The sequence below is a fragment of the Pseudomonas sp. 05N433 genome, from assembly GCF_056396925.1.
On sequence record NZ_JBFTML010000043.1, the window covers coordinates 1 to 57,671 of the forward strand.

43 protein-coding genes and 2 pseudogenes (1 of these 45 running past the window's edge) are annotated in these 57,671 nt (G+C 59.0%); 23 read left to right on the top strand and 22 right to left on the bottom strand.

The window, feature by feature from the left end:
• Positions 1-600: 600 nt before the first annotated feature.
• The gene (locus AC1DIS_RS21175) at positions 601-1,623 is read right to left on the bottom strand and encodes a zinc-dependent alcohol dehydrogenase family protein (RefSeq protein ID WP_019649900.1); all 1,023 of its coding nucleotides are present in this window, start codon (positions 1,621-1,623) and stop codon (positions 601-603) included.
• A 268-nt stretch (positions 1,624-1,891) separates the two neighbouring features.
• On the opposite strand from AC1DIS_RS21175, the gene AC1DIS_RS21180 reads away from it, so the two are divergent.
• A complete protein-coding gene (locus AC1DIS_RS21180) occupies positions 1,892-2,806 on the top strand; it encodes a LysR family transcriptional regulator (RefSeq protein ID WP_086944243.1) in 915 nt (304 codons plus the stop codon).
• 52 nt (positions 2,807-2,858) lie between these two features.
• Here AC1DIS_RS21180 and AC1DIS_RS21185 read toward each other — a convergent pair.
• Both AC1DIS_RS21185 and AC1DIS_RS21190 read right to left on the bottom strand, forming a co-directional pair.
• Positions 2,859-2,993: pseudogene (locus AC1DIS_RS21185) on the bottom strand (beta-ketoacyl-[acyl-carrier-protein] synthase family protein); the annotation flags it as partial.
• Between the two features lie 12 nt (positions 2,994-3,005).
• Positions 3,006-3,899 (bottom strand): DMT family transporter, encoded by an 894-nt coding sequence (locus tag AC1DIS_RS21190; protein ID WP_477743229.1) that lies wholly within the window; start codon positions 3,897-3,899, stop codon positions 3,006-3,008.
• Between the two features lie 156 nt (positions 3,900-4,055).
• On the opposite strand from AC1DIS_RS21190, the gene AC1DIS_RS21195 reads away from it, so the two are divergent.
• Positions 4,056-4,637, top strand: coding sequence for a helix-turn-helix domain-containing protein (locus AC1DIS_RS21195; RefSeq protein WP_192350575.1), 582 nt, complete (start codon positions 4,056-4,058; stop codon positions 4,635-4,637).
• Positions 4,638-5,272: 635 nt separating this feature from the next.
• Here the strand turns inward: AC1DIS_RS21195 and AC1DIS_RS21200 are convergent.
• Entirely contained in the window at positions 5,273-6,391 is a 1,119-nt protein-coding gene (locus AC1DIS_RS21200; RefSeq protein ID WP_019579029.1) for an NADH:flavin oxidoreductase, read from the bottom strand.
• Between the two features lie 102 nt (positions 6,392-6,493).
• Here AC1DIS_RS21200 and AC1DIS_RS21205 point away from each other — a divergent pair, with 102 nt between their 5' ends.
• Positions 6,494-6,883, top strand: coding sequence for a winged helix-turn-helix transcriptional regulator (locus tag AC1DIS_RS21205; RefSeq protein WP_019579030.1), 390 nt, complete (start codon positions 6,494-6,496; stop codon positions 6,881-6,883).
• A gap of 105 nt (positions 6,884-6,988) precedes the next feature.
• Here the strand turns inward: AC1DIS_RS21205 and AC1DIS_RS21210 are convergent, their stop codons facing one another.
• From AC1DIS_RS21210 to AC1DIS_RS21235, 6 genes are all read right to left on the bottom strand, one after another.
• Positions 6,989-8,284: an OprD family porin gene (locus tag AC1DIS_RS21210; RefSeq protein ID WP_477781060.1), complete on the bottom strand. Its 1,296-nt coding sequence runs from the start codon at positions 8,282-8,284 to the stop codon at positions 6,989-6,991.
• Between the two features lie 286 nt (positions 8,285-8,570).
• Positions 8,571-9,266 (bottom strand): DUF4286 family protein, encoded by a 696-nt coding sequence (locus tag AC1DIS_RS21215; protein WP_111455236.1) that lies wholly within the window; start codon positions 9,264-9,266, stop codon positions 8,571-8,573.
• A 21-nt stretch (positions 9,267-9,287) separates the two neighbouring features.
• Positions 9,288-10,181: a fumarylacetoacetate hydrolase family protein gene (locus tag AC1DIS_RS21220; RefSeq protein WP_111455237.1), complete on the bottom strand. Its 894-nt coding sequence runs from the start codon at positions 10,179-10,181 to the stop codon at positions 9,288-9,290.
• A gap of 3 nt (positions 10,182-10,184) precedes the next feature.
• A complete protein-coding gene (locus AC1DIS_RS21225; RefSeq protein WP_477743062.1) occupies positions 10,185-10,985 on the bottom strand; it encodes a 2-keto-4-pentenoate hydratase in 801 nt (266 codons plus the stop codon).
• Positions 10,982-11,788: an IclR family transcriptional regulator gene (locus tag AC1DIS_RS21230; protein ID WP_477781061.1), complete on the bottom strand. Its 807-nt coding sequence runs from the start codon at positions 11,786-11,788 to the stop codon at positions 10,982-10,984. The genes AC1DIS_RS21225 and AC1DIS_RS21230 overlap by 4 nt, the downstream gene beginning before the upstream one ends.
• Before the next feature lie 290 nt (positions 11,789-12,078).
• Entirely contained in the window at positions 12,079-13,257 is a 1,179-nt protein-coding gene (locus tag AC1DIS_RS21235; RefSeq protein ID WP_111455240.1) for a fumarylacetoacetate hydrolase family protein, read from the bottom strand.
• A 120-nt stretch (positions 13,258-13,377) separates the two neighbouring features.
• On the opposite strand from AC1DIS_RS21235, the gene AC1DIS_RS21240 reads away from it, so the two are divergent.
• From AC1DIS_RS21240 to AC1DIS_RS21290, 11 genes and pseudogenes are all read left to right on the top strand, one after another.
• On the top strand, positions 13,378-14,364 hold the full coding sequence (locus AC1DIS_RS21240; RefSeq protein ID WP_111455241.1) for a LysR family transcriptional regulator: 987 nt from the start codon (positions 13,378-13,380) through the stop codon (positions 14,362-14,364).
• 123 nt (positions 14,365-14,487) lie between these two features.
• Entirely contained in the window at positions 14,488-16,035 is a 1,548-nt protein-coding gene (locus AC1DIS_RS21245) for a UxaA family hydrolase (RefSeq protein ID WP_477745501.1), read from the top strand.
• Between the two features lie 60 nt (positions 16,036-16,095).
• Complete coding sequence (locus AC1DIS_RS21250) at positions 16,096-17,676, top strand: aldehyde dehydrogenase (NADP(+)) (protein WP_477743060.1); 1,581 nt, start codon at positions 16,096-16,098, stop codon at positions 17,674-17,676.
• 330 nt (positions 17,677-18,006) lie between these two features.
• On the top strand, positions 18,007-19,440 hold the full coding sequence (locus AC1DIS_RS21255; RefSeq protein WP_096480174.1) for an MFS transporter: 1,434 nt from the start codon (positions 18,007-18,009) through the stop codon (positions 19,438-19,440).
• 115 nt (positions 19,441-19,555) lie between these two features.
• Entirely contained in the window at positions 19,556-20,443 is an 888-nt protein-coding gene (locus AC1DIS_RS21260; RefSeq protein ID WP_477743059.1) for a shikimate dehydrogenase family protein, read from the top strand.
• 6 nt (positions 20,444-20,449) lie between these two features.
• Positions 20,450-21,484 (top strand): Gfo/Idh/MocA family protein, encoded by a 1,035-nt coding sequence (locus tag AC1DIS_RS21265; RefSeq protein WP_477781062.1) that lies wholly within the window; start codon positions 20,450-20,452, stop codon positions 21,482-21,484.
• Between the two features lie 40 nt (positions 21,485-21,524).
• Entirely contained in the window at positions 21,525-22,265 is a 741-nt protein-coding gene (locus AC1DIS_RS21270; protein WP_477781063.1) for an NAD(P)-dependent alcohol dehydrogenase, read from the top strand.
• Positions 22,266-22,267: 2 nt separating this feature from the next.
• Positions 22,268-22,700, top strand: a pseudogene (locus tag AC1DIS_RS21275) (helix-turn-helix transcriptional regulator).
• Between the two features lie 311 nt (positions 22,701-23,011).
• The gene (gene mexE / locus AC1DIS_RS21280; RefSeq protein WP_018926019.1) at positions 23,012-24,265 is read left to right on the top strand and encodes a multidrug efflux RND transporter periplasmic adaptor subunit MexE; all 1,254 of its coding nucleotides are present in this window, start codon (positions 23,012-23,014) and stop codon (positions 24,263-24,265) included.
• Between the two features lie 15 nt (positions 24,266-24,280).
• Positions 24,281-27,472 carry an efflux RND transporter permease subunit gene (locus AC1DIS_RS21285; RefSeq protein ID WP_018926020.1) on the top strand — a complete coding sequence of 1,064 codons (3,192 nt, stop codon included), beginning with the start codon at positions 24,281-24,283 and terminating at the stop codon, positions 27,470-27,472.
• Entirely contained in the window at positions 27,469-28,890 is a 1,422-nt protein-coding gene (locus AC1DIS_RS21290; RefSeq protein ID WP_477743055.1) for an efflux transporter outer membrane subunit, read from the top strand. The genes AC1DIS_RS21285 and AC1DIS_RS21290 overlap by 4 nt, the downstream gene beginning before the upstream one ends.
• Positions 28,891-29,126: 236 nt before the next feature.
• Here the strand turns inward: AC1DIS_RS21290 and AC1DIS_RS21295 are convergent, their stop codons facing one another.
• Complete coding sequence (locus AC1DIS_RS21295) at positions 29,127-30,098, bottom strand: HlyD family secretion protein (RefSeq protein ID WP_374727782.1); 972 nt, start codon at positions 30,096-30,098, stop codon at positions 29,127-29,129.
• A gap of 383 nt (positions 30,099-30,481) precedes the next feature.
• Here AC1DIS_RS21295 and AC1DIS_RS21300 point away from each other — a divergent pair, with 383 nt between their 5' ends.
• From AC1DIS_RS21300 to tkt, 7 genes are all read left to right on the top strand, one after another.
• Positions 30,482-30,916 carry a hypothetical protein gene (locus tag AC1DIS_RS21300; RefSeq protein ID WP_225602876.1) on the top strand — a complete coding sequence of 145 codons (435 nt, stop codon included), beginning with the start codon at positions 30,482-30,484 and terminating at the stop codon, positions 30,914-30,916.
• Positions 30,913-32,388 carry an ATPase domain-containing protein gene (locus AC1DIS_RS21305; RefSeq protein WP_111453638.1) on the top strand — a complete coding sequence of 492 codons (1,476 nt, stop codon included), beginning with the start codon at positions 30,913-30,915 and terminating at the stop codon, positions 32,386-32,388. The genes AC1DIS_RS21300 and AC1DIS_RS21305 overlap by 4 nt, the downstream gene beginning before the upstream one ends.
• A 9-nt stretch (positions 32,389-32,397) precedes the next feature.
• Positions 32,398-32,688, top strand: a complete 291-nt coding sequence (locus AC1DIS_RS21310) for a hypothetical protein (protein WP_477748737.1) — start codon at positions 32,398-32,400, stop codon at positions 32,686-32,688.
• Positions 32,649-33,419, top strand: coding sequence for a sensor histidine kinase (locus AC1DIS_RS21315; protein ID WP_225602874.1), 771 nt, complete (start codon positions 32,649-32,651; stop codon positions 33,417-33,419). The genes AC1DIS_RS21310 and AC1DIS_RS21315 overlap by 40 nt, the downstream gene beginning before the upstream one ends.
• Positions 33,420-33,672: 253 nt before the next feature.
• The gene (locus AC1DIS_RS21320) at positions 33,673-34,401 is read left to right on the top strand and encodes a Crp/Fnr family transcriptional regulator (protein WP_105342226.1); all 729 of its coding nucleotides are present in this window, start codon (positions 33,673-33,675) and stop codon (positions 34,399-34,401) included.
• Positions 34,402-34,515: 114 nt separating this feature from the next.
• Positions 34,516-34,770 (top strand): DUF1652 domain-containing protein, encoded by a 255-nt coding sequence (locus AC1DIS_RS21325; protein ID WP_111453637.1) that lies wholly within the window; start codon positions 34,516-34,518, stop codon positions 34,768-34,770.
• Between the two features lie 190 nt (positions 34,771-34,960).
• Positions 34,961-37,051 (top strand): transketolase, encoded by a 2,091-nt coding sequence (tkt, locus tag AC1DIS_RS21330; protein WP_477781068.1) that lies wholly within the window; start codon positions 34,961-34,963, stop codon positions 37,049-37,051.
• Here the strand turns inward: tkt and AC1DIS_RS21335 are convergent.
• The 7 genes from AC1DIS_RS21335 to AC1DIS_RS21365 all read right to left on the bottom strand — a co-directional run bounded on the left by AC1DIS_RS21335 (position 37,022) and on the right by AC1DIS_RS21365 (position 51,443).
• Positions 37,022-38,545 carry a mercuric reductase gene (locus AC1DIS_RS21335; protein ID WP_111453635.1) on the bottom strand — a complete coding sequence of 508 codons (1,524 nt, stop codon included), beginning with the start codon at positions 38,543-38,545 and terminating at the stop codon, positions 37,022-37,024. The two genes, tkt and AC1DIS_RS21335, sit on opposite strands and share 30 nt — an antisense overlap.
• Complete coding sequence (locus tag AC1DIS_RS21340) at positions 38,545-39,888, bottom strand: glucoamylase family protein (protein ID WP_477781064.1); 1,344 nt, start codon at positions 39,886-39,888, stop codon at positions 38,545-38,547. The genes AC1DIS_RS21335 and AC1DIS_RS21340 overlap by 1 nt, the downstream gene beginning before the upstream one ends.
• Before the next feature lie 18 nt (positions 39,889-39,906).
• On the bottom strand, positions 39,907-40,053 hold the full coding sequence (locus AC1DIS_RS21345; protein WP_105341819.1) for a lmo0937 family membrane protein: 147 nt from the start codon (positions 40,051-40,053) through the stop codon (positions 39,907-39,909).
• Positions 40,054-40,140: 87 nt separating this feature from the next.
• Positions 40,141-48,645 (bottom strand): glycoside hydrolase family 94 protein, encoded by an 8,505-nt coding sequence (locus AC1DIS_RS21350; protein ID WP_477781065.1) that lies wholly within the window; start codon positions 48,643-48,645, stop codon positions 40,141-40,143.
• A gap of 121 nt (positions 48,646-48,766) precedes the next feature.
• Positions 48,767-48,925, bottom strand: coding sequence for a DUF3309 family protein (locus AC1DIS_RS21355; RefSeq protein WP_105341824.1), 159 nt, complete (start codon positions 48,923-48,925; stop codon positions 48,767-48,769).
• Positions 48,926-49,105: 180 nt separating this feature from the next.
• Positions 49,106-49,306: a DUF1656 domain-containing protein gene (locus AC1DIS_RS21360; RefSeq protein WP_008026537.1), complete on the bottom strand. Its 201-nt coding sequence runs from the start codon at positions 49,304-49,306 to the stop codon at positions 49,106-49,108.
• Complete coding sequence (locus AC1DIS_RS21365; RefSeq protein ID WP_477743051.1) at positions 49,296-51,443, bottom strand: FUSC family protein; 2,148 nt, start codon at positions 51,441-51,443, stop codon at positions 49,296-49,298. The genes AC1DIS_RS21360 and AC1DIS_RS21365 overlap by 11 nt, the downstream gene beginning before the upstream one ends.
• Positions 51,444-51,653: 210 nt before the next feature.
• Between AC1DIS_RS21365 and AC1DIS_RS21370 the strand changes: the two genes are divergently transcribed.
• Positions 51,654-52,553: a bestrophin family protein gene (locus tag AC1DIS_RS21370; protein ID WP_477743050.1), complete on the top strand. Its 900-nt coding sequence runs from the start codon at positions 51,654-51,656 to the stop codon at positions 52,551-52,553.
• A 76-nt stretch (positions 52,554-52,629) separates the two neighbouring features.
• Entirely contained in the window at positions 52,630-53,685 is a 1,056-nt protein-coding gene (locus tag AC1DIS_RS21375) for a tetratricopeptide repeat protein (protein ID WP_477743049.1), read from the top strand.
• A gap of 85 nt (positions 53,686-53,770) precedes the next feature.
• Here the strand turns inward: AC1DIS_RS21375 and AC1DIS_RS21380 are convergent, their stop codons facing one another.
• From AC1DIS_RS21380 to AC1DIS_RS21395, 4 genes are all read right to left on the bottom strand, one after another.
• The gene (locus AC1DIS_RS21380; RefSeq protein ID WP_018926027.1) at positions 53,771-54,148 is read right to left on the bottom strand and encodes a response regulator; all 378 of its coding nucleotides are present in this window, start codon (positions 54,146-54,148) and stop codon (positions 53,771-53,773) included.
• Positions 54,149-54,192: 44 nt separating this feature from the next.
• Positions 54,193-55,407: a hybrid sensor histidine kinase/response regulator gene (locus tag AC1DIS_RS21385; RefSeq protein ID WP_477781066.1), complete on the bottom strand. Its 1,215-nt coding sequence runs from the start codon at positions 55,405-55,407 to the stop codon at positions 54,193-54,195.
• A gap of 78 nt (positions 55,408-55,485) precedes the next feature.
• Entirely contained in the window at positions 55,486-56,298 is an 813-nt protein-coding gene (locus tag AC1DIS_RS21390) for a CheR family methyltransferase (RefSeq protein WP_477743048.1), read from the bottom strand.
• Positions 56,298-57,671, bottom strand: partial view of a response regulator gene (locus AC1DIS_RS21395; RefSeq protein ID WP_477748370.1) — the final stretch only. Its footprint extends 2,118 nt past the window's final position; 1,374 of the gene's 3,492 nt are visible here — the last part of the coding sequence; the start codon falls outside the window, past its right edge — the gene reads right to left on this strand; it ends in the stop codon at positions 56,298-56,300. The genes AC1DIS_RS21390 and AC1DIS_RS21395 overlap by 1 nt, the downstream gene beginning before the upstream one ends.

The following is a 57,671-nucleotide window of genomic DNA, read 5'->3' on the forward strand; positions in this document are numbered from 1 at the left end:
GGTATGGGTCATCATTGTTTACCTGTTACTCATAAGTTCGACGCCACGCAAACAATTACATGCACTGCGCGACGGATTGYCTGTCATGAATGGGGTGCCGGGGTTGTTATCAAATGCTAGCACTTAAGCATTTTGTAATTATTTGAAATGATTGCATGCCTCGTGAACCCCAAGCAGGGCAAGACCGCCGCAACGCCCGGCAGGACGGGTGTTTCTCGGCCCCGAGCGATGTCCTAGGAAATTTCCGACAACATCCCACAGACGTGTAATACAAAAAATAAAGAAAGAAGTTGCCAATAAATGTATGACCGCCGAGCGGCGTCGAATTATTTGTTGAGCATGTATTGCCGATGCGCGTTGAAAAGTTTCAACCTGATACCCAGCCATGACTCTTTCCTTGAGATGAAATAATCATTCAATTATCAGGGCTTACATAATGATTAGAAGATACAGATCGAGAGCAAAAACCAGTTCAGTTGCTGAACCGCCCCACCGAGGGATCGATGGGATGTCTCATTTTGGAGGTTTTGACAGCGGAAAAGTCCGTGCCTGCACGGACCTTTCCAGAGGGGCTTATACAAAGAGGCTCGTACGAAGAGCTCAGGCAGGTTCGACCTCAAGGGCGACCCGTTCGCGGCATGGGCATTCGTCCATGTAGCGGTGTGCTTCGACAAACTGGGAAAACGGGAATACCCGAGTCTTGAGCGGCAGCAGCACATGGTCTGCGGTCAACTGGTTGATGTCGCGCAGGGCACGTTGCAGCGCGGCCTGATCCTGGAGGATGCCCAGCTCCGGTTTGCCGGTGAAGTTGCCGATACAGTGCACGAAGAACTGAATGTTCTTCTGGAACGCCGCACAGGCCGGAAATGGCGTCTGGTTACCACCTTGCAGGCCATAGAGCACCAGGCTGCCGCGAGGCGCGAGCACATCGCCGAGCAGCGACATCTGCGGGCCGCCCAGGCCATCGAACACCACATCGACGCCACGGTTGTCGGTAATTTTGTTGATCCGCATCAGCAGATCTTCTTCTTCGGTGACGATGACTTTTTCGGCACCCAGCGACAGCAGGTATTCACGCTCGTCCGCGGTTTTGGTCGCAGCGATTACTCGCACACCAAGGGCTTTGCCCAGCTGTACGAACGACGGCCCGGCGCAGTGACTGGCGTCGGTCACCAGAGCGAATTGCCCGGGCTTGACGCGCGCCAGATCGGTGTAGCCAAAATAGGCGACCAATAGCGGTGTGTAATGCACGCTGGCTTCGACCGGGCTGAGCACGTCCGGGTAGCGGGTCAGCGCCGTGCGCGGCAGAACGATCTGTTCGCCGTAGACCGGATAATCGTTGGGGCTTTCGGCCGGGAAGCTGGCGACCTTGTCACCGATAGCGAGGTCATCGACCCCCTCGCCGAGCGCCGTGACCACGCCGGCCATTTCATGACCCAGGCCTGAAGGCAGGCGAGCATGGGACGAGGCCAGGTTCTGGCGCCAGAGAATGTCGTACCAGCTGATGCCTATCGCCTCGACACGCACCTGCACTTCGCCCGGCGCAGGCAGAGCGGCCGCATGCTCTTCGCATTTGAGCACCTCGGCTGGACCAAACTTGTGAAAACGGATCGTGCGGGACATCGCAAACCTCGTCAAAGTAACCTCTAATGCCCTGAACTCTATCTGGGCTTTCTACCCAAGACCATCAGTGGCTATTAATAGTCGACATGCCTGTCATTGATTCCGCAGCGACGGCGACATCATCCAATGCCGTAAAAACCGAAGCAGCCTTTCAGGGAAAACTGAATTACCCTGTGCAGAGTACCAGCCTTTCCCCGTAAGATTCACGCCGGCCATTGTTCTCATATGGTCGCTCACGTCAAGTTTGCTGAATCTGCCAGGACCCCAGATGAATCGTAATGACCTGCGTCGTGTCGACCTGAACCTGTTGATCGTTTTCGAAACACTGATGCACGAGCGCAGTGTGACCCGCGCTGCGGAGAAATTGTTCCTCGGCCAGCCGGCCATCAGTGCGGCGCTCTCGCGCCTGCGTGGGCTGTTCGATGACCCGTTGTTCGTGCGCACGGGCCGCAGCATGGAACCTTCCGCCCGAGCGGTGGAAATCTTCGCCCTGCTCTCGCCGGCCCTGGATTCGATTTCCACCGCGGTCAGTCGCGCGGCGGAATTCGATCCGGCCACCAGCACCGCGGTGTTCCGCATCGGCCTGTCGGACGATGTCGAGTTCGCGTTGCTGCCGATGCTGCTCAAGCGCCTGCGCGCCGAGGCACCGGGCATCGTGCTGGTGGTGCGTCGGGCCAACTACATCCTGATGCCGAACCTGTTGGCCTCGGGCGAAATTTCCATTGGCGTCAGCTACACCGCCGACCTGCCGGCCAACGCCAAGCGCAAAGTACTGCGCCGCAGCATGCCGAAACTGTTGCGAGCCGACTCCGTGCCGGGGCCGTTGAGCCTGGATGACTTCTGTGCCCGCCCCCACGCGCTGGTGTCGTTCGCGGGCGACCTGAGCGGCTTTATAGATGAAGAGCTGGAGAAGCTGGGGCGCAAACGGCACGTGGTGCTGGCGGTGCCGCAGTTCAATGGGCTGAGCACACTGATCAGCGGCACCGACATCGTGGCCACCGTCCCGGACTACACCGCCGAAGCGTTGACCGCCGCCGGTGGTGTTCGGGCGGAAGATCCACCGTTGCCGGTGCGCAGCTTTGAATTGCACATGGCCTGGCGCGGGTCGCAGGATAATGATCCGGGTGAGCGGTGGTTGAGGTCGCGGATTCAGATGTTCTTTGGGGACCCTGAGAGTCTTTGAATCAAACCAGCGTAGCGCCTGATCGCTGGCAACCGGGCGCTATCCATAGCGGTCATGCATGGCGATTGTCCGTACCGTCCACGGTGCGACGGGCCGTGGAGGCGCCGGCACCAAAGATCGGCCAAGTGGCACGGTCTTGCGGGTTGACGACGGAGGTAAAGGCTTCCGCTCCGATCAGCAGGAGGTTTCTCGCCGAGCCCTACATCACTTCCTGATGCGGGGCGCGGCCCAGCGACCAACCGAAGTTCATGCCCGCAGCCGCCAACAGGATGGCGCTCGCGCCAATTACTTGCAGGACGCCGAGCGGGTGGGCGAAGGCAACCCAGTCGACCAGGATGGCGACGATCGGATAGATGAACGACAGTGCCCCGACCAGCGCCGTGGGGATTTTCTGGATAGCGCTGTACAGCAGGGTCGACATGAGCCCGGTATGGACCACGCCGATAATGATCAGGTATGTCCAGGCGCCCTCGACCGTATCGCCCCTGCTGAAATCCACGAACGGTGCCAGGACCAGCACGCCTACCACCATCTGGATCAGCACGATCAGGTGCGCGGGCAGGTCCTTGAGGCGCTTGGTGATCGCCGCCGCCACTGCGTAGAAGAAGGCTGAAGCCAGGGCCAGGCAAACGCCCAGCAGGTAGTCGGCGCCAGTGCCCTGCCCGCTGCCTTTGGCGGACACGATCAGCATCAGACCGGCGAAGGCCAACAGCAACCAGCCGACCTTGGCGGTGCTGAGACGCTCGGCGAAGAACAGCACACCCAGACCGACCAGCATGAACGGCTGAACGTGGTAGACCACCGTGGCAATGGCGATAGAGGAATGTTTGTAGGCACTGAACAGCAGCACCCAGTTGAGGATCAGCGCCACCCCGCCAAGGCACACCAGAATGAACTGCCGGGCGTTGATCAGGGAGCGGCGCAGCACCCCAAGCACCAGGCATGTGACCAGCATCGCCATGGCGCCGAACAAGCAACGCCAGAACACCACGGCCTCCGGGCTCTGCCCCGACATGATGACGAACCAGCCCACCGTGCCGGAGATCACCATGGCCGAAATCATTTCGAGCGTCCCACGGGTTTGCGACTTCATCACTCACTGCTTCCTTGCTGCCGGCATTGCCATAACCTAAGCCGCCATTCGCGGGGGTTGGTTCGGCAAATAGAACTTTATAATGAACTAACGCTCACTATACTGAACAAAACGCGCTGGGAGCGTCAACTCATTTCAGGATGATTTAAAAAACGAATGACCAATATAACGAACAACCTGCTGAGAAATAACCCGAGCCGAATCGATCTGCTGGCCCTTTCAATCAAACGCGAGCGCCTGGCCGCCGGGCTTTCCTTGACCGAGCTGGCCAAGCGCGCCGGGGTGGCGAAGTCGACCTTGTCTCAATTGGAGTCGGGAATCGGTAACCCCAGCATCGAAACCTTGTGGTCGCTGGCGATGGCAATGGGCTTGCAAGTCACTCGGTTCTTCGAGCAACCCCAGCAGACCCTGCGGGTGATTCGCGCCAACGAGGGTATGACGACCTATGCCGAGACTGCCAATTATGCAGCGACACTGCTTGCCGATTGCCCGGCGGGAGTACAACGTGATATCTACCGGCTCAAAGTGCAGCCCGGCGAAGTTCGGCTGTCTCAGCCTCACCCACCGGGAACCGTAGAGCACGTGGTGTTGTGCAGCGGCAGCGCCCATATCGGCCCGGCGACTGGACCTGTATTGCTGAACGCTGGCGACTACATCAGCTACCTGGCGAATGTGCCTCACGTGTTCGAAGCACTCGAGGCGGACACCACTGCGGTGATGGTGATAGAGCATTCCTGAGATAGGTGGCATGGACACGCCAAATGTTGAATCGCCCTGAATTTTCTGGACGCCCTGACAGCGACTCACGATGCCCCTGACTCCAATGCGGAGTTAACAGTAACCATTAGAACCCTAATGGAATTCAGCCAGTACTCGCCATTTTCGTTCGCTCGTGTATCACGAGCGACTTGGGGGTAAAAGTGGGGGGCATCATCAGTTTTTTTATCGCGCGAACCACTTTCCTAGAGCCCTGCCCAAATGTTTTCGATCTCAGGTGTACCCTGAAAAGCAGCGCTCAAACCCGTCACCCTCTCCGCCTTCATCACCATTTAATAACAGAGCGTTATAGGTAAATCGCAGATGGATTCTTCGCCGCAGCCTTGCTGCTCAATCGGTGGATTCCCGCGCCATGAAAAATCTAACTACATTACCTAGCAACACTGTGTAGCCTGCGCGTAAATGCCCGGGCCACACTGCAACGCAATCCTGTTTGCGCGGATGTTGAGTGGCCTTGACATGTTCGCTCAATTGAAACAGTCATTGCGCACTCAACAGCAGATTACGATCTCCACCTCGCAGCATCCGAGGCTAGACCTCTGATTCCTTCAGACTAAAACCTTTGTGGCATCACACTCTCCACTCCGCAGTAAGGCTCAAGCCAATTCGGCTAAAGATGCCGGATTGAATCCCTTCAGATCTGCGTAATCTCCATTTTCCACTTTGGCGACCCAATCCTTGTCACTCAGCAGAACACGCCCTACAGCGATCAGATCAAACTCTTCGCGCTCCATGCGTTCGATGAGCCGATCCAGGCTCGCAGGGATTGATCCCTTTCCGGCGAAGGCGTGAGTAACATCATTATCCAGCCCAACCGAACCAACGCTGATGGTTGTGGCTCCAGTGACTTTCTTTGCCCAGCCCGCGCAGTTCAGTCCGGTCTCCCCGTCAATTTCGGGAAACTCAGGTTCCCAGAAGCGTCGCTGCGAGCAATGCAGAACATCAACACCAGCCTCAACCAACGGCAGCAGCCAGTCTTCCATTAATGCAGGAGTGTCGGCGAGGCGCACGCCAAAGTCCTGCTGCTTCCATTGGCTAACGCGCATGATGATAGGGAATTCGGACCCGACCGCATGACGAACGGCAGACACGATCTCAGCGGCAAAACGGGAGCGCTCTTTGATAGTCGGTCCGCCATAACGATCGGTGCGCTGATTGGTGCCGGCCCAGAAGAACTGATCGATCAAATAACCATGAGCCCCATGGATCTCAACGGTGTCGAAACCCAATCGTTTCGCATCCGCCGCTGCCTTGGCGAATGCAGCAACTGTGTCTGCAATATCCTCTTCGCTCATCGCCACACCGCGCGGGTCGTTTGGCGAGTCGAGGCCAGATGGGCTTTCAACTGGCGCATCAGGCTCCCAGCCGCTGACGTCACGCACTGCACCGGTGTGCCAGAGTTGCGGCCCCATCCGGCCACCCGCATTGTGAACAGAATCGATCACGTTCTTCCATCCGGCTAACGCTGCCTCACCGTGGAAAAAAGGAATGTTGGAACCATTACGTGAAGCGGGACGATCAACGACGGTGCCTTCCGACAAGATCAACCCGACCTGACCCTCTGCCCGCCGCCGGTAGTAAGCAGTGCTCCCTTCGCCGGGGATGCCCTGCGGCGAAAATTGCCTCGTCATCGGCGCCATGACAATCCGGTTTTTCAGTTCAAGCGACCGGATGGAAAAGGGACGAAATAAAATGCTGGTATCTAGGTTTGACATTGGATGGACTCCGTTTGCTTTTGGAAGCCATATAAGTATATTTTGTAAACCAAATGTCAATTAGGCACTTAGAGTCGCCTAGGTATACATGAGGAAACTTCGATGCTGGAATTAAAGCCGCAATGTTTTTCGTCGGAGTGCCCAAGCCGGGCGCTGTTCGACCAAATCGCAGACAAGTGGTCGATGATGGTTCTGGCGGTACTTGATGACGGGCCGCATCGCTTTAATGCCATCAGGCGCCGCCTGGAGGGCGTCACTCAGAAGGCACTGACACAGTGCCTGCGACGGTTGGAACGAAATGGTCTCGTCTCGCGCCAAATCATTTCGTTCTCGCCTGTGGCAGTGCAGTATGAGATCACCCCACTTGGTCGAACACTGCAGCAGCCATTTCGCGAACTGCATAAATGGACGCTCGACAAATTGCCTGAAGTTGAAGCGGCCCGGTCGAAGTTTGACGAGGCCGCGGAGGCAAACCTACCAACGCCACATTAAGTGCCTAATTGACGCTGGGTTTATCTGCAACCGCCTGATGAAGTTATTACTGTTCAAGCGATCGCAGAAGTCACGCTGCCAGGTATTGGGCGAGCGAAATACTCGTCACAATAACGATATGGGATAATTAATAAAAATCCGGTTTTCATCAAACTCATTGGTGCTGAAATCCCTGCGAACACTCGAATTGCGCCATCTAACGCTGAGATTTTTCAGCGCGCCGGACTGCACAACGTAGGCCAATTCCGATTCTCGGCCCCATTCCTTGCCATCTGTTATCGAACCTGTGTGGACATTATCACCGCTGATATATCGGTTCATTAATGTCAGTCCCGGGATACCGAGCACAACGAAATTAAAGTCATGGCGTACCTGCCATGAGCGCTCCTGAGCGTTATCAAAACTGGAGTTATAGCTATCGTTGGCCAAAGTTCCGCCACTGGTGCCGTTGACCCGCATCCACGCGCTGTCGCCGGTGAGTTTTTGCAAGCCCACGTAAAAGGTGTTGCCGCCGTATTTGGCCGAGAGCAGGGCGAAGGTGGTTTTGTTGTCGAGGTCGCCAGCCAGGGCTCTGCCATCTTCCTTGCCGTTGAAGAAACCGAGATTAGCCCCCAGGATCCAGTCGCCCACGGGCTGGCTATGGGTGAGGTTGATGTATTGTTGCTGGTAGATATCGGTCAATTCGGCGTACCACAGACCGACCTGGGTGCGCTTGTCGTTGAAGGTGTATTCGCCGCCGCCGAAGTTGAAGCGGTCGGAGGTGAACGCGGCTTTGCCGTTCATGAACATGTCTTCCATGCTCGCGTCGTTGCGTGGGCTGTTGCTGCGAAATTGGCCGCCATAGAGTGTCAGGCCGGCGATCTCGTTGGAGGTCACCTGACCGCCACGAAACGTCTGTGGCAGAGAACGACCATCGTCAGAGCGCAGGATCGGCAACACGGGCATCCATTCACCCACCTTCAATTCAGTCTTCGACAGCTTGGCTTTCAGCGCCACGCCCAGACGCCCAAAGTTTTCGGCGGGGCGGCCGTCATCGTGGATCGGCAACAGTTGGGTACCGCYGGTGCCTTTGCCACCATCAAGCTTTTGAGAATAAAGACCCAATACATCAACACCGAATCCTATCGGCCCAGCGGTATAACCAGAGCGAGCGTCAAGGATGAAGCTCTGTGTCCACTCCTCGGCTTTGTTCTGTGGTGCGGCGCTGTTGGGATAGGCAGGATTGATGAAGTTGCGATTGATATAAGCGTTGCGCAAATTGAGAGTTGCGGTAGCGCCATCGACAAAACCGCTATTTTGATCGGCTTGAACAGCCGCTGACGAACCCGCGCAAACCGCAAGAGTCAGACTGATCAGAGAGTGATGTGCGGGCACGTTGCGGGAAATAATAGGGTAGCGCATGATGTTTTCTCACAATGAGTTATTATTGTTTTTGTTGCGATTTTTAGCTCGCGAATCAACTTGGTCACAGGCAGCTCGAAGAGCTAATTACCGAGAAACTGCGGGAATCCCTTATCTGTCTTGTAACAGTCCGTTATTGAGCAACTTGATAATTGTTTAATATCACCTTAAGCAAAACCCGAGCGTGCGCAGACGCGAGCCTGACTCAATGCCGGTAATGGCACGCTCGTGGGGAATTGCGTAAGAACAACGACTGAAAGTTAAAACGTACTCGAACGCTCGGCGATCAACCCGCACTCCCCGGCGTTTTGCAACGTGTGTATTCCAATTGATAAAGCGTGGTTTCTGGTCCCGTCAATTGCCCCTCCAACAGCCGTTTTAGCTCGGCCACAAAAGACTCGCCGGCGACACGAACGTAGTCAGGTGCACAACCTTCGATCATGACGATCCAGGCCGGTATTTGGGTCCCTTCGGCGCGGGCCTTTTTCTCTGCGGTTTCAACTCTGCTCACGGCCTCATCAGCTACACACAAATGCACGCCCGTAATACCTTGTTTATCAGCAAGAGGAGGAAGCACGCGTTGGCGCAATGCGTCTGACACCGATTTATGCTGGCCTTCGACAACATCGAAACGGACCGTTAACAAATACGCGCCCTGCCCTACACCGCTGGTGTAAGTAACCTCGCAGATGGATCGCGCGACGTTGCGATATGACTGCACCGACTGCTTTGTCCAAGCCGTCGGACTGTTGAGACGCGATAAATAATCCTGCCCGCCCAACACCTGCACAGTGTCAGCCTCATAGAGGTTGAAATAGGTCGGACCTGCATCCAGAGCGATGTATCGGCGCCCCCGTAAAAAGCCCGGAATTCCGGCCCGCTCAGGCATGTGTTCTCGGTTATGCCACTCATAGAACTCGTCCCGCGCTTCGGGCAAAAGATCATGCCAAATCGCGACTACACCTGTTCCTGCAAAGCTCATAGCGTTTTCCTCTAGCGATAGTCAGTCAACATTGGGATGGCGACCGGCGACCCATGCAGCGCCCATTTCAGCAACGTAAGGAACCACGGTCTGAAATTGCTCACCCAGCCCTTGGCCACCGACACGCATGGTGTCACCCGCCTTGAGAAAAACCGGTGGTTTCTGCCCGAGCCCTACACCTGGTGGAGTACCGGTAATGATGACGTCACCCGGCATTAGCGGCATGAAGCGACTGAGGTACGCGACAATATGTGCAACGCTGAAAATCATCGTACGGGTATTGCCGGTCTGGAGACGTTTGCCGTTCACGTCGAGCCAGAGGTCAATGGCCTGCGGGTCGGCAATTTCGTCACGGGTGACCAGCCAAGGTCCCAGTGGTGCGAAAGAAAAACCGCTTTTCCCCTTGGTCCACTGACCTTCGTACTCCAGCTGATAAGCCCGCTCGGAAACATCATTGGCCAGGCAATAACCGGCGATGTGATCCAAAGCCTGCGACTCATCAATCTGCCAGGCGGGCGTACCGATGACGATGGCCAGTTCGACTTCCCAATCAAGCTTCTGAGCCCCCGTTGGTAAAATGACCGGGTCATTGGGGCCGCTGATGGACGCGGTGTGTTTGTTGAAGACCACCGGCTGGCTCGGGATAGGTGTATCCGTTTCAGCCGCGTGATCGGAGTAGTTCAGACCGATGCAAATCAGGTTCGGTACGTTGCCTACGCATGGACCAAGACGTGTGCCAGGCGCCACCACTGGCAGCTTTTCAACGTCAACAGCACGCAGTTTTTCAAGCACTGCAGGGCTCAGAGCCGACGCATCGATGTCATCGACAATGCCCGAGAGGTCTCGAACGATTCCTTGCGAATCCAAAACTCCCGGCTGTTCCTGCCCCGGCAAACCAAAACGAACTAAGCGCATTTGTTACTCCTCCAGCGTTGAGAAATGGACAGACAATGAGCCGGCTTCGCCGAACTGAACATGCAGTGGCTGGTTGACGGGCACATCGAGAACACCTGCATAGGACCCGGTGATAATCACCTGCCCTGCTTGCAGCCCTATCCCTTGTGTAGACAGAAAATTGGCCAGCCATACGATCGGCAACAACGGATTCCCGTCCGGATGGCGGCCCTTGATATTCACAAGCTCTGCCGTTGCATCGCTCAGGGTGATATCCAGTTCAGAGGGAATGCTGGCAGGGTTCGACAGCGTGATTGGCGCCCCGAATACCAGGCCGTGATTGAATAAACCGTCCGCGAGCAATTGCTCGAACGGCAGTGTGTGTGGATCGGTGTAACGGCAATCGATCACTTCCAATGCCAAGTGCACGTCGCTGATCGCAGCAACGATCTCTTCAGTTGTATAAGGCTCAACACGAGCCGGCAAATCATGGGCCAGGACGGACGCCAGTTCAGGCTCGATGCGCGCCTTATCGGCGTCGGCGGCCAGTCGGTAACGTTCGCCTTTTACGATGCTGTCGCTGTAGATCGGGGCAACGATCCACTTGCCAGCCGGGGGTAACGCACACTTCCACCCCCCCACGGTTTTTCCAGCCAATGGCCCCACATGCTGCTGAATGGCAAAACCTTGTGCGAGGCTGCCTGGCAGGTTCGGGCCTGGCAAGGATGCCAGCCGAACACCCTCTAGCCGTGCACGGACCAGAGCGGCAGCGGCGACTTCCAACCCTGACCCCGCCTCGGTCCATGCAGGTGCGAGCTGGCTCATACGTTCTCCGTATGCACACTGTTCTGGCGCGGCCAAACCGTACCCAGCTTGTTGGCTGCATCTTCGAGCAGAGCATGCAATTGGTCATAACGTTCAGGCTGCATGCGCAAGACCGGGCCGGCGATACTCATCGTGCCAACCACAGTGCCAGRTGGAACCAGCTTGACCGGTACGGCGATCGCCCAGACACCCGCCTCGGCTTCTTCAATGACCAAGCCATACCCGCGCTTGCGGGTCAGCGCCAGCTCGRCCAACAAGCCTTCGATGCTGCTGATCGCTTTCGGCCCCTGCCCCATCCCGGCATCAGTTTTCCCCAGGCCGCTACGCAGCGCATGCTCAATGGCCAGTTCATCCGGCATTGAGGCCAGCCAGGCTTTGCCATTGGCGGTGGCGTAGAGATTGATCGGCTTATCCATGGCTGGCGAATACATAAGCCCTGGCGCAGCGCCTTGGGCCGAAGACAGCCAAGACAAGGTGCCCTCGTTGACCACCGTCAGGCGCACCAACTCTTGGCACTGAACAGCCACTTGCTCAAGGATCGGCTGGACCAACTCAGGCAAACCAATTCCATGCAAATAGCGCTGCCCCAACAGCGCCAGCTTCAGCGTCAAGCGGTATTGCGAGGTGGCTTCATCCTGTTCTGCCCACCCTTGCTCGACTAACTGAGCAAGCACTCGATGAGCAGGCCCCTTTTCCAAGCTCAGCTCGGCTGCGATATCGGACATCCGCATCCAGCGAGCTTCACGTGCCAGCAGCTCAATAGCCTCCAGGCAACGGTCAACAGCACCTTTGACGACTCTCATATTTTTCTCGACTTATCTTTGACAATGAGGTGAATGTGAGCAACATTGTTCGTACTGGAACGACGTTCCAATAGTATGCAGGCGTCACCCGATAAGTCAAACCTGCTTGTACCTGGTTCGCCTTATCGAGACAGGGCTAGCCATGCAACCGGGTCTCCAGAAGGTGGGAGACGCCTGGCGGATATAAAAAACCGGACCCTTCGGATTCGGCTCTTTATCAATAGACGTGCACCCGTGTTTGTTCAATCGTTGCGGGAGAACACCCAATGCAGCTCACCCACCTGCCTTACCTACAGCAGCCCGCGGGCAGCAAGATTGTGCATCATCGCTCGCAAGCCGAAAGTCCAGGGTGCAGCCTCATGGCTGTAGGTGACTGTGTTGCGCAACGTGCCCAGCAACGGGCTCCCAATGCTGACCTCATCACCCTGCTTATGCGTAAAGCCGCTTCCCGGTGCCTCACGATCCTGGGTAGGCGCAAACAAGGTTCCGAGAAAAAGCATGAAGCCATCAGGGTATTGGTGATCACCGCCGACCGTCTGGGCCACGAGATCCAACGGATCACGGCTGATCAACGCCATGGAACTGCTGCCTTCAAGGATGAAGCCGTCGTCGCCCTGAACCTGCAAATCCACGACGCAGTTGCGCACGTCGTCGAGGGTAAACGTTTCATCGAACAGACGAATAAATGGGCCGATCGCACAGGACGCATTGTTGTCCTTGGCCTTGCTCAGCAGCAGTGCGCTGCGGCCTTCGAAATCACGCAAATTGACGTCATTGCCCAAGGTGACGCCATGCACTTGGCCTCGGCTGTTCACCGCCAGCACAATTTCCGGCTCTGGGTTGTTCCATTCAGACTTGTGATGGATGCCGATTTCGCTGCCACTGCCCACGGCGGCCAGAACCGGTGCCTTCGTGAAAATCTCCGCGTCCGGGCCGATACCGACCTCCAGGTATTGCGACCACATGCCTTGCTTGATCAGCACAGCCTTAAGGCGCATCGCTGCTGGCGAGCCCGGCTTGATTGCCCGCAAGTTATCGCCGATGGCTTCTTGCACCAAGCGGCGAACACTTTCCGCTTTTGCAGCATCGCCTCGGGCCTGCTCCTCGATTACCCGCTCAATCATGCTGGAAGCGAACGTCACCCCGGCTGCCTTGATGACTTGCAAATCTGCTGGGGGCAACAGCGATGCCTTGCCGGGATCGGCATGGCTGCCAGTGTTTCCAAGCAATTCCTCGACAGTCCCGACGTACCTGCCAGACGCCTGACGAACCGCCAACAACGGCGAGGTGTGTTCCAACAGTTCGCTCATTGTCGAAAAGACTTCAGAAAGATCAAACACACCGTCATCGCGCAGCACCACTGGCGAGGGGCCTGCAACCGCACCCGGGATCCAGGCACGGCCGATCAGTGTTCCGGCCAAGCCATCCACTGGCAGGGTGTTTTCGCGCGTCAGTTTCAGATTCGACATAGAGCTTCCAGATCAGTCAGCCATCAGAGCCGTAAAAGTAATGGACCTCCCCCGTAAATCCCAATGAAAGAATCTCACCGATCAATGCTGTTTTGTTATCGACAGACAAGGCCTTATCCGATGGAAAACGATCAAATTACTTTTGGCAGTGTTACCCGATGGCTGAAGATCAAACATTTGGTACTGGTCAATAGCCTGGCCAAGACCCGCAATATGCACACGACCGCAGAACAGATGAATGTTACCCAACCGGCCATCAGTAAATTGCTTCGCGATCTGGAAGTACTCCTGGGTTTCCCACTGTTTGAACGTCAAACCCGCAGCCTGGTGCTTACTGAACTAGGAGAGTTCGTAGCCCGTTATGCGCGTATTACCTTGGAAGACACGGAGTCGTTCGTCGACCAAGTCAACAAGCTGCGTAAAGGCGGGCATGGCCATTTAAAAATCGGCACCATTTTCGCCGCAACATCAGTGGTGCTGCCGGAAGCGATCGCCAGCATAAAGCGTGAGCGCCCCCTCCTTTCTATTGAGGTAATCGAACAAACCAGCAACCACTTGCTGGAAATGCTCGAACAGAAAAAACTCGATTTAATCATCGCGCGCTTCACGGACGAGAATTGTCAGCCTTTCGAATTTACGTCGCTGGGACCTGAACCCTTTTGTCTTGTCGTGAACAGCACACACCCTCTGTGCCGACTGAAGGAAGTCCCCACCGAAGCACTCAGCGAATGGCCATGGGTCATGTATCCCTTTAATACGCCGATCCGACAACGCATGGAGCGCGCGTTCACACTGTTCAAGATCGCCCCGCCAACCAACACCGTTGAGACCATTTCGATGCAAACCTTCCTGCAGTTGCTGCAGTCTGGGCCAATGCTCGCGATGCTCCCCGAGTCCATGGTCCAGTCGCAATTGCAAAATGGGCAGCTTCAAATCCTCAACACGCCCTTCAAAGTTGAATCTCAGGATTACGGGGTTATCACTCGCAAGGATGAACCCCTCTCAGAGCCGACGCGGAGGTTTATTGCGACCTTATTATCGTTCGCCAGACAGCGGCAAACGGCTACAGAGGAGAAGCAAAGCAGCCAACTCAGAAAAAGTCGATGAGGCAAAGTTATCGAGCAATCGAAAGCTCTCATTAGGCAGCCATCTCTATGAATCCTATAGTGCCAGCACAAAAGTGCGGCGCTATTAGCGACCGCGCACCACCCAGCAGCCCGTGAGGATGCGATGGAACTGATCATGAAAACCGGCGCAGCAGCTGTGCTGCGTTTGAACCCGCTGGACGATGTGCTCATCGCACGCCGACCGCTACTCGCTGGCGAAATCCTAGAGCAGGAAGGCGTGACTGTCCGGCAAGCGATTGTGGCGGGCCATAAAGTGGCCTCCCGGCGTATCGAAGCCGGTCAACCGGTAAGGCGCTATGGGCAAATCATTGGTTTTGCGGTTGTCGACATAGAAGCAGGCGAGCATGTCCATGTGCATAACCTGGCCATGGGGGAATTCACACGAGATTATGCTTTCAGCGTCGATGCGAAACCCAACGTCAAGCCAAGTGAAGCCCCGTCGTTCATGGGTATCGTGCGCCCGGATGGACGCGTCGCGACGCGCAACTACATCGGCATTCTTACATCAGTGAATTGCTCTGCCACAGTCGCCCGGGCCATCGCAGACCATTTTCGTCGGGACATCAATCCCGCCGCACTGCAAGCGTATCCAAACGTCGACGGTGTTGTTGCTCTGACGCATTCCGCCGGCTGCGCCGTTGACCCTGCGGGCGAYGGTTTGAGCATGTTGCGCCGGACATTGGCCGGATATGCAACCCACGCCAACTTTGCCGCCGTGCTGGTGATCGGGTTGGGCTGCGAGACGAACCAAATCGACTCATTACTCACGACGCAAGGACTGACCCGTAGTAATACCCTGCGCACGTTCAACATCCAGGACAGTGGCGGTACGTCCAAGGCCATCGCCAGTGGCATTGATCACGTGAAGCAATTACTTGGCGAGGCCAATCAGATTCGGCGCGAACCGGTTAGCGCTCGCCACCTGACGGTTGGGCTGCAGTGCGGTGGCTCGGATGGCTATTCCGGCATTACCGCCAACCCTGCGCTGGGCAATGCGGTGGATCGCCTAGTCGCCTGCGGCGGTACCGCGATTCTTTCTGAAACCCCTGAAATATACGGTGCCGAACACTTGCTGACACGACGGGCTGTCAGCCGTGAGGTCGGCGAAAAACTGATCGCTCGAATTCATTGGTGGGAACGCTACTGCGAGCGTATGGGGGCCGAATTAAACAATAACCCCTCTGCCGGCAACAAGGCCGGTGGCTTGACCACCATTCTGGAAAAGTCACTGGGCGCTGTGGCGAAGGCCGGCTCGAGCAACCTGATGGATGTCTACGAATATGCCCAGGCCGTCACGGCCAACGGGCTGGTTTTCATGGACACCCCTGGCTATGACCCCGTCTCCGCAACCGGCCAAGTCGCCGGTGGTGCCAACCTGATTGCGTTTACCACCGGGCGCGGATCGGCCTATGGCTGTGCCCCTGCCCCATCAATCAAGCTGGCGACTAATAGCGCCTTGTGGGCTCGTCAGCGAGAAGACATGGACATCAACTGCGGCGAAATTGCCGAAGACACTTTGACCATCGAGGCGTGCGGTGCAGCAATCTTTGAAACCATCCTGCGCATTGCCTCGGGCGAGCGCAGCATGAGCGAACAACACGGATACGGACAAAATGAGTTCGTGCCTTGGCAGATCGGCGCCGTCACCTGATTTTCAGTCCTGGGAATGCCTTGCCCAGCTATCTCTTGCACATTCAACCTGGAGACAACGATGTCCCTCATCACCGGCCAGAATTTTATCGGCGGTCAGCGCAGCGCCGCCGGCACTATCATCGTCAAGAGTGTGGATGCCAGCACGGGGGAAACCCTACCCTATGCCTTCCACCAGGCGACCTCGCAAGAAATCGAGGATGCTGCCCATGCAGCCTACAACGCTTTTTCCAGCTACCGCATCCTGAGCGCGAGCAAACGGGCTGAGTTTCTCGATGCTATTGCTGAAGAGCTAGAGGCTTTGGACGATGAGTTTATTGCCCTGGTTTGCCGTGAAACAGCATTGCCTGTAGCTCGCATCCAGGGCGAACGCGCACGTACCAGCGGTCAAATGCGCCTGTTTGCAAACGTACTGCGGCGCGGTGATTTCTATGGCGCTCGCATCGACCAAGCGTTACCACTTCGCAAACCGTTACCGCGCCCTGACCTTCGCCAGTACCGCACCGCCATCGGTCCGGTTGCTGTATTTGGTGCCAGTAATTTTCCGTTGGCCTTCTCCACGGCCGGCGGCGATACCGCCTCCGCGCTCGCGGCGGGTTGTCCGGTGATATTCAAAGCCCACAGCGGCCACATGGCGACTGCAGAACAGGTCGCCAACGCAATTATCCGGGCGGCCGAGCGCAGTGGCATGCCTGACGGTATCTTCAACATGATTTATGGCAGTGGCGTAGGCGAAGCCTTGGTAAAACACCCGCTCATCAAGGGTGTTGGTTTTACCGGCTCGCTCAAAGGCGGTCGAGCATTGTGCGACATGGCCGCTGCTCGCCCCGAGCCCATTCCAGTCTTCGCTGAGATGTCGAGCATCAACCCGGTCGTGATCCTGCCCCATGCCCTCTCGCGTCGGGCCGACAGTATCGCTCACGATCTTGCCGCCTCGGTGGTTCAAGGTTGCGGGCAGTTTTGCACCAATCCCGGACTGGTGGTTGGCATTCGCTCGGATGCATTCAGTGCCTTTCAGGATAGAGTGGCAGCGTTGATAAACGACCAACCGGCACAAACAATGCTCAACGCAGGCACCCTGCGCAGCTATGCGGCTGGATTGCAGAACCTGCACGCGCACCCCGGCATCGTGCACCTGGCTGGCTGTAACCAACAGGGTCACCAGGCGCAGCCACAATTGTTCAAAGCCGACGTAGAGTTGCTGCTGAAAGGCGACAAGGTCCTTCAAGAGGAAATCTTTGGCCCTACATCTATCTTCATCGAGGTCAATGACCAGGCGCAGCTCAACGCGTCCATCAATGCCCTTCACGGACAATTGACCGCAACCTTGATTGGTGAGCCAGAAGACCTTACGCAATTCGTAGAGTTGACTGCTTTGTTGGAGATGAAGGTTGGTCGCATCCTCATCAATGGCTACCCAACCGGTGTCGAGGTCTGCGATTCAATGGTCCACGGCGGCCCTTATCCTGCGACTTCCGATAGTCGGGGCACCTCGGTCGGCACTTTGGCCATCGACCGCTTCCTGAGACCCGTCTGCTTCCAAAACTACCCCGATGCATTGCTTCCCGATGCTCTCAAGAACGCGAATCCGTTGAACATTTCGAGGCTCGTCGACGGTCATCTCTCGCGAGATAGCTTGTAGGTTGGCAAACGGGCAAGACGGCGTACTACGACGTTAGAACCTGTCGTTGGCCTCATTACCCTTTGTATGAAGCAACAGTGCTGAGCGCTTGACGCGTCGGAGCCTGTTCATCCTCTTACAGCCTATTCGCTCAATTGCACGAGCGGGCTTTAGCGTGCTCGCTCGGCTTGGCGACAACGTCAGACGTACGAACTCAGCACCTCACAATTAACCAGCGTTACGCCTTGATCGACCACGGAACGACTCCCTTGACAAGGCGGCGATTCTGGTAACAGAATTACTGATGGAACGAAGTTACAATAACAACAATTGAGAAACCGGAGACACGTTATGAATCAGAGCATACCGATCGACGCTCATTCCAAAGGCCAGTCAAAAAAAGCCGCAGCTAGCGGTTGGATCGGCTCAGCGCTGGAGTATTACGACTTCTTTATCTATGCGACCGCGGCGGCCTTGCTGTTTCCACAGCTCTTTTTTCCATCTGATAACCCAGCGGTCGGCATCATTGCCTCTCTGGCCAGCTTTGGTGTGGGCTATATCGCCCGGCCGATAGGCGCTGTTGTCCTAGGGCATTTGGGTGATCGCCACGGCCGTAAAACGGTTCTGGTTTACTGCATGTTCCTGATGGGCTTCTCGACGATGTGTATCGGACTTCTGCCAACGTACCAGCAGATCGGGATCTGGGCGCCGGTGCTGCTTGTGACGTTGCGCCTGATTCAGGGTTTTGCGGTGGCCGGGGAGATCTCCTGCGCCAGTTCCATGATTCTCGAACACGCCCCGTCCGGCCGCCGTGGTTACTTCGCGAGCTTTACTCTCCAAGGAGTTCAGGCCGGGCAATTGCTCGCGGCAGCAGTCTTCTTGCCTCTCGCTCATTTTATGCCTGCGGATCAGTTCGCTTCCTGGGGTTGGCGGATTCCGTTCCTGCTCAGCGTCATCGTAGTCATCCTGGGATATATCATTCGCCGCCAGGTCGACGAGACACCTGTATTTGCCAAACAAAAAACGCAAGGCGAAGCTACTGTCCTGCCAGTTGTCGAAGTCATCCGGCAGAGCTGGGGTGATCTCTTGCGTGTGATCTGCATGGCACTTGCTGCGGTGATCGCCATTGTCGCCTCGGTATTTGGCGCTACCTATGCGGTTCAACCGGCCTATGGAATCGGTTTCCCTGCAGGCGTCTATTTGTGGATTCCTCTGCTGGGTAACATGTGCGCGGTGATCCTGATCCCCTTCGTTGGTAACCTCTCAGACAAGATCGGCCGCAGGCCCCCAGTCATTATTGGCATTCTCTGCGCGGGACTGCTCTCGTACGCGTATCTGTACGCTATCAGCATCCATAACCTGTGGCTTTCGCTGGTTCTCTCCGTACTCATGTGGGGCGTCGCCTACCAGGGTTTCAACGGTGTATTTCCGAGCCTCTTTCCCGAATTGTTCCGTACGCGGGTGCGTGTGACCGGCATGGCCATCGGACAGAACATAGGGACCGCGATGACTGCGTTTCTCCCGGCAATCTTCGTCACTGTTGCGCCCCCCGGCTCTGACAATATCCCGCTAAGAATCGGCTCTCTTACATTAGGTATCTGTGTTATCGCTGCGATCGCGGCGTTCACTACACGCGAAACATACCGGATTCGCCTTGAAGATCTCGGCAAGCGCAACGCAGTGCCTATTGCCAAAGAAGAATACGATCGTATGCGGGCCGAAGCGATGCGGGGCACAGCTCAGACAGCCGTCCCGAATGACCTGGCTAGCCAACTGCGTTCGTAACGACCTTCGACGATTACACTAGTGCGACCATTAGGTTTTCGCGACCCACAGGCCCGATGGGCAGAGCAGCATCATGCGGTCGGCACTTGCCAATGCATAGCCATCGACGCTGTGCATGCCCAAGAAGCCAGCCAGCGCTCCTCTTCCCGTCAACATCAAATATCAGGCAACCATGGCCTCACATATCACAGGAACAACTCGGCTTTATGGATTGGTCGGCCATCCGCTGGCGGCTGCCAAGTCTCCGCAACTATTCAACCGACTCTTTATAGAACAACAGGCAGACGCGGTTTGTATTCCATTCGAGGTCAAGGCCGATGACCTGTCCTCGTTCGTGGCYGGTGCCAGAGCATTGAACAATCTCGCCGGCATCCTGGTCACCATGCCTCATAAACAAAGGATGCTGGCTCTTGTCGACGAACTTCATCCGACTGCTCGTCAAGTGGGTGCAATCAACGTCATTCGTTGCGAGACAGACGGACGCTGGGTCGGTGCCGTATTCGATGGCCTCGGCTGTGTTCTTGGCATGCAATGGGAAGGCTTTCATCCAGCGAACAAGAACGTTCTTTTGGTCGGAGCTGGGGGCGCAGGCAGAGCGATCGCATTTGCCGTCGCATCGGCGGGAGCTCGATCGCTCACTATCTCCGATGTCGACGAACACCGAGCCGAGGATCTGGCGAAAGCCGTTGCTGCCGAAACAGGTTGCATCACGCTTTCTGGCCCACCCGACCCACATGGCTATGAAATCGTGATCAATGCCACGCCGCTTGGCATGAACAAGAATGATCCTATGCCTGTGGATCCCGAGCGACTCGAACCCGGCACCCTCGTCGTGGATATCATCAACTCGCCGGAATCGACACCGCTTTGCGATGCTGCGCGTAAAAGAGGTTGTCGCACCCAGGACGGGGCCCCCATGCACAAAGGCCAGGCGTTGCTTGCACTACGCTTCCTTGGGTTCGATTACCACCCCGATAACGTAACAGCACCGCGCCAGGAGTGAGTACACATGAAAGTTGCGTTACTGGAGGTCAGCCATTGGCATGTCCCGCTGTATCTGAATGCTCTTGAGACCAACGGGGTCCAAGTGGTGGCCGTATCGGATTCGGAGCACGTGAAGGGTGAAGCAATTGYCGAGCGATTCAAATGCGCGTTGTATAGCTCATCCTATGAGTTGCTTGAGCGCGAGGAGGTCGATTTTGCTTTCGTGTTCGGCAGGCATTCGGAAATGCCGTCGCTGGCAGAGGCCGTGATTGCACGAAACATTCCCTTTGCCCTGGAAAAGCCCTGCGGCATCAACATGGCACAGGTCACACGGCTACGTGAGCTAGCCGAGCAAGCCAATCTCTACTGTGCTGTACCGCTGATCTTCCGCATGAGTGAACTGCTTGGCGCACTGCAAGATACTGAGGGACGCTTGCCTGCGGACTTCAACTACATGTCTTTCCGTTTCATCGTAGGTCCGCCCGCTCGTTATGAAACGGCAGGCTCAGGCTGGGCCATCGACCCCGTTTTTTCTGGAGGTGGATCAACGATCAACGTGGCTACGCATTTCATAGATCTCTTCAGGTTATTGACCGGTAAGGAGGTCTCACGAGTCTCAGCCGTCATGAACTCACTGACGCATCGGGGTGCTGTCGAAGACTATTCGGTATTGACCCTGCAGACTGAAGATGGCGTGATCGGTGTTGTGGAAACGGGATACAGTTTCCCCAGTACCTTTGATGAGCAGCGCGAGTTCTCCTTCACCCTTTCGTCCGATCGCATGTACGCCAAATCTGGTCCCGACCGAATCGAAATAAGGGATCGACAGAACCTTGCGGCCGGCACTCGAAGCCGCCGACTACAACTGGACACAGACGTCTATTACCCACTGTTCGTCAAACAAGTGCTTGCTGAGTGCCGTAACGGGGCCAAGCCAATTGCATCATTACGCGACGCCGAGGCAATCATGCAGGTCATGGACGCTGCCTACGATTCAGCTCGGCAAGGAGGTACGCTTTTGACACTTACGCCGACTCCACAGCAGCGTTGCGTGGGATGACAAACTGTAATGGCCCGCCCGGCATTGAAGAACTTCATCCATGATTTGTTCCGGCACAGTTTTATCGGTCGGCCCAGGCGTCAAGCGGCTGAAGGTGGGCGATGCGGTTTTCGGTCTGGCCCGATTCAAAGAAAGCGGCGCGTTTGGCGAAGCCGTCATCACAAAAGAAGCATTTCTAGCGCATAAGCCCGATGATGTTTCATTCGAGGATTCCGCGTGTCTGGGCACGCCCRGTATAACCGCTTGGAACGGACTAATCGACAAAGCGAAGCTGCAAGCCGGCCAGCACGTTTTTGTAAACGGTTGTGCCGGTGCCGTCGGCGAAGCAGCCGTACAAATAGCGCTGATACATGGCGCTGTCGTCTCGGGCAGTTGCAGCGCCAAGGACATCCAGCGAGCAAAGTCGCTGGGGGTGCAGACCGTCTATGATTATCGGAACACGCAGGTATCGAGTATCGCCACACGATTCGATTTGGTTTACGACACTGCGGCGACGCTACCGGTTTCGACAGGCATTGGGATGTTGCGAGCGGGAGGCGTGTTTCTGGATCTGAACCCAGGCCCTGGCAAGTTTATTCGAGCTATTTTTGATCGCAGACTCAAACCAATCATCGGATCACCGCGCGCTGAAATTCTCGATAAGCTTGCCAAAGCGGCCAGTGAGGGAAGCTTCAGGATCCCGATAGGAAAAACCGTTTCCCTAAGCGACGCTATTCAACTGATCGGGGAACTCGAAAAAGGTCGAAAACTCGGCGGTAAAGGCGTCATCGAAATGGAGTAGGAATGTCCAGAAGTGACCGATTRTTTGAACTGATGCAAGTTCTCCGTCGACATCGCAGAACGGTATCGGGACGGACACTCGCCCAGGAGTTGGGGGTGTCACTTCGCACCATACGTCGCGATGTACTGACACTGCAGGGTATGGGGGCCGACATCGAGGGTGAACCTGGTTTGGGCTACGTTCTCAAGCCTGGATTTCTTCTTCCCCCTCTCTCATTTACAGAAGAAGAAATACAAGCGCTTGTAGCCTATCGAATCCAAGCGTTCCCTGGCGGCATGGTGCGAGGCTGACAGCAAGTTCCGGGTGATAGACCTGGATGACGTCGCACACGCTGAGGTGCTTGTCGAACGCTACTCTCGCAATCGTCGCGGGCTGATTAAGGAATGGCGAGCTCAGGAAATCCTGCCTTGTAACAGCCGCGGCGAGACTTGCTGAACGGAGTCGAGCATACGTTGGTTGCAGCTTCGTGTGACGAAAACAAACAGTTCGCAAAAATTCCCGGGGCGCGGGGTCCCATCCATCCTCAGCGAAGGCCACTACACGGTTTCAAGCCAAACCTTTGCATTCCCCGCAACACACAATTGTCATCATTTCATTTGATAGCCCGCTAACGAAAGGTGCATGCTAGAGGGCTTGCTTCTGGCTTATATCATTCCGAATGATAGTTACCTTTGCCTCGTTCGATTCGTTTGATACCGCCCCGCCAAGCATTATCCGCCCATCTCAATACATTGGCGGATGCATCCATGGAACAGTCACTCAAACATTTGCGCTTCCCCTTGGCCCTGTTGGCCGTGATGGTGATGAGCGCCTGCGGCAAGACTCCGGACGCTGCCGCCACCATGCCCGCGGCCAAAGTCAGCGTGGCCAAGGTGCTGGAGCAACCAGTCAACGAGTGGGACGAATTCACCGGGCGCCTGGAAGCGCCGGAAACGGTAGAGATTCGTCCACGGGTCTCCGGCCAGATCGATGACGTAACCTTCACCGAAGGCGCATTGGTCAAGAAAGGCGATCTGTTGTTCCAGATCGACCCGCGTCCGTTCCAGGCTGAGGTCCGCCGCCTCGAAGCCCTGGTTGCGCAAGCTCGCGCCACAGCCACCCGCAGTGAAAACGAAGCCCAACGCGGCGAACGTCTGCGCACCAGCAACGCGATTTCCGCCGAACTCGCCGACTCGCGCACCAGCGCTGCTCAAGAAGCTCGCGCCGCCGTCGGCGCGCTTCAGGCACAACTGGACCTGGCCAAACTGAACCTGAGCTTCACCCGCGTGACTGCGCCTATCAGCGGTCGCGTCAGCCGTGCGGAAATCACCGCCGGCAACCTGGTGACCGCCGATACCACCGCCCTGACCAGCGTGGTGTCCACCGACAAGGTCTACGCCTACTTCGACGCTGACGAGCGTGTATTCCTCAAGTACAACCAGCTCGCCCGCCAGGGTCAACGCGGCGCCACCACCCCGGTTTACATGGGCCTGTCCAATGAAGACGGTAACCCGCACCAGGGCCAGATGAACTTCGTCGACAACCAAGTCAACCCGAAGACCGGCACCATCCGCGGTCGTGCGGTGTTCGACAACAGAGACGGCAGCTACACCCCGGGTCTTTATGCACGCCTGAAACTGGTGGGCAGCGGCACCTACTCCGCGGTGTTGATCAACGACGAAGCGGTCGGTACCGACCTGGGTAAAAAGTTCGTGCTGGTGATGGATGCCGACAACAAAACGGCTTATCGCCCCGTCGAGCTGGGTCCGAAAATCGAAGGTTTGCGCATCGTGCGCAGCGGCCTGAACAAAGACGACACCATCATCGTCAAGGGTTTGCAACGGGTTCGCCCTGGTTCGCCGGTCAGCCCTGAAGTGATCCCGATGGCCAGCAAGGAAACCCTCGCGGCTCTCGCTCAACAACGACAAGCGCTGGAAGCCAGCAACCTGCCCCAAGTCGCACCTGCCAAGGTCGCGCCGGGTACGGTTGTGAAACTGGCTGCTGCGACTCCACGCGGTTAAGGGGCAATTACTCCGATGAATTTCTCCCAATTCTTCATTTCACGGCCGATTTTCGCAGCGGTACTGTCGCTGCTGATCCTGATCGCCGGTGCCATCTCGCTGTTCCAGTTGCCGATCAGCGAATACCCGGAAGTGGTGCCGCCAACCGTGGTGGTCCGTGCCAACTTCCCCGGCGCCAACCCTAAAGTCATCGGTGAAACTGTGGCTGCTCCTCTGGAGCAAGCCATCACCGGCGTCGAGAACATGCTGTACATGTCCTCGCAATCCACCGCTGACGGCAAGATCACCCTGACCATCACCTTCGCCCTGGGCACCGACCTGGACAACGCGCAGGTGCAGGTGCAGAACCGCGTGACGCGTTCCGAGCCGAAACTTCCCGAGGAAGTGACGCGCATCGGTATCACCGTCGACAAGGCGTCGCCCGACCTGACCATGGTTGTGCACTTGACCTCGCCGGACAAACGCTACGACATGCTCTACCTGTCCAACTACGCCTTGCTCAACATCAAGGATGAGCTGGCGCGTCTGGGCGGTGTCGGTGATGTGCAGCTGTTCGGCATGGGCGATTACTCGCTGCGGGTGTGGCTCGATCCGAACAAGACCGCTTCGCGCAACCTGACCGCCACCGATGTGGTCACCGCGATTCGTGAACAGAACCGTCAAGTGGCGGCCGGTGCCCTGGGTGCTCCGCCTGCACCGAATGCCACGGCATTCCAGCTGTCGGTCAACACCCAAGGCCGTCTGGTGTCTGAGGAAGAGTTCGAGAACATCATCATTCGCTCTGGCGAAAATGGTGAAATCACTCGCCTCAAAGACATCGCTCGTGTCGAACTCGGCTCCAGCCAATACGCCCTGCGCTCCTTGCTGAACAACCAACCGGCGGTGGCGATCCCGATCTTCCAGCGCCCAGGCTCCAACGCGATCCAGATCTCCAACGACGTTCGGGCGAAAATGGCCGAGCTGAAAAAGAACTTCCCGGAAGGCATGGACTTCAGCATCGTCTATGACCCGACGATCTTCGTGCGCGGTTCCATCGAGGCGGTGGTTCACACCCTCTTCGAAGCACTGATCCTGGTTGTGCTGGTAGTGATCCTCTTCCTGCAAACCTGGCGCGCCTCGATCATCCCGTTGGTGGCGGTGCCGGTTTCGCTGATCGGTACGTTTGCCGTGATGCACCTGTTCGGCTTCTCGCTGAACGCCCTGTCGCTGTTCGGACTGGTATTGGCCATCGGTATCGTGGTCGACGATGCGATCGTGGTGGTGGAGAACGTCGAGCGAAACATCGGGCTCGGACTCACTCCGGTAGAAGCCACCAAGCGTGCGATGCGTGAAGTGACCGGTCCGATCATCGCGACGGCGCTGGTGCTGTGTGCGGTGTTCATCCCGGCTGCGTTCATCTCCGGCTTGACCGGTCAGTTCTACAAACAGTTCGCCCTGACGATTGCGATTTCGACCGTGATCTCGGCCTTCAACTCGCTGACCTTGTCGCCAGCACTGGCCGCTGTGTTGCTCAAGAGCCATGACGCGCCGAAGGACCGCTTCTCCAAGGTGCTGGACAAGATCTTCGGTGGCTGGTTGTTCCGTCCGTTCAACCGTTTCTTTGACAAGGCCAGCCATGGCTATGTCGGCACCGTGGGCCGGGTAATCCGCAGCAGCGGTATCGCCCTGCTGCTGTACGCCGGCTTGATGGTGCTGACCTTCTTCGGTTTCTCCAACACCCCGACCGGTTTCGTACCTGGCCAGGACAAGCAATACCTGGTGGCGTTCGCGCAACTGCCGGATGCCGCGAGCCTGGACCGTACCGAAGACGTGATCAAGCGCATGTCCGACCTGGCCCTGAAACAGCCTGGCGTGGAAAGCGCGGTGGCCTTCCCCGGCCTGTCGATCAACGGTTTCACCAACAGCCCTAACGCCGGCATCGTGTTCGTCACCCTGAAGCCTTTCGACGAGCGTAAAGACCCGAGCATGTCCGCCGGTGCGATTGCCGGTGCGTTGAACGGCCAGTACGCCGGGATTCAGGAAGCCTACATGGCGATCTTCCCGCCACCGCCGGTACAAGGCCTGGGGACCATTGGCGGTTTCCGCCTGCAGATCGAAGACCGGGGCAACCTGGGCTATGACGAGCTGTACAAAGAAACCATGAACATCATCGCCAAGAGCCGCAGCGTGCCAGAACTGGCCGGTCTGTTCACCAGTTACACCGTGAACGTGCCGCAGGTCGATGCCGCCATCGACCGGGAAAAAGCCAAGACCCACGGCGTGGCCGTCAGCGACATCTTCGACACCCTGCAGATCTACCTGGGTTCGCTGTATGCCAACGACTTCAACCGCTTCGGTCGCACCTATCAGGTCAACGTTCAGGCCGAGCAACAGTTCCGCCTCGAATCGGACCAGATCGGTCAGCTGAAAGTGCGTAACAACCGTGGCGAGATGATCCCGCTGGCGACCTTCATCAAGGTCAGCGACACCTCGGGGCCAGACCGCGTGATGCACTACAACGGCTTCATCACCGCTGAAATCAACGGTGCGGCAGCCCCAGGCTACAGCTCCGGCCAGGCCGAGAAAGCCATCGAGAAACTGCTCAAGGATGAACTTCCGAACGGCATGACCTACGAGTGGACCGACCTGACCTACCAGCAGATTTTGTCCGGCAACACTGCGCTGTTCGTGTTCCCGCTCTGCGTACTGCTGGCGTTCCTGGTGCTCGCGGCTCAATACGAAAGCTGGAGCCTGCCACTGGCGGTGATCCTGATCGTACCGATGACCCTGCTGTCGGCCATTACCGGGGTGATTGCCTCGGGCGGCGACAACAACATCTTTACCCAGATCGGCTTGATCGTACTGGTGGGACTTGCGTGTAAGAACGCGATTCTGATCGTCGAGTTTGCCAAGGATAAGCAGGAAGAAGGTCTCGGCCCGCTGGCAGCGGTACTGGAAGCTTGCCGTCTGCGTCTGCGGCCGATCCTGATGACCTCCTTCGCGTTCATCATGGGTGTTGTGCCACTGGTTTTCTCCAGCGGTGCGGGTGCCGAAATGCGTCATGCCATGGGTGTGGCGGTGTTCTCCGGGATGCTCGGGGTGACCTTCTTCGGTCTGTTGCTGACGCCGGTGTTCTACGTACTGATTCGCAACTTTGTGGAGCGCGGTGAGCAACGCAAAGCGGCCAAGGCACTGAAATTGGAAAAGCAACTGGAGGCGCAACAATGAGCCTGAAAGCCTTCCTGCCGAGCCTGCTGGTACTGGCGCTGAGCGCCTGTGCCGTCGGCCCGGACTATAAAACCCCAGCCACCGAGGCGGCCAACATCACGGCCGCCAACGATGGCAGCGCCGGTCAGAAGAACATTGACCGCGCCCGTTTCGAAGGCATCTGGTGGCAGCAATTCGACGATCCGACCCTCAACCAGTTGGTGAAGCAATCCTTGCAGGGCAACCGTGATTTGCGTGTGGCTTTTGCCCGCTGGAAAGCGGCCCGAGCGATTCGCGATGACGCCAGCAATGACGCCATGCCGACCATCACCAGCCGCGCGAGCAGCGATCTGGGCAAAGGGCAGATTCCGGGTCAGACCACCAAACGGGTCAACAGCGAACGCTATGACCTGGGCCTGGACATGGCCTGGGAACTGGACTTGTTCGGTCGCATCCAGCGCAACCTGGAATCCAGCGACGCTGAGCAGCAAGCGGCCGAAGCCGATCTTTACCAACTGCAAGTCACCATGATTGCCGAACTGGTGGACGCCTATGGCCAACTGCGCGGCGCGCAACTGCGAGAAAAAATCGCGCTGGCCAACCTGAACAATCAGCAGGAGTCACGCAAGATCACCGAAAGCCTGCGTGACGCCGGTGTTGGCGATCAGCTGGACGTGGTTCGTGCCGATGCGCGCCTGGCGTCTGTCGAAGCCAGCGTGCCGCAACTGCAAGCCGAACAGGTTCGTCAGCGCAACCGCATCGCCACCCTGCTGGGTGAACGTCCAGACAAGCTGACCGTCGACCTGAGTCCAAAAGACTTGCCGGCGATCGCCAAGGCCCTGCCCATCGGTGATCCGGGCGAGCTGTTGCAACGGCGTCCGGACATCCGCAGCGCCGAACGCAAATTGGCGGCTGCCACCGCCCGCATCGGCGTGGCCAAGGCTGATTTGTTCCCTCGGGTGAGCCTCAGCGGTTTTCTTGGCTGGACTGCCGGGCGCGGTTCGCAGATCGGCTCGTCGGCGGCCAATGCCTGGGCACTGGGCCCGAGCATCACCTGGGCGGCGTTCGACCTGGGCAGCGTGCGCGCCCGTTTGCGCGGTGCCGATGCTGAAGCCGAAGGCGCCCTGGCGACCTATGAGCAGCACGTATTGCTGGCACTGGAAGAATCGGAGAACGCCTTCAGTGATTACGGCAAACGCCAGCAGCGCCTGATTTCGCTGATTCGTCAAAGCGAATCAAGCCGCGCCGCTGCGGACCTCGCCGAAATTCGCTACCGCGAAGGCACCGTGGACTTCCTCGTCCTGCTCGATGCCCAGCGTGAGCGTCTGGCAGCCGAAGACACCCAGGCCCAGGCCGAAGTCGATTTGTATCGCGGCATCGTCGCGATCTACAAAGCCCTCGGCGGCGGCTGGCAGCCAGAGACGGTCGCCAGCAAGTAATGCTTTAACGTGCCCCTTTGGTTGGCCGCAACCCAACCAAATTCTTTGCCCCGCGCCTCATTCGGTCACGGGGCTTTTTTTTGTCGGTCTTTAATTCAACGCATATCCCTGTGGGAGCGAGCCTTTGTGGCGAGGGGCTTGCCCCCGTTGGGTCGCGAAGCGGCCCCAATCTACGACTGCTGCGCAGCCGAACGGGGGCAAGCCCCCTCGCCACATAAGCCCGTCCCCATATGGGGTTAGTGGGTTGCCTGATTATCCCGGTTTTCCATGACGGTCACCGTGGCCGTGGTCCCGGCACGCAGGCTGTTTTTGGCGATATAGTCGGCGTCGATCTGAATCCGCACCGGCACTCGTTGCGCCAGTTTGACCCAAGTATAGCTGGGGTTGATGTTGGCCAGCAGGCGACTGCCGGGGGAGTTCTCACGGTCGGCGATAGCAAAAGCGATGCTTTGTACGGTGCCGCCGAAGGTCTCGCCGCTCATCAACTCGATCCTGACCCGATCACCCTCCTCGATTCGCGGCAACTTGGTTTCTTCGAAGTAGCCACTAACATAAAAGGATTGACTGTCAACCAACGCCAACAGCGCACCGCCACCACTAGCGAAGTCACCCTCGCGGGTCAGCAGATTCGTCACATAGCCACTGACCGGCGCCACCACTCGGGTTCGTTGTAAATCCAGCTCGGCCTGGGTCAAGGCCGCAATAGCCAGCTGCACATTGGCTTGCGCCAAGCCAAGGTTGGCCTGGTTTCTCAACAGGTCCGCCTGAGCTACCGCCACTTCGGTACTGGACTTTTCCCACTCTTCGCCGGAGATCGCGAAACGCTGCTTGAGCGTCCTTCGCCTCTGCTCTTCGCTCTGGCGTTGTTTGAGTAAGGCCTCACTGGAAATGATTGATGCCTTCGACTGGCCCTCAGTGGCTTTCGCCACTTCGACTGAGCGCTTCGCGTGTTCGACCGCCAGTGCGTAACGCGCCGGGTCGATTTCCAGCAGCAACTGGCCCTTCTGCACATGCTGGTTGTCCTGCACCTGCAAGCTAATGATGCGTCCCGAGACCTCGGCTGATAGCGTCACCACATCGGCACGCACTCGCGCATCACGAGTCCAGGGTGATCGAGTGTAATGATCCCAAGCAAACCAACCGAGCAGCACCGCCAACCCGACTACGGCCAAAGTCACCAGTTGTGCAACGGTTTTCTTCAGACTCATGAGATACCCATCACCAAAATCACCACCGCACACACGCAAGCGTAGACGGTCATTTTCACTGAGATTTGAATATTTTCAGATAGGTTGTAATGGGCAGATGAGATTGCACAGCCAGCACAACGCGTCCGTCTCGTAGCACCGTACCGCCCCACAGCGAGCCACTGGCGCCGGTAAAAAGGAGGTTTTTCTCTCGGCATCGTCAGAAAAAGAGACGATCACACCCTTGCTTTAACCGATTCTCCAGCCCGTACCGATGGGATCAAGCTCAGATCACAGCCAAAAGGACAATCAGACTGCTTTTTCAATACTGCCTCAGAACTGAGTCTCGATAAACTCGAGATAAGGTGTACCATCAGGCTCTGTCCATCAGATATTAGTCCGTCATGTCCACGCTAAGCGAAGAGAGCCGCCAGATCGTAGCTTCTCTGGCGCACCGTGTTGGTCCCGACGCGGACATTGCGAGGGTCGCCCAAGCGATCGTTTCAACCTTGCAGGATATGGACGCAGCCCTCACGCCCATCATTGGGCCGCAGGGGGTTGCCGCGCTTTACCGCCGTAGCCTCCAGCTTTGCACTTGCGCTCATCCGCGCCTGGCCGGTACCTATGACCGCGTGCAGGCCGCGCTGGATCTGGCTGCCCTCAAATCCGTACTCGTTGAACAAAGCGAAGCCGATGCGTTGTTTTTCGGTGAAGTGATGCTGATCACCTTCTACGAACTGCTGACCACGCTGATCGGGCCCTCGCTCACCGCACGGTTGCTTCGTGACGTGTGGGAACCTTCTTTGAGCGACACCCCATCGCAGGAAAATTCGCCATGAGCACCAAAGTGACTATCAACCGCTTGGCCACCGGCGTGCCAGGATTGGACGAGGTGCTGGGCGGAGGTTTGCCGGAGTTTTCGTTCAACTTGATCGCCGGCCCTCCCGGCTGCGGCAAGACCACCCTCGCTCACCAGATGATGTTTGCCCTGGCGACGCCCGAACGTCCGGCGCTGTTCTTTACGGTGCTTGGCGAGCCGCCACTGAAGATGCTGCGCTATCAACAGCAATTCGATTTTTTCGACAGTGAAGCGATCAACCATTCGATTCGCTATATCAACCTGGCCAACGACACCCTCGCCGGAAATCTGGACGAAGTGCTGCGGCGCATCGTCAGCGAGGTGGAGGCGCACTCTCCGTCGCTGGTGTTCGTCGACTCGTTCCGTTCGGTGGTGCTGGCCAGCCAAACCCAGGACAACCCCAACAACAACCTGCCGCAGTTCATTCAGCAACTGGGCATGTTGATGACCACCTGGCAGGCGACGACCTTCCTGATCGGCGAATATTTCACCGAAACCGACACCAACCCGATTTTCACCGTGGCCGATGGCCTGATCTGGCTGCGTCAAAGCGTTCAACGCAATTCCATGGTGCGCAAGATGGAAATCATGAAGATGCGCGGCCAACCGACACTTCCGGGGCTGCATACCTTCCGCATCGCGACGTCGGGGATCAAGGTCTTTGCGCCGACGGCCCCCAACCCGGTTGAAGCGCCGCTGGAGTTCCCTATCAAGCGCCTGAAGATGGGCGTGCCGCAGCTCGACGAGATGCTCGGCGGCGGTCTGCCCCGTGGCTATTCCTTGCTGGTAGCCGGGCCTTCGGGTTCGGGCAAAAGCATTCTGGCCGCGACATTTCTCGCTGAAGGCGCGCGCAATGGCGAAACCGGCGTGATCGCGGTGTTCGAACAGCGGCCCAATCACTCCCAGAATGCCACCCTCGCTGGCCTGATCCAGAGTGGCCAGGTCGGTCTGGTGGACAGCCGGGCCCCGGACCTCTCCATCGACGAAATCGTGCAGTTGCTGTTGAGCGAGATCACCCGGCTGAAAGCCACCCGCGTGGTCATCGATTCGCTGTCGGGCTTCGAACTGGCGCTGGCGCCGACCTTCCGCGATGACTTCCGCGAGTCGCTGTCACGCATGGTCACCGCGCTGACCGGCGCCGGGGTCAGTGTGTTGATGACCTCCGAGCTGGAAGACCGCTACACCGATCTGCGTTTCAGTCCTTACGGCACCGCCTTTCTCACCGATGCGATCATCGTTCAACGCTATATTGAAGTAGAGAGCCGCTTGTTGCGGATCATGGCCGTGGTCAAGGTCCGAGCCAGCGCCCATTCAGATCAGTTGCGCCAGTACCACATCGACGATAACGGCCTCCAGATCGGCGAAATGCTGCCGGACCAGGAGGGGCTGCTCGGTGGTCGACCGACAAAACAGAGTTCAGGAGCGGTACGTACGGGAGATAAAAATGTTTGAGCCCGACTCATGAGTAAAGCCGGTGGCAAGAAGGAACGTGAGATGGCCAATGCTGCTCACGAACTCTTCCTGCTTGGACAAAAAACTGTTGAAGCGCGCGCCGTACTGGCAGCACTGCAAAAACAGTTGAGCGACGCCAGCAGCCGGTTGGCAGATACCCAGCAGGTCGAGCAAGTGATCGAGGCCAATCAGCAGCTGGTACTGGCGATACTCTTGGCGCAATCAGACGCTGTACCCCCCCTCGTCTGGAGGAGCAGCGTTTGTACCAGCAATTGCGCGAGGCTAATGCGCAGCTGGTAATGGCTGCGCTCAGCGCTCAAGACCTTCAGGCTACAGCCGAGCGCGCATTGAGCCAGCAGAAAAGCGTACTGGCTATGGTGGCCCATGAGCTGCGAAATCCGTTAACACCTATCAGCATGATTGCAGAGCGTATGGTTCGACTGCCTAGCGACCAACTGCCGCGAATGCGAGAGTTGATTGAGAGTCAAGTACAGCATATTTCACAGCTGGTCGACGATCTGCTCGACGTCTCCCGCGCCAGCACGGGCAAGCTGCGAATCAATCGCCGCGATGTCGACATGATGCAAATTCTGATTGAGGCTGTTGATGCGTGTGGTCCTGTGATGATCGCGCAACAGCAGCAGTTCGACGTCCATCTTCCAGATGGCACCTTGATGGTGAATGGTGATTCAGGACGCCTCGCTCAGATTCTTCACAATCTACTGGCGAATGCGGCCAAGTACACTCCGGCCGAAGGCAGAATCAAGCTGTCTGCCACGGTAGAGGCCGACGTTCTGAAGATAAGTATTTCCGACAATGGAATCGGCGTTTCGGCTAAAGCACTCCCTTTTATTTTTGACCCTTATGTTCAAGACGAACACGCCATAGGTTTCAACGGCTCCGGTTTGGGCATCGGGTTGACCGTCGTTCGGGAGCTGGTCGAAGCGCACGGTGGCAAGGTCACCGCCACGAGCGAGGGTAATGGTAAGGGAAGTGAGTTCGTGGTGATGTTGCCGCTGGTGAGCCATTGACGCTTCTTTGCACTTAATAGCACTCACGCCTGATCGAAGCGCTCGCATCGTCTTCCTCCGTTACGCCGCTCTTCAAAGGCCTGAAAGATGACAAGGAGCCTATGGAGCCGCCAATCCTCGACGGCCGTCCAAGGGCCTGGCCCGAATTGAATGTGCCGGCAAAACCGACGGACGGCCCCATATGGCAGCGTACGGCGTGCGCCATGGATTAATCTTTAGGTATTGGAAGTCTCAACCTCGGATGCTGGCTGATATGTTTGATACACCCAAGCCACAACAGAACCATCTTCTGGCGGCCCTTCCTGCACAATCGAGGGAGCGCTTGTTGCCCTACTTCGAACTGATCACCCTGCCGCTCGGCAAGGTGCTCTACGAATCCGGGGATGTCCTGCGGCACGTCTACTTCCCCACCGACGCCATCGTGTCCTTACTGTATGTGATGGAAAACGGCGCATCGGCGGAAATTTCAGTGGTAGGCAATGAAGGCTTGATCGGCATCGCCGTCTTCATGGGTGGTGAAAGCACACCAAGCCGGGCGATCGTGCAGAGCGCCGGGCATGCCTTTCGGTTACCCAGCCAGCGACTCAAGGATGAGTTCAATCGCCACGGGGAGATGCTCCTGCTGATGTTGCGCTACACCCAGGCGTTGATCACCCAGATGGCGCAGACCGCCGCGTGCAACCGCCACCACTCGATCGATCAACAATTGTGCCGCTGGTTGCTGCTGTCTCTCGATCGCTTGCAAGACAATCAACTGATCATGACCCAGGAGTTGATCGCCAACATGCTCGGCGTACGCCGTGAAGGCGTGACCGATGCCGCTGGCAAACTGCAACGCCTGGGCGTCATCGAATACAGCCGTGGCCATATCAAGGTGCTGGACAGGGCCGCACTTGAGCAACTGAGTTGCGAGTGCTACGCCGTCGTCAGAAAAGAAACCGAGCGCCTGTTGCCCTATGTTCCGTTAAAACCGTCTTGCTGACCCGCACCTGCGTGTTCTAGCGAACAGACCACCCCGACGGCGTCCCTCACACTCCAGCTATGAGACGGTTCAACACTCGCCCTTCCCGAGTCCACCGTCTTCACTGGAGTCATCATGCTATCCACGCTTGAGTTGCGTCACATCATCGAGTCAGCACTCCGTCCCCTGTCCTGCGAGTGCCGAGTCGATCAAAGCGGATCACTGCAAGCTCTGATATTCGAGCCTGTCTCTGGTCGAGTAGAGCTGTTGGTTACGGGAATTAGTACAGCCAGCCTCAATTGCAATCGAGCGATAGGCAAGTTTATAGCTGAAATTCAGGAGGACCTCGAAACGACTCATGGGCAGAGGCCAACGCTCAGGATTGGGTAGAGGCTCAACGAGAAATCCCGGCGCATGGGCGGGCATTTTTTATCTGGTGGTGGAATACACGACATACCTGATGAGCGTTGGATCAAAGCGGGAACCGCGAGTAAAGGGACGTGAACCCGATGATGGATGTGGACCACAACCGAAACACCCGCGACGCGCTGAGTCCCCTTTACCTCACCAAGAGACCATCATGACCAGCAAACTCGACCAGCAATGCATCGATACCCTACGCTTCCTCTCGCTCGACATGGTGCAAAAAGCCGATAGCGGCCACCCCGGTCTGCCGCTCGGTGCCGCGCCGATGGCCTATGTGTTGTGGACGCGCTGGTTAAAGTTCAACCCGCGCAACCCGCAGTGGCCCGACCGCGACCGTTTCGTGCTCTCCGCCGGACACGGCTCGGCGCTGCTCTATAGTCTGCTGCACCTCAGTGGCTACGAGCTTGCGCTGGAGGAGATCAAGCGTTTCCGCCAATGGGGTAGCAAGACGCCAGGGCATCCCGAGCGCGGACACACGCCCGGCGTGGAGACCACTACCGGGCCGCTTGGTCAGGGCCTGGCCAACGCGGTCGGCATGGCGATGGCCGAGGCGCAACTGTCCGCGCGCTACAACCGTCCCGGTCATGCGGTCGTCGACCACCATACCTACGCCCTCGTCAGCGACGGCGACCTGATGGAAGGCGTGGCAAGCGAGGCCGCCTCGCTCGCCGGCCATCTCGGGTTGGGCAAGCTCACCTGCCTGTACGACGACAATGCCGTTACTCTGGCCGCCGGCACCGCCATGACCTTCTCCGAGGATCGTGCGCGGCGATTTGAGGCCTACGGCTGGCACACAGTGTCGGTGGCAGATGGCAATAACCTATTGGCGATAGATGCCGCGCTGCAGGCGGCACGGGCGCAAAGCACGCGGCCATCGTTAATTCTCGTTCGTACACATATCGGCTACGGCTCACCCGAGCAGGACACCTTCAAGGCCCACGGCTCGCCGCTCAGCGTGGAAGAGGTGCGCAAGACCAAGGAGAAGCTGGGCTGGCCCACCGAGCCGGACTTCCTGATACCCGACGCTGCCTTGGCGCATTTCCGCAAGGCCGTGGAACACGGGGTGCGGAGCGAGGCTGCCTGGCACATGCGCATGGACGTCTACACCAAGGCCTTTGCAGAACTGTCCCATGAACTGGAGCAGCGCCTGAACGGGGAACTGCCGCCGGGCTGGGATGCAGACATTCCGGTGTTTCCCACCGATGCCAAGGGGTTGGCCACACGCGACGCCAGCGCCATGGTGATCAATGCCATCGCGCCCCGTCTGCCAGCATTGAGCGGAGGCTCCGCCGACCTCGATCCCTCAACGAAAACCGCGCTCAAGGGCCTTGGAGACTTCAACCCGCCGCYTACCACGGGCACGGATCAACAAGGCTCTGACGTGGGCGGCTGGAGCAAAGCGGGTCGCAACTTGCACTTCGGCGTGCGCGAACATGCAATGGGCGCCATCGTCAACGGCCTTGCCGCACACGGCGGCTTCATTGCCTTTGGTGCGACCTTCTTGATCTTCTCTGACTACATGCGCCCACCGCTACGCCTCGCGGCACTGATGGGCCTGCACGTGGTGCATGTGTTCACCCACGACAGCCTGGCGCTCGGCGAGGACGGCCCTACCCATCAGCCTGTCGAACAACTGGCGAGCCTGCGCGCCATCCCGAATCTGGTGCTGATCCGCCCCGCCGACGCCAATGAAGCCGCAGTCGCCTGGCAGGTTGCGGTGACCACCCGTGACCGCCCTGTGCTGCTGGTCTTGACCCGGCAATCGTTGCCAACCCAGGATCGCAACCGCTATGCCCCGGCAGATGGATTGCGTCGCGGCGCCTATGTGCTGAGCGATGCGGCGAACAGCGAGCCCGAACTGATCCTGCTCGCCAGTGGCTCGGAAGTCGCCTTGATCCTGGCGGCGGGCGAGCGCCTGGAACGCGAAGGCATTGCCGTGCGCTGTGTCTCCATGCCCAGTTGGGAGCTGTTCGAGGCCCTGCCGCAGGCCGAGCGCGACGCGGTACTGCCGCCGTCAGTCGGCGCGCGGCTGGCGGTCGAGTTGGGTGTGCGGCAAGGCTGGGAGCGCTACATTGGCGCGCGGGGGGACATGCTCGGGGTAGAACACTTCGGCGCCTCGGCACCGGCCGACGTACTGCTGCGCGAATACGGCTTCAGCATCGACAATGTCTGTGCACGCGCCAAGGCGCTGCTGGGACGGCTTCAGGCTACTGACTCAGCGCTCCATCCAACGCGCCAAACGTGACCTGACGCGAGGAGGCAAGCGGGTACGATTGTAGGCATCGGCGGCCTTGCGGATCGCCTCCGCCTGCGTGGGATAGGCATGGATCACCAGGGCCAATGTGCGCAAGCCGACGCCCGCCACCATGGCCAGGGTGATTTCGTTGATCATGTCGCCGGCATGGCGAGCGACGATGGTGGCACCGAGAATCTGGTCCGTGCGCTCCCTGACGTGGATTTTCACGAAACCCTCCTCCTCACTGTCAGTGACCGCACGATCGACCTGATGCATGGGAATGGTGAAGGTTTTCACCGGAATATCCCGACGGTTGGCCTCACGCACATACAAACCGACGTGAGCAATCTCCGGATCGGTGTAGGTACACCAGGGGATTACCAGCCGGCTCATCCGCTCGCGACCGCGCAGCAGGGCGTTCTGCACGACAATGCGGGCTGAAGCCAGGGCGGTATGGGTGTACTTGTGCTCAAGGCAGACATCCCCGGCAGCGTAGATAAGCGGATTGCTTGTGCGCAGGAAGTCATCGACACGGATTCCCTCACTGGCGTCGTAGTCGACACCGGCGGCTTCCAGGTTCAGGCCCTGGACATTCGGCGAGAGGCCGATGCCGGCGAGGATCGCATCGACGGCAACCGTACTGCGGTAATCGTCGCTGACCAGGTCGACCAGTTTCTGCCCACCCTCTACGCGCACGGCAACGACCTGGGTGTTCAGACGGACCTCGATGCCGTCGCGAGCGAAGGCATCCGAGAGCAGTTGCGCGGCGTCCCGTTCCTCGTTGCCGAGGAACAGCGGCATGTCTTGCACGATGGTGGTTTGTGCGCCAAGCCGGGAGAAGGCCTGGGCCAGTTCACAGCCAAGGGGGCCGCCACCAATCACCAGCAGGCGGCGCGGCAACTCGGTCAGATCGAAAACGTTTTCATTGGTTAGGTAACCGGCTTGCGCGAGACCGGGAATCAGCGGGATATTCGGGGCCGCGCCAGTCGCAATCAAGGCTTTGCGAAAGCGCAGGGTCTGCCCATCGACGGTCAGCGAATCAGCCCCCGTGAAGCGCACTTCGCCGAAGAACATATCCACGCCAATTGCGCTCAATCGTGCCGCCGAATCGCCGCCGCTGAGGTGACTGCGGATACGCCGTACGCGCTCCATCGCGGCAGCGAAGTCGACCTGAATGTCGCTCGGCACTTGCGCGCCATAGTGCCGGGCATCGCGCATTTCGGCATACAACTGCGCCGTCCGGATAATCACCTTCGACGGTACACAACCATTGTTCAGACAATCGCCGCCGATCAACCTGCATTCAATCAACGCCACCCTGGCGCCGAGCGCTACAGCGGTTTTCGCGGCGCCCAGACCCGCAGGCCCCGCACCGACTATCACCAAGTGGTAGCGCTCGGCAGCGTGCGGATTGACCCAGCGCGGCGGATGCACACTGGCCAGGCGTTGACGCTCATAAGCATCCTGCGGCGTGGTGATCGACCCATCGTAGTCTTGCGTCATCAGCCTGCTCCCGCAAATGGCGTTTGCTGCAACCAGCCGCCATGGAACCCTGCGCGCTGCAAACCGTCGCGGATGTAGGGGCAGGCGCGCATCAGCTCCCAAATCCGTTGGCTACGATGGTTCTCGATCATCATCAGTACAATGCCCTGATCGAGCCCGTAGTGCCCTGGGGACACCCAGGCGCGCCCGTTGGCATCGGCGAGGCTCGGATTGAAGCTGCTGGAAAAGCGCCCTTCGACGCACATTTCCGGGTAGCGCTCCATCATATGCCGCACCGCGTCGAGGACAATTTCCGGCGCAAACGGCAACGACGCCACCACCGAGGGGGCGCACAGTGTGCCGTCATCCGGCCCGTACGGTACGCCACGAGCGGCATAACCGAACAATCGCCGCGGCTCATTGGACAGCTGTGGCTGCTCATCGCTCGGCCCATCGCAAGCGGACAAGCCCCAGCAATTTTCAGCGTAGCCGGCGAACTCTTGCGGGTTACGCCGCGCGTACTCACGCTGGATGTAAGCGGCGCGTCGGCTGTTCTGGAAGTAGTCCGAGCACTTCTCACGCATGAAACCATCGTGGATGCCGCGAAAATCTATCCATGCATGGGAGAAATGGTGGACAAACAGCGGCCCGGCATAGAGATAGTCATGGTCGTAGAGGTTTTCCCACTGATAGGTGGAGGTCCATGCCCGGTAGCAGTCGCCCACGATTGCACAGCTTGGCGAGCCGAGCGCCAACACATACAGCAGGATGGCCTCGCTGTAGCCCTCCCAGCCGTAATGCAGGAACCCGCATTCGGGTTTCCAACCCTGCCTTATCGTCTCACCACTGTCCTGTGCCCAGCGCCAGTCGATGCGCCGATAAAGAAAGTCGGCCAGGCCCCGCAACTCGTTCTCGTCAGCGGTATCCACGCAAAAATACAGGCTTGCCGTCAACACGCCGGCGATCAGCAAAGCGGTGTCGATCATCGACAGTTCCGAGCGCCAAACCCGCACACCCGTATGGATATCAAGGAAGTGATAATAAAACCCTTTATATCCTGTCGCCCCGGGGCTACCGCTTTGATCGCTGGCCTGGAAGAAACGCAGTGCGGCGAGGCTGAACCGCAGCGCGTCGGCCCGTGTCAACCAGCCCCGATCTACGRCCAGCGGATACACTGACAGGGCGAATCCGACCACCGCGATACTGACGGGCGAACCGGGACGCGAGGTATCGGCCACCAGTCCGTTAAACGGATTCAATGTCTGCAGGAAATAACCCAAGGCGGCACGCTGCAGGCGATCGAAAAGCGCTTCATCGGCGAGTGTGGACTGTACTGTCCGCGAGCGGCGCTCAACCCTGTTCATCGGCAGGACCGAAGAGGCTTATGAGCGCCTGCTCTGAAAGAAACTGACCGCCAGCAAAATCAGCGCCACGATCAACAGGACATGAATGAAGCCGCCCAGGCTGTACGACGTTACCAGCCCAAGTAACCACAGGACGATCAGGACGACCACGATTGTTTGTAGCATGACGATTCTCCGATTGTGATCCAGGACTTTCTGAACACCTCCAGATTGAACGCATCGGCAACGTAGTTCTGTGCGCCAGCGTACCCATTAGAGAACAAGCTCAAGACGATGCGCACATCCGTCCAGCGGCACGCGAACGGCCCCTTGCTCGCAGGTCTGCGGTACACCATCGAGCAGCGCCTGCTCGAGGTCCCGGCAACGTCGTCCCGCCGACTTCAGGCTGATCGTGTAGTCGCTGCCGTCCAGCCTCAGACGGGCTTCAAAACCTGGCCAGTGACGCGGGATGCAGGGATCGACAACGAGAAACGCCCCCTCTCGGCGCAACCCCAGAATCCCCTCTACGCCGGCGCGGTACATCCAGCCGGCCGAGCCGGTGTACCAGGTCCAGCCACCCCGGCCTATATGCGGCGCAACGGAATAGACATCCGCGGCGATCACATAAGGTTCGACCTTGTAGCGCTCGACCTGCTGTGGCGTGCGCGCATGGTTGATCGGATTGAGCAGCGCGAACAACTCGACGGCCTTATCGCCTTCCCCGAGTCGGGTCAACGCCAGGATCGTCCACATCGCCGCATGGCTGTACTGCCCGCCATTCTCGCGCAGGCCTGGCGGGTAGCCTTTGATATAGCCGGGGTCGAGCGAAGTGTGCGCGAACGGGGGTGCGAACAGTAACGCCAGGTTGTCGTCGCGGCGGATCAGCAGACGCTCCAGCGAGGCCATCRCCAGCCTCGCGCGGGCGGGATCGGCGCCACCTGAGAGTACCGCCCAGGACTGCGCAATGGAGTCGATCCGACATTCCTCGCACGCCGCCGAGCCGAGCCACGTACCATCGTCGAACGTCGCCCGGCGATACCAGTCGCCATCCCAGGCCTCACGCTCCAACGCTTTGCGCAGCAACCCCGCATGCGCCCGCCACCGCTTGGCACGCTGATCGTCGCGGCCGTCGGCCAAAGGCGCAAAACTGTTCAAGGTGCTCAACAGCAACCAGCCGAGCCAGACACTCTCGCCCTGCCCGCCCACGCCAACCCGGTTCATACCGTCGTTCCAGTCGCCGCTGCCGATCAGCGGCAAGCCTTGGGCACCGGTCAGCGTCAGACACTGGTCGAGACCGCGGGCGCAATGTTCGAACAGCGAAGCCGACTCGTCCGCGGGCATCGGCTGGAAGAACGCGTCGCTTTCGCTGGGGAGCAACTGCCGCCCTTCGATGAACGGCACGCTCTCGTCCAGCACCCCGGCATCCCCGGAAGACGTGACATAGGTGGCGCAGGCAAAGGCCAGCCAGACACGATCATCGGAAATCCGCGTACGGACCCCCTGCCCCGAATGCGGTAACCACCAGTGCTGCACATCGCCCTCGACGAACTGCCGGGCGGCAGCACGCAGCAGATGAGACCGGGTTTGCGCTGGGTGTGCGAATGCCAGTGCCATGCAGTCTTGCAACTGGTCACGGAAACCATAGGCACCGCTGGCCTGGTAGAACGCCGAACGAGCCCAGATGCGGCAAGCCAGAGTCTGGTAGAGCAGCCAACCGTTAAGCAGGATATCCAGGGCGCGGTCGGGCGTGCGTACCTGCACTGCACCGAGCACTTCGTCCCAGTGCCGTTTGACCGCTGCAAGTACCTCGTCCAGGTCACGCTCGCGGTAACGCAGAACCATCTCCCGGGCAGCATCGGTCGATACGGCCTGCCCCAGCAAAACCAGCACCTCGACAGACTCGCCGGGGGCCAGCTCGACGACGCACTGCAGCGCCGCGCATGGGTCCAGACCGGCACCGCAGGCCGCGGACAACGGAGCTCTACCGAGCAGCGCCCGAGGCGCCGCCGGCCCGCCATGGCGACCGAGGAATTCGCGGCGGTCGGCGGTCCAGGCGCTTTGCCGGCCGCCGAGATCAGCAAATGCCACACGGCCCGGGAAGGCGATACTCCATGGGTTGTGCGCCAGCAGCATGCCGCTGGCGGCGTCGATCTCCGTTTGGATGAACGGCCCGTTGGTCCCGCGCGAGGTGCCGAGCACCCATTCCACATAGGCCGTCACCGACAGTTGACGTGGCCGCCCGGACAGATTGCGCAGGGTCAGTCGGGAAATTTTCAATGGGTCGTCCAGCGGCACATACTGCAGCAATTGCGTGTGAATGCCGTGTGCCGAATGGTTGAAGCGGCTGTAGCCGAAGCCGTGCGCAGCGCGGTAGACGCCGTCGTCGCGGATCGGCTGCGCGGTAGGGCTCCAAAGCTGGTGACTTTCCTCGTCGCGGATATACAGCGCCTCGCCCCCCGGGTCAGCGACCGGGTCATTGGACCAGGGGGTGAGTTGGTTTTCACGGCTGTTCTCGGCCCAAGTGTAGCCGCTGCCGTGCTCCGAGACCTGGAAGCCGAACGCCGGGTTAGCGATCACATTGATCCACGGCGCGGGCGTCGTCTGGTCGCGCTCAAGCGTGATCAGGTATTCCCGCCCGTTGCGATCAAAGCCACCCAGGCCATTGAAAAACTCCAGGCCGTCATCCCCGACCGGTGCCTCCGGCAACGGCCACACTGGCATTGACGGAGGCTGGCGGACGGCAAGCCAGTTGCGCGGCGCAGGCTTTGGCAGGCGCTCGAGCTGGTCTGCAATGGAACCACGATGGGCGATCAACTCGACTCGCGCCACGGCCTGCAGCAATGCCCGTGTTTCTACGGTCATGAGGTCGGTGCGCAATGTGTAGACCGCACCGCGCCTGCGCTCCTCGCCAAAGTGCAGGCGAGACTGAGTGCTGCGTACTGCGGTTTCTATCGCCTCCTGCAGGTCCTGCACATAGGACGACGCCCGTTCGTTGAGGATGACCAGGTCGACGTGCAGGCCCTTTATCCGCCAGTATTCACGGGCACGCAGCAACTGACGGACCCGGGCGAGGTCCTCGACCTCGTCGATGCGCAAGAGAACCAACGGCAGATCACCAGAAATCCCCAGCGGCCATAGCCCCGACTGGCACCCCGCCCCTCGTATGATGGCCGGCGCCGAAGCGCGAAAACGTGGGTCAACATAGAGAATCGGCGCGGCCAGGCGCTGGAAGTCCGCCGCCTCCTCGGAGTCGATGCCAAGGTCGCGCAATTGCACCTGGGCCTGGGTCCAGGCCAGGGTCTTGGCGCGCTCGAAGGCATTGCGTTCATGGTGCTTGTCGATCAGATCCAGTAATTCCTCTCGCGAGCTTGCGACCACCGTCCAGAAGGCTACCCGCGCAACTTTGCCGGGCCCAACCCGCAGACGTTGACGCAAGGAAAAGATCGGATCGAGGACCGTCCCCTGGCTGTTCGACAGCGCCCGATGCCCGGTGATCGCCAGCGCCTCGCGCACGCTACGGTTGCGGCCAAGGAAACGCGCGCGGTCGGACTCGTATTGCGGATCAGCGATCAGTTCACCTTCCACCACCACGAAGTGCGCCGCCCATACCGGCGTTTCCTCCGGTCCACGCGGGCGGCGAGTGGCGACCAGTGCCGTGAACTCGGCAAGGTATTCAGTCTGCACGAACATTCGCGAGAACACTGGATGCGCGCTGTCAGCGGCCCGAGTCGCCAGGACCACCTCGGCATAGGAGGTCAGTTCGATGTCGCGTGGCCTGCGCCCGTTGTTGACCAGCGAAACTCGCCGCACTTCGCCGTTGTCCTCGCCGGACACCAGTACTTCCAGGCTGGTGACCAGCGAGCCTTGGCGATGAATGAACTCGGCCTGATCCTCGTGGAACAGCACCTCGCCGTTTTCAACGTCGCGGCCACTGGGCTGCAGCGTCGCCGACCAGGCTTCCCCACTTTGGGTGTCACGCAGGAAGATGAAGCTGCCCCAGTCATCGCGGGTGGCATCCTCACGCCAGCGCGTCACGTCGATATCCCCCCAGCGACTGTAACCGCCGCCTGCCGAGGTGAGCATCAGCGCGTAGCGGCCATTGGAGAGCAGATGGGTGATCGGCGCGCCGCCGCCTCCCGCATCGATGCGCCGCAGGGTTTCGCTGCGGCCCTCGGTCGCGGAAACAGTCACCTCTTCGGCTCGTGGATGCGCCAACAGTACGTCCCGTGGCACGCGCTCCTGCAGTAGCAAATCGCAGGCCTGAATCATCGGCTCGCGGTGGAAACGGCAGCGCATCCTGCCATCGTGCAAGGCATTGGCGATGGCAACGATGGTCATGCCCTGATGGTGGGCCATAAAGCAGCGAACGATCGCCACATTCTCGTCATCCGGCAGCCGTGAGCGGGTGAAGTCCAGCGCCTCGTAGAAACCATAGCGGCCCTGCGCGCCCATCCCGGCCAGCCGCTCGTAATTGCGGCGCGCCGCCTGCGGATCGATCATCGCCGCCAGACCGGTCGCATAAGGCGCGACCACCACGTTCTCGGACAGCCCGCGCTTGAGGCCAAGCCCGGGCACACCGAAATTGGAGTACTGGTAGGTGAACTCCAGATCGCGGGCGTTGTAGGCGGACTCCGAGATCCCCCAGGGGATGCCCAACGAACGGCCGTAGGCTTCCTGTAACGCCACCACCAGACGAGTGCTCTGTTCCAGCAGGCTGCCAGCCGGCGCTCGCATCACCAGTGACGGCATCAGATATTCAAACATCGAGCCGGACCAGGAGATCAGCGCCGAGCCGCCGGGGACCGGCGTTGCGATGCGTCCGAGGCGGAACCAGTGACGAGTCGGGACATCCCCCTTGGCAATGGCGAACAGGCTGGCCAGTCGTGCTTCCGAGGCGAGCAAGTCATAGCAGCTCGGATCGAGGCGATTATCGGTTTGGGAGTAGCCGATCGATAGCAGCTTTCGTTCGGGGTCGAGCAGAAAACTGAAGTCCATCGCCCCGGCCATCGCCCGGGCCATATCGGCGAGCGCTTGCAAGCGCGGCGCCAATGTAGACCGCGCCTCGTCCGGCAGCGTGCGGTCGCGCAGGTGTTCAGCCACTGCCTTGCGCAGCGCTTCGACCCAGAACAGCAGGTCATCACCCTCGCCGACCGGAACGACCCTGACGGCCACCTTGGCGGCCTTCTCGGTCAGCCGCTTCAGACTCGGCAGCAGTCCGTCGAATGCTTGCAGCCCCGCCAAGTGGACGCGGACTTCCTCCAGATCGTCGCGCAGTTGCCGCAGCGGCTCGCCACCGGCGCCCGACAGCCCGCCAATGGCCTCCTGGACCAGCCACAGGTCGTCCATCAGGCCACGACAGGCCTCCTGCGCCAACGGGCTTTCCCGCCACTCATCGCAGGCGTTGGCGAGCACGATCAGGTGCCCGGCGAAGTTACCACTATCGACCGACGACACGTAGGCCGGATGCAAGGCTCGCAGGTCGTGGGTCGCATACCAGTTGAAAAAATGCCCGCGGTAACGCGGCAGCTTCTCCAGGGTTGCCATGGTCGCTTCCAGGCGCTCGAGCGTCTCAATGCTGCCGGCCCAGCCAAAGTCGCGGGCAGCGACTGCCGAGAGCAGGTAGAGCCCAATGTTAGTCGGCGAGGTGCGATGTGCGAGTACCGGTTTGGGCTGTTCCTGGAAATTGTCCGGCGGCAGCAGGTTATCCTCCGCTGTAACGAAGGTTTCGAAGAAGCGCCAGGTGTGTCGCGCGGTCAAGCGCAGGGCATGCGCGTCCAGCGGCGAAGCCGTGCGCTGGCGGGCGACCTTCGATGGCCGGCTGCTCAGCAGAGCCAACGCCGGCGCTGCCAACCAGAGCAACGCTAGTGGACCGGCTAGCGGCCAGGAGCTGGGCGCCAAGGCCAGGCCAACTGCGCTTATCAGCAGTGCAAGCGCGGTGCCACCAGCCATCAGCCGGTAACTGCCGCGCAGGTCTGGCAAAGGGCAGCTGGACGCCTGCGCAGCGGTGGTCCATTCGAGCAGGTGATCGTGGCTGGAGAACATCCGCACCAAGGTGCGCCCGATAGCGTCACCCATGCGCCATGCAAGGTCCGCCAAAAAGGCCAGCGAGAGCACAATCTGCAGAGCCGCGCGACGCAGGTCGGCACCTAACATGCCGAAGTGATTGCGCAGACGGATGCCGCGCCGCTGCGGCAGCAGGGAGCAGACGGTTGGCAGCAGGGCCGGAATCATCAGGGTCGCCAGCACGAACAGTGTAGCGAGCAGCGCCAGCGGCAACGGCAGCCACCAGCAGAACACCAGACTGGCCAGGGCGAAGGGCGCGAACAACGAGCGACGCAGGTTGTCGAGCATCTTGCAGCGGCCAATCGGCGGTACCGCCTGAGCCCCCGTCCAGTGCCCGAATACCCAAGGAAGCAATTGCCAGTCGCCGCGCGTCCAGCGGTGCAGACGTTTGGCGGTGACATCGAAGCGCGCCGGGGATTCTTCGATCACTTCGACATCCGAGGCCAGGCCGGCGCGGGCGAAGATGCCCTCGAATAGATCATGACTGAGCAGCCGGTTGTCGCCGACCCGGCCACCGAGGGCGGCTTCGAAGGCATCCACATCATAGATACCCTTACCGGTGTAGGAACCTTCGCCGAAGAGGTCCTGGTAAACATCCGAAACCGCCGACGCGTAGGGATCTATGCCGCCGGGACCGGAGAACACCTGCTGGTAAAAGGAGCCCTCGCCGCCCAGCGGCAGAGAGGGCGTGACCCGTGGCTGGAGGATCGCGTAGCCGCTGACAATGCGCTTCAGCGCGGCGTCGAAACGTGGGTGGTTCAATGGGTGAGCCATCTTGCCAATCAGCCGCAGCGCCGCCTCCCGCGGCAGGCGGGTATCGGCGTCAAGGGTGATCACGTAGCGCACCCCGGCCGGCACTTTCGGTGCCTCGCCGAAGATGGACATGAAACTCGTCTCGCCATCCCCACGCAACAGGCGGTTTAGCTCGTGCAGTTTGCCGCGCTTGCGTTCCCAGCCCATCCAGCACTGCTCGCGGGCATTGAACAAGCGCCGCCGACAGAGCAAGAAGAAGCGCTGGCCGCCGGGCCCAGGCCCATAGCGGCGATTCAGCTGTTCGATCGCCTCGGTTGCTACCGTCAGCAAATGCGCATCGCTGTCGAGCTCCTCTTGCTGCGCATCGACGCCATCGGCCAGCAAGGCAAAGGCCAGATCGCCGCCGATGCCCGCCAAATGGTGGACCTCCAGTCGCTCGATCTGCTCCAACAGATCGGCTTCGCTGGTCAACAGCGTCGGCACAGCGATCAGCGTACGTAGCGCCTGCGGCACGCCGGCGGACAACTCCAACCCCGGCAGAGTAATGGCGCCGAAACTCCGGGTGACTATGCGGTTGACCAGCGCCGTGGCCACCTCGGTGACCGGCACGCACATCGACAGCAGGAACAACAGGATCCAGCCAACAGCCACGGACGGCACCGCCAAGGCCCAGGCCATTAGCGCCAGTAGCAGCGTGGTCAGCAAGAAAATGCTGCCAACATAGCCGCCGATGCCCAGGCGAATGTTGAAGCGGCTGATGCGCAAGCGCAGAGGTGCGCGAAAGCCCATGGCCCGCTCCAGCGCCGGGCGTCCCTCGGCGATCAGGTGGTAGCCAGGATCGCTCGCTCGCCCACCCCACTCCTCGCCCTGCTCGGCGCTCTCAGCCAGGCGGGCAGCCTCCAAGGCCCGGTCGGCGACCTCCAGTTCCGAGAGAGCCGAGCCACGCGCCAGTTGCTCGATGGCGCTGCGGTACAGGTTGCGCGTCGGGAAGTCCATAAGGGCAAACGCACTGCCCGCGCGCAAGCGCGCATCGACCAGGCTGACACTTTCAAACAGCTTGGCCCAGTCAATATCGGAAATCAGCCGCATGCTGGTGATGATGTTGCGCACCGTGACATTGGAGGCACCCTGGCGTTGCTGGGCGTGCTGCACCACCTCCTCGACGCAAACACCCTGTGCTTGCAGACGTTCGTCCAGCCAGCCCAGCGCCGGGGTCGTACGCGGATCCTGGTCGCGCAGGCGTTTAGCGAGTTGAGCGGCGAACAGCTCGGGCAACCGCCCGAGCGGACGCGCGGCGATGTCTGCCAGCGCCGAACGGGCGCTGGCAGGTACGAGCAAACGATCGGCCAGTTCGTCGGCGTCCGCGCGGGCCATACGACCGTCGTCGATCTGCTCGGCGAGTCGGCGCAGGTTCTCGATCAGGACGATACGCAGGGTGATCGCCACAGCCCACAACTCACCGATGGTCAGCGGCTGGACCCGCTGGTACGCATCGATGAAACACCGCAGCATGTCGAGGTCGAGATGACTGTCGGTATGCGCAACGAAGGCCCAGGCCAGGCCAAAGACCCGCGGGTAGCCAGCGAACGGTCCCTCGGCGAGCTTCGGCAACTGGCGGTAGTAGCCAGGTGGCAGATCATCGCGAATTTCCCGGATCTGTTCCTCGACGATATGGTAGTTATCCAGCAGCCATTCGGCGGCGGGCACCACGCTGTGGCCGCTCTCAAGCTCCGCGGCGCTCGCCCGGTAGGCGGCGAGCAGGACCGAAGCGTTGTCGTCGAGGCGTACATGCAAGGAAAGCACAGTGGGCGGCCTGGGTGTCACCTGCTGGGCGATGGCCAGACTCTCGGCATGCTGCTCAAGTCGCTCGATACCGAAAAGCGTCTCCCGTACCGGCGCATGGTCACTCCAGGGGGGTGATAGAACGCGCTGCCCAAGTGCCCGGCGGAAGATTGAATGCATAAATAACGTTCCGAGACGCGCATCGGTCTCATCAGCAAGCTAGGTAGCGAACCTCAGACAAGGCGGCAAGGGGCTCGAAACAGCTACATGCCGCTGTTCAGTCAAGCCCGGCGCCAGTCAATCAAAGTCGCCCCATTAGCAGCAGCACGATGACGATGATCACCACAATGCCCAACCCACCGCTTGGCCCGTATCCCCAGCTCCTGCTATGCGGCCAACTCGGGAACGCACCGATCAACAGCAGGATGAGAATAATTAACAGAATTGTGCCCAAGCTCATGGCTATCTCCTCGGACGCATGAAGAAACTGGCTGGTTGACTATCGCTCAAAGCGCGTCCAGCAATCTGACAGAGCCCAGATTGAGTGTATTCACAGGCACGAGTCTGTACGCCAACGCACAGAGTCCGCTCAGAAGCTGATGCGCGGTTCAACGTTAATGGCCCCAGTTGAAATTACAGCTCAGGCGCCCATCACCAGAATCAACGTTGCGCATACGCAGGCATACAACGCGCCTTCGAACAGGGCTTCATGCCAGACAAATCGCAATACCCCCAGGCGGCGCAAGGTCCAGTCCAACAGCAGAAAAATCGGCAAGGCCAGCAACAGCGCCTGGGCGATTGGCGGCAGATAGACGCCCCCCACTTCCAGATCAATGGGCAAGGGCTGGCACTCCTTCCTTGTCTGCGGGCTGAAAGTATTTGCGATGGCGCTCCAGAAACGACACCACGATCAACAACGCCACGCGCATCCTGAATACCGACCACAGGTGTTCATGTACGTCTAGATGCAAGTCGTCCATTTCATCGCCCAAGACATGCAAGCTTCCGAGCAACTGCACAAGGTCAACCCCGGGTCGCCCGGCGATCAATCGCCCGGTCTCTCGGACTGCCGCCAGCAAACGGTTCTGTTGTTGCGTACTCAACAACGTATTGCTCTGCCCCTGCTGCCTGAGCTGGTTCAAAGCCACCCCCAGCGCCATGCACCCGAGGCTGACTTCGAACAGCTCGCGGGTATGCTTGTCGCTGGTCACCGGCAATAGTCCCAACATCATGGTCAGGCGATCGACCATACGGCTTTCAAACGCAAATTGCTGTTCATCGGTGGCCGGCGTCTTCAACAAAGCGTAGACCTGCTCGCAGCTTTCATTGAACAGGCGGCGCATTCGTAAATCGGGCCTGAACGGGAAGATCAAGGCATACACGCTGAGCGCCATCACGGCCGCGCAGATATACGCACCGGCAAACTCGAACCACTGAATGGCATTGTTTTGGCCGATTCCTGCGTTTTGCGGCCCCAGCAACAGCATGGTCGTCAGTCCAAGACCAATGCCTGTGCCAGTGGTTGGCGGACTGGCCAGCCCCACCGCGACCGCGTACAGCAATGGCGCAAACAACAAGGCGAGCAACTCGAAGTCACTGATCATCGGCATCAGCATGAACAGATAGAACGCCGACACCACCAAGGCCAGACCCAGCCCCCTGGCAAAGCTTTGACTGGCCAGCAACGGTCGCGGAAAAGTCGCCATCAGCGAACAGAGAATCCCCACTACAATCATCCCGCCACGGGCCCCATCCCAAGCAGTCTCGATCCAGATCAGCCCCGCCACCAGTAACGCGGTAAATGCCCGGATTGCGTTCATTGCTGCCAACGTGAAGTCCAGATGCAACGGGTTGTCCTGGCCGCGGAACACGCAACTGGCTTCCCGTCCTTCCTGGATCGCGTCGCTCAGTTCCAGAATCTGCCCCAGTTGCTCCAACATCCGTGCCTGCTCCCAGCGCAGTGCCCAGGCCAATGAACGCAGCGTGGCAGGCATCGTCTCGGTGAGTTGTTCGGCCTTGTAGGCCTGGTCATCGAAACGCTGTTGCAGCGTCAAAAAATGATGCCGCGCCTCAATCGACAATGAGCGACCTTGCACGGCCAACTCATCAAGGAATGCCAGTTCCTCGCTGCGCAACCGCTGTATTTCTTCCGGCAACGCGCCCTCCCAACGTTCSGTGAGTAATTGCCGCTGGTGACGCAAAGCCGTCAGCCGCGAAGTCAGCAGCACCAGTTGATTGCCAAGCAACTGCACCAGGCTATTGGCACTGCGCAACCGTGGTGCATCGAAGTACAAATGTCGACGCAGCCCTTCAAGGGCGCTGATCTCGCCCAACAGTTGCATTTGCCGCTTGTGGAAATCGGCCTCGCTTTCCTCGGTTCGAATCACCGCTGCCGCGTGAGTCGCGAGCAGTTTGATCACTTGATCGATCTTGGCGAAATAACCCTTGGCCACCGCCTCCGGTCGCGCCGTCAGAAGGCTGACAACGCACACGCAGGCCACCGCCAACAGTGTTTCTGTCACGCGAGTGACGGCCAGCAGGAATGTACCCTCCTGATCGGGTTGCGCCAGCAGTGCCACCACCACCGCCGTGTAACCGCTCAGGACAAACGCTTGGGAACTGGTGTAGCGCAACAAGGTGCCGCCGGCGGTACACAGCGCCAACCACAAGGCCAGGGTGATGATGAAGGGCAGCGGCGCCTGGGGGAAAATGGCCATGATCAACACCGCGACCGCCGCGCCCAACGTGGTGCCGATGATCTGGCCGAAACTTCGGGCCAGGGCCATGCCGCCCAATGGCTGACTGACAATGATCACCGCCATGATCGACCACTTGGGCTGGTCGAGGTCGAACACAAAGGCCAGGTACAGCGTCAGCAACCCGGCCACGATGGTTCTCAGGGCAAACAGCAGCACCTCGCGTCCGGGGTTGAGAATCGCCTTGAAGTATTGAAGCAGCGGTTGCATGGGAGCGCTCATCGAGTCATCTCCTGCAAGCGTAGTCATTGCTTCCTTGCTTCGACGAGTTTCAATGTCGACAAGACCTGTAGGCCATTTCGCCGATGGACACGCCTGCGTCGATAGAGCCTGTCGATCACTTCGTCAGCCAAAGCGATTGGACAGGATCCCCCCATGCCCCTAGGCTGAAATCGCTGCGCAAGCATCACTCTCTCTATAAAGCCCCTGTCCATGATTGTGCGTCCCAAGCCGAACCTGCTCGGCATGTTGTTTTCCCTTAAAGGCTCGATTGCCAAGCGCATTGCCTTGCGCAGTCTGTTGGTGACCCTGTTGGCGTCGGTAATCGTGCTGGTGGAGATCTGGCACCCGGCGTATTTCTCCAAGGTCAACGCCACGCCGTTCACCCTGCTGGGTCTGTCGTTGTCGATCTTCATGAGTTTTCGCAACAATGCCTGCTACGACCGCTGGTGGGAGGGCCGCAAGCATCTGGGGCAGTTGATCATCGAAGTGCGATCGTTGATTCGTCAAACCCAGGGGCTGATGGCGGCGGCCGAACGTGAACTTATGCTGCGTGAGCTCTGCGGGTTCGCCCATGGCCTGATCGCCCGCCTGCGCGTTGAAAACGAGATGAGCGCCATCAAGCCGTGGACGCAGGATGCCGTGGACGCAGAGCATCCGAACATCACTGACGCGCTCTTGCAGCGGATCGGCGTCCGGTGCTCGGCCCTTGCCGAACGCGGCCAGATCAGCGAATGGCGTTATACCCAACTGGAAACGCGACTGGTCAGCCTCAGTCAGGTCCAGGCCAGTTGCGAACGCATCAAAAGTACGCCGCTGCCCTTCCCCTACACCCTGTTGCTGCACCGCACCATCTACCTGTTCTGCATCCTGTTGCCGTTCGCCATGGCCGAATCTCTTGGCTGGCTGACACCGGTGATTACCGCCATTGTCAGCTACACCTTTTTCGGCCTCGACGAAATTGGCGACGATCTGGAAGACCCGTTCGGCTTCGATGAGAACGATCTGCCGTGCAATGCGATTTTGCGCACGCTGGAGCGCGAAGTGCTGGCAGCGTTGGGGCAAACCGACTTGCCACCGGCCCTTGAGCCCGATGACTACGTGCTGAACTGAGCCAGGGTTTGACTCACAGCCCGGCCTGACCGAAGCTGGTGACCTTGTAAAAGCCTGTCAGCTCCCGGATTCCTGCATGCCTCAGTCCCGCCGCTATCTGCTCATCAGCCTCTGTGCACTGTTTGCCCTCGCCCTTGCCTGGTTTTTTTTGCGCAGCACGACGCCCGTGGTGCCGGAGGCAATTCGACGCGGCTACAGCGAAGCGCTGACCCAGGCACGCATGGGTCAACCGGGGGCGGCGCGGGTTCTTTACCAGCAATTGGGCCGCCCTGACCTGTCCGACAAGCGCCGCGTCTGGCTGCATGCCGAACTGCCCAACTACCCCAGCCCGCAAGCCTTGAAACTGGCGGATGCGGACCTGCAACATCCATCGTCGGAGGTACGCATCGCGGCGATCAAAAGCATCAGCGGTTTAGTGCCCAATGGACAGCGAAGTCTGTTGCTCGGGCCCTTGCTCGATGACAGCGACCCAAGCGTCCGGTTTGCGGCGGTCAACGCCTTGCTGGGGCTGTCTCCGGATGAGCTGGGGTTGTATTTCGGCCCCCTGGAGCAAGCCATTGACGCTTGGGAGCAGGTCCTCAAGCAGCAGCCGGAAAGCGCCGACACCCAGTACCAACTGGCGCGCCTGCATTTGCACAATGCCGAACTGAAGGACGCGCAGCAGGCATTGGAGCGCACGTTGCAACTGGCGCCCGGCAACTTGCCGGCACTGGTGATGCAGATTGACGTGCTGGATCGACTGGGCCAAAGCGATGCCGCCCAGCAATTGTTGGCGAAGCAGTTAAAGGCCCAGCCCGATTCGGCCTACTTGCAACATGCGTTGGGGCTCTGGTTGCTGCATCACGGGCAAAGTGAGTTCGCCTTGCTCGGGCTGTCCAAAGCCGTGGAGCTTGAACCCGACAATAAGGATTACCGCTACGACCTGGCCACCACGTTGCATGGTGAACAAGAGCTGGAGGCCGCGCAGAAACAGCTGCAGGAAATCGTCCAGCGCCACCCGGCCGATCGCAAGGCGCGCGTGCTGTTGATCAACTATTGGAAGGAAAGCGGACAGTTGCAGAACGTACAGATCCTGTTGGCGCAGCTCGAGCAGCTCAATCCGGATGATCCGGCGTTGCAGCAAGGGCTTTAATCAAGATCAAAAGATCGTCCGAACGCGGCCCGAGCCTTCGGCAGCGCCTACAGGGGGGCCGTACGACACAACCGTCGACACAGCTTCAGGAGAGCATGTCCTGCATGATCTGTTGCAACACATCCAGATCGAATGGCTTGGCCAGGATCGGTGCCTTGCGGGTGATCGGGCTGTCGGTCTCGCGGATTTCCTGCGGGTAACCGCTGATGAAGATCACCTTGAGTTCCGGTCGCAGCTTCACGGCTGGTTCGGCGATTTGCACGCCAGAAATCCCGCCAGGCAGGCGGAAATCGGTGATCATCATGTCCAGGTTTGGTTTGCTCGCCAGGATCTCAAAGGCCTGCTCACCATTTTCGGCTTGCAGCACCCGGTAACCTTCACCCGACAAATAAGCGGACAGCACCATCAAAATCGAAGGGTCATCTTCAACGATCAGTACCACGTCTTGTGCATCTTCACTCATGGAAAACCTTTGTTCGGTCAATAGCTGCTGATACGACCATGTGGTCAATCAGAGGTTGCGTTCATCGGGCTGTTTTCCTGCAGCGGCAGACAAACGCGAAACAAGGCGCCTTCGCCAATCCGGCTCTCGACGGTAATGGAGCCACCATGGGCGGCGACAATCTGCTGCGAAATAAACAACCCCAGGCCCAGCCCCGCCACCACGGCCCTGGTGGAAACCCGCTCGAACTGCTGAAAAATGCGCTGTTGATTCTCTACACCGATCCCGATACCGCGATCCTGAACCTCAACCCGCGCTTGCCCGTGGTGATTGTACACGCGAACGTCGATCGCGCTCTTGGCACCATAGCGCAACGCATTAGTCAGCAGATTGCAAATCACTTGTTCGATACGAAACTCGTCCCAGTCGCCCATCACGGGCTGGTCGGCGATCAAGCTGACTGACGACTCTGCGGCCTCAACCTGCGGTGCGAAGTTCTGCAAAAGATTGTGCACCAGTTGCACCAGGTCAAACCGACTGGGGCGGATAGACAGCTTGYCGGTGCGGATCCGCGACACATCAAGCATGTCTTCGATCAGGCGGATCAAGCTTTTGATCTGCCGTTCGTCGCGCTCGACCATGGCGTGCATTTTGTCCAGGGTGAACGCCGCGGCGTTATCCCGGGCCAGGTGCATTTTGCGCAACTGGGTTTCGAGGATCAGGCCATTGAGCGGTGTACGGACTTCATGCGCAACGATGGACATGAAGTCATCGCGCATGCGCACCGCCTGCTTCAGTTCTTTCTGGGTGTTCTGCAACTGTTCGAGCAACGCCCCCTGTTCGCGGCGACTTTGCTCCAGGGCTTCGACCTGTTGCTTCATCGCCTTGCTCTGGCGATACAGATCGACGAAGACATTGACCTTGCTCTTGACCGCGTGAACATCCAGCGGCTTGTGCAGAAAGTCCACGGCTCCGCTTTCGTAGCCCTTGAATGCGTAGTTGAGATCACGGCCAGCGGCACTGACGAACACAATCGGGATGCTTTTGGTTTTTTCCGTGCCGCGCATCAACTCGGCCAACTCAAAGCCGTTCATGCCGGGCATCTGCACATCGAGAATGGCCAGCGCGAATTCGTGCTGCAACAACAGCGACAGGGCTTCGTCGGCGGACAAGGCCTTGTAGACGATGAGGTCCTGCCGCTTGATCAACGCCTCAAGCGCCAGCAGGTTCTCCGGCAGGTCGTCTACGATCAGTAGTTTGGTCTGGATGTCACTTGGCATGGGATACGTTCCCGCTCGACACGCAGACGGCCGAAGCACCGATCACGATAGCTTCTACACAAGGAATACCTGCACTGTTCATGATTTGCGGTAGATCCTTTCTTGTTTGACCAACGGCTCAAACTGATTGCCATAGGCCGAAAAATCCAGGGTTTCCTTGCTGCCCAGTGCCAGAAAGCCCCGATGACACAAAGATTCGTGAAACAAGCCGAACGTTCGATCCTGAAGCTTTTTGTTGAAATAAATCAGTACATTACGACACGAAATTAATTGAGTTTCGGAGAATACGCTATCGGTGGCCAGGCTGTGATCGGCGAAGGTTACGTTGTCGCACAGGCTCTTGTCGAAAATCGCGTAGTCATAAGCCGCCGTGTAGTAATCGGCGAACGAACGCTGACCACCGGCCTGCTGATAATTGTGAGTGTAGGCCCGAACATTCTGCAGGGAGAAAATCCCCTGCCTGGCTTTATCCAGCGAGCGCGGGTTGATGTCGGTGGCATAGATGATGGTGCGATCCAGCAAGCCTTCTTCGCGCAGAAGGATCGCCATCGAATAGACCTCTTCGCCGGTGCTGCAACCGGCAATCCAGACCTTTATCGACGGATAGGTCTTGAGCAGCGGCACCACTTCCTGACGCAGCGCCAGGAAGTGCGAAGGGTCGCGAAACATTTCGCTGACCGGAATCGTCAGCAATTGCAGCAGCTGCATGAATGCGGTCGCATCGTGCAGGACCTTCTCTTGCAGCGCCGAGATGGTATTGCACTCGAATTGGCTCAATGCATGGTTGACCCGACGCTTGATCGACGCGCCGGAGTAATCGCGAAAATCGTAGCTGTATTTGAGGTAGATCGCTTCGATCAGCAACCTCAATTCGATTTCGCTGCGCTCCATTAGAGGCGTTCCATCTTCGGTAACCACACACGAATCAGCGAGAACAGGCGATCCAGGTCGATGGGCTTGGCCAGGTAGTCGTTGGAGCCGGCCTGCAAGCAGCGCTCCTGATCGTCCTTCATCGCCTTGGCCGTCACCGCAATGATCGGCAGCTTGCGCCAGCGCAGATCCTTGCGGATTTCCTGGGTGGCTTCGAAACCATCCATTTCCGGCATCATCACGTCCATCAGCACCAAGTCGATGTCCTCGACTTCATTTAATCGCTCAATTGCTTCACGACCGTTACGGCCAATCACCACCACCGCGCCCTTGTGCTCCAGCGCACTGGTCAGGGCGAAGATATTGCGTACATCGTCGTCCACCAGCAGCACTTTGCGCCCCTCGAACACCTTATCGCGGCTGCGGGCGGTCTTGAGCATGGTCTGGCGTTCATGGGATAACCGGGATTCGACCTTGTGCAGGAAGAGTGTCACTTCATCCAGCAACCGCTCGGGCGAACGCGCGCCCTTGATGATGATCGAGCGCGAATACTTGCGCAGTTCGGCCTCTTCGTCCCGGGTCAGGTTGCGTCCGGTATAGACGATCACCGGTGGAAACGAGCAGATATCCTCGCAGGACATGCGCTTGAGCAAGTCGTTGCCAAGCATGTCCGGCAGTTTCAGGTCGATGATCATGCAGTCGAAAATCGTGGTGCGCAGCAAATCGAGTGCATCCTGCGCCAGGCCGACGGCAGTGATTTCGACGTCCTCGTCGCCGATCAATCGGGCGATGCTGTCACGCTGCAGATCGTCGTCTTCGACCAGCAATATGCGTTTGACCTTCTGGGTCAGTTTGGCTTCGAGGCGGGCAAACACCTCCTTGAGCTCCTCGCGCGTAGTCGGTTTGACCGCGTAACCGATGGCGCCCATGTGCATGGCGGCCTCGACACGGTCTTCGACCGAGATCACATGCACGGGAATGTGCCGGGTTTCGGCTTGCTCTTTCAGGCGCTGCAACACCGTCAGCCCGGAATGATCCGGCAGGCGCATGTCCAGCAGGATCGCGTCGGGGATGAATTGCCTGGCCAGGTCGTAGCCTTCATCGGCGCCGTAGGCCACCAGGCACTGATAACCCAGTTCATGGGCCAGATCGTAGAGGATACGCGCAAAGTCCGGCTCATCTTCCACCACCAGGATGCAACGAGTGGCGAACGGCGCCCCGTAGCGATCATCATCGAAACGCGCGATTTCGACCTCGGCAACCAGCGGCACAGGCGCGGTAACCACGATGGCTTGCGGCATGGTCACCGGCGTAGCTTTCATCGTTTCGACAGGCGTATCGCCCGGTTCGATGTAGTGCTGCGGCAACACCAGGGTGAACACACTGCCCTGCCC

What these genes read in the sequence shown, in the direction of transcription:
- AC1DIS_RS21375 (WP_477743049.1), top strand. Translation starts at nt 52,630, where the DNA reads ATGCCTCAGTCCCGCCGCTATCTGCTCATCAGCCTCTGTGCACTGTTT.
- AC1DIS_RS21215 (WP_111455236.1), bottom strand. Translation starts at nt 9,266, where the DNA reads ATGAGCTTTGCAGGAACAGGTGTAGTCGCGATTTGGCATGATCTTTTG.
- AC1DIS_RS21190 (WP_477743229.1), bottom strand. Translation starts at nt 3,899, where the DNA reads ATGAAGTCGCAAACCCGTGGGACGCTCGAAATGATTTCGGCCATGGTG.
- AC1DIS_RS21175 (WP_019649900.1), bottom strand. Translation starts at nt 1,623, where the DNA reads ATGTCCCGCACGATCCGTTTTCACAAGTTTGGTCCAGCCGAGGTGCTC.
- AC1DIS_RS21310 (WP_477748737.1), top strand. Translation starts at nt 32,398, where the DNA reads ATGAGTAAAGCCGGTGGCAAGAAGGAACGTGAGATGGCCAATGCTGCT.
- AC1DIS_RS21390 (WP_477743048.1), bottom strand. Translation starts at nt 56,298, where the DNA reads ATGGAGCGCAGCGAAATCGAATTGAGGTTGCTGATCGAAGCGATCTAC.
- AC1DIS_RS21305 (WP_111453638.1), top strand. Translation starts at nt 30,913, where the DNA reads ATGAGCACCAAAGTGACTATCAACCGCTTGGCCACCGGCGTGCCAGGA.
- AC1DIS_RS21355 (WP_105341824.1), bottom strand. Translation starts at nt 48,925, where the DNA reads ATGAGCTTGGGCACAATTCTGTTAATTATTCTCATCCTGCTGTTGATC.
- AC1DIS_RS21255 (WP_096480174.1), top strand. Translation starts at nt 18,007, where the DNA reads ATGAATCAGAGCATACCGATCGACGCTCATTCCAAAGGCCAGTCAAAA.
- AC1DIS_RS21180 (WP_086944243.1), top strand. Translation starts at nt 1,892, where the DNA reads ATGAATCGTAATGACCTGCGTCGTGTCGACCTGAACCTGTTGATCGTT.
- AC1DIS_RS21335 (WP_111453635.1), bottom strand. Translation starts at nt 38,545, where the DNA reads ATGACGCAAGACTACGATGGGTCGATCACCACGCCGCAGGATGCTTAT.
- AC1DIS_RS21240 (WP_111455241.1), top strand. Translation starts at nt 13,378, where the DNA reads ATGGAAAACGATCAAATTACTTTTGGCAGTGTTACCCGATGGCTGAAG.
- AC1DIS_RS21345 (WP_105341819.1), bottom strand. Translation starts at nt 40,053, where the DNA reads ATGCTACAAACAATCGTGGTCGTCCTGATCGTCCTGTGGTTACTTGGG.
- AC1DIS_RS21285 (WP_018926020.1), top strand. Translation starts at nt 24,281, where the DNA reads ATGAATTTCTCCCAATTCTTCATTTCACGGCCGATTTTCGCAGCGGTA.
- AC1DIS_RS21295 (WP_374727782.1), bottom strand. Translation starts at nt 30,098, where the DNA reads ATGAGTCTGAAGAAAACCGTTGCACAACTGGTGACTTTGGCCGTAGTC.
- AC1DIS_RS21200 (WP_019579029.1), bottom strand. Translation starts at nt 6,391, where the DNA reads ATGTCAAACCTAGATACCAGCATTTTATTTCGTCCCTTTTCCATCCGG.
- AC1DIS_RS21380 (WP_018926027.1), bottom strand. Translation starts at nt 54,148, where the DNA reads ATGAGTGAAGATGCACAAGACGTGGTACTGATCGTTGAAGATGACCCT.
- AC1DIS_RS21205 (WP_019579030.1), top strand. Translation starts at nt 6,494, where the DNA reads ATGCTGGAATTAAAGCCGCAATGTTTTTCGTCGGAGTGCCCAAGCCGG.
- AC1DIS_RS21195 (WP_192350575.1), top strand. Translation starts at nt 4,056, where the DNA reads ATGACCAATATAACGAACAACCTGCTGAGAAATAACCCGAGCCGAATC.
- AC1DIS_RS21250 (WP_477743060.1), top strand. Translation starts at nt 16,096, where the DNA reads ATGTCCCTCATCACCGGCCAGAATTTTATCGGCGGTCAGCGCAGCGCC.
- AC1DIS_RS21320 (WP_105342226.1), top strand. Translation starts at nt 33,673, where the DNA reads ATGTTTGATACACCCAAGCCACAACAGAACCATCTTCTGGCGGCCCTT.
- AC1DIS_RS21235 (WP_111455240.1), bottom strand. Translation starts at nt 13,257, where the DNA reads ATGTCGAATCTGAAACTGACGCGCGAAAACACCCTGCCAGTGGATGGC.
- AC1DIS_RS21225 (WP_477743062.1), bottom strand. Translation starts at nt 10,985, where the DNA reads ATGAGCCAGCTCGCACCTGCATGGACCGAGGCGGGGTCAGGGTTGGAA.
- AC1DIS_RS21300 (WP_225602876.1), top strand. Translation starts at nt 30,482, where the DNA reads ATGTCCACGCTAAGCGAAGAGAGCCGCCAGATCGTAGCTTCTCTGGCG.
- AC1DIS_RS21370 (WP_477743050.1), top strand. Translation starts at nt 51,654, where the DNA reads ATGATTGTGCGTCCCAAGCCGAACCTGCTCGGCATGTTGTTTTCCCTT.
- AC1DIS_RS21220 (WP_111455237.1), bottom strand. Translation starts at nt 10,181, where the DNA reads ATGCGCTTAGTTCGTTTTGGTTTGCCGGGGCAGGAACAGCCGGGAGTT.
- mexE (WP_018926019.1), top strand. Translation starts at nt 23,012, where the DNA reads ATGGAACAGTCACTCAAACATTTGCGCTTCCCCTTGGCCCTGTTGGCC.
- AC1DIS_RS21290 (WP_477743055.1), top strand. Translation starts at nt 27,469, where the DNA reads ATGAGCCTGAAAGCCTTCCTGCCGAGCCTGCTGGTACTGGCGCTGAGC.
- AC1DIS_RS21325 (WP_111453637.1), top strand. Translation starts at nt 34,516, where the DNA reads ATGCTATCCACGCTTGAGTTGCGTCACATCATCGAGTCAGCACTCCGT.